45 protein-coding genes (2 of these 45 running past the window's edge) are annotated in these 56,667 nt (G+C 69.1%); 25 read left to right on the top strand and 20 right to left on the bottom strand.

Annotated features, from left to right (window positions below):
* Nucleotides 1-646: the 5' portion of a pyroglutamyl-peptidase I gene (gene pcp / locus CDO81_RS20140; RefSeq protein ID WP_088485013.1), read on the bottom strand. 8 nt of this gene lie to the left of the window's left edge; the window shows 646 of its 654 coding nt (coding positions 1-646); the start codon lies at nt 644-646; the stop codon falls past the left edge of the window.
* Nucleotides 647-766: 120 nt separating this feature from the next.
* Between pcp and CDO81_RS20135 the strand changes: the two genes are divergently transcribed.
* The 14 genes from CDO81_RS20135 to CDO81_RS20075 all read left to right on the top strand — a co-directional run bounded on the left by CDO81_RS20135 (nt 767) and on the right by CDO81_RS20075 (nt 17,660).
* Nucleotides 767-3,304: a GspE/PulE family protein gene (locus CDO81_RS20135; protein WP_420893092.1), complete on the top strand. Its 2,538-nt coding sequence runs from the start codon at nt 767-769 to the stop codon at nt 3,302-3,304.
* 42 nt (nt 3,305-3,346) lie between these two features.
* Nucleotides 3,347-5,074: a GspE/PulE family protein gene (locus CDO81_RS20130; protein ID WP_088485012.1), complete on the top strand. Its 1,728-nt coding sequence runs from the start codon at nt 3,347-3,349 to the stop codon at nt 5,072-5,074.
* Complete coding sequence (locus CDO81_RS20125; protein ID WP_088485011.1) at nt 5,071-6,303, top strand: type II secretion system F family protein; 1,233 nt, start codon at nt 5,071-5,073, stop codon at nt 6,301-6,303. Before CDO81_RS20130 ends, CDO81_RS20125 begins: the two co-directional genes overlap by 4 nt.
* 148 nt (nt 6,304-6,451) lie before the next feature.
* Nucleotides 6,452-6,853, top strand: coding sequence for a type II secretion system protein (locus tag CDO81_RS20120; RefSeq protein ID WP_088485010.1), 402 nt, complete (start codon nt 6,452-6,454; stop codon nt 6,851-6,853).
* On the top strand, nt 6,853-7,305 hold the full coding sequence (locus CDO81_RS20115) for a prepilin-type N-terminal cleavage/methylation domain-containing protein (RefSeq protein ID WP_088485009.1): 453 nt from the start codon (nt 6,853-6,855) through the stop codon (nt 7,303-7,305). Before CDO81_RS20120 ends, CDO81_RS20115 begins: the two co-directional genes overlap by 1 nt.
* Nucleotides 7,306-7,343: 38 nt before the next feature.
* Complete coding sequence (locus CDO81_RS20110; protein ID WP_088485046.1) at nt 7,344-7,895, top strand: type II secretion system protein; 552 nt, start codon at nt 7,344-7,346, stop codon at nt 7,893-7,895.
* Nucleotides 7,873-8,670 carry a prepilin-type N-terminal cleavage/methylation domain-containing protein gene (locus CDO81_RS20105; protein WP_088485008.1) on the top strand — a complete coding sequence of 266 codons (798 nt, stop codon included), beginning with the start codon at nt 7,873-7,875 and terminating at the stop codon, nt 8,668-8,670. The genes CDO81_RS20110 and CDO81_RS20105 overlap by 23 nt, the downstream gene beginning before the upstream one ends.
* Nucleotides 8,667-9,110 (top strand): agglutinin biogenesis protein MshP, encoded by a 444-nt coding sequence (locus CDO81_RS27730; RefSeq protein ID WP_144397318.1) that lies wholly within the window; start codon nt 8,667-8,669, stop codon nt 9,108-9,110. Before CDO81_RS20105 ends, CDO81_RS27730 begins: the two co-directional genes overlap by 4 nt.
* Nucleotides 9,107-13,102 carry a DUF6701 domain-containing protein gene (locus CDO81_RS20100; protein WP_144397317.1) on the top strand — a complete coding sequence of 1,332 codons (3,996 nt, stop codon included), beginning with the start codon at nt 9,107-9,109 and terminating at the stop codon, nt 13,100-13,102. Before CDO81_RS27730 ends, CDO81_RS20100 begins: the two co-directional genes overlap by 4 nt.
* Complete coding sequence (locus CDO81_RS20095; protein WP_088485006.1) at nt 13,102-14,088, top strand: type IV pilus biogenesis protein PilM; 987 nt, start codon at nt 13,102-13,104, stop codon at nt 14,086-14,088. The genes CDO81_RS20100 and CDO81_RS20095 overlap by 1 nt, the downstream gene beginning before the upstream one ends.
* Nucleotides 14,088-14,765 carry a PilN domain-containing protein gene (locus CDO81_RS20090; RefSeq protein WP_088485005.1) on the top strand — a complete coding sequence of 226 codons (678 nt, stop codon included), beginning with the start codon at nt 14,088-14,090 and terminating at the stop codon, nt 14,763-14,765. The genes CDO81_RS20095 and CDO81_RS20090 overlap by 1 nt, the downstream gene beginning before the upstream one ends.
* Nucleotides 14,762-15,463 (top strand): hypothetical protein, encoded by a 702-nt coding sequence (locus CDO81_RS20085; protein WP_088485004.1) that lies wholly within the window; start codon nt 14,762-14,764, stop codon nt 15,461-15,463. Before CDO81_RS20090 ends, CDO81_RS20085 begins: the two co-directional genes overlap by 4 nt.
* Nucleotides 15,460-15,882, top strand: a complete 423-nt coding sequence (locus tag CDO81_RS20080; RefSeq protein ID WP_088485003.1) for a hypothetical protein — start codon at nt 15,460-15,462, stop codon at nt 15,880-15,882. The genes CDO81_RS20085 and CDO81_RS20080 overlap by 4 nt, the downstream gene beginning before the upstream one ends.
* Nucleotides 15,879-17,660 carry a pilus (MSHA type) biogenesis protein MshL gene (locus CDO81_RS20075; RefSeq protein ID WP_088485002.1) on the top strand — a complete coding sequence of 594 codons (1,782 nt, stop codon included), beginning with the start codon at nt 15,879-15,881 and terminating at the stop codon, nt 17,658-17,660. Before CDO81_RS20080 ends, CDO81_RS20075 begins: the two co-directional genes overlap by 4 nt.
* 26 nt (nt 17,661-17,686) lie before the next feature.
* Here CDO81_RS20075 and selD read toward each other — a convergent pair whose 3' ends face one another.
* Nucleotides 17,687-18,760: a selenide, water dikinase SelD gene (selD, locus tag CDO81_RS20070; RefSeq protein ID WP_088485001.1), complete on the bottom strand. Its 1,074-nt coding sequence runs from the start codon at nt 18,758-18,760 to the stop codon at nt 17,687-17,689.
* Between the two features lie 29 nt (nt 18,761-18,789).
* Between selD and CDO81_RS20065 the strand changes: the two genes are divergently transcribed.
* From CDO81_RS20065 to phnE, 3 genes are read left to right on the top strand one after another with little or no spacing between them, the layout of a single operon-like run.
* Nucleotides 18,790-19,617 (top strand): phosphonate ABC transporter ATP-binding protein, encoded by an 828-nt coding sequence (locus CDO81_RS20065; RefSeq protein WP_088485000.1) that lies wholly within the window; start codon nt 18,790-18,792, stop codon nt 19,615-19,617.
* On the top strand, nt 19,614-20,432 hold the full coding sequence (locus tag CDO81_RS20060) for a PhnE/PtxC family ABC transporter permease (protein WP_088484999.1): 819 nt from the start codon (nt 19,614-19,616) through the stop codon (nt 20,430-20,432). The genes CDO81_RS20065 and CDO81_RS20060 overlap by 4 nt, the downstream gene beginning before the upstream one ends.
* The gene (gene phnE, locus CDO81_RS20055; RefSeq protein ID WP_088484998.1) at nt 20,429-21,250 is read left to right on the top strand and encodes a phosphonate ABC transporter, permease protein PhnE; all 822 of its coding nucleotides are present in this window, start codon (nt 20,429-20,431) and stop codon (nt 21,248-21,250) included. The genes CDO81_RS20060 and phnE overlap by 4 nt, the downstream gene beginning before the upstream one ends.
* Nucleotides 21,251-21,268: 18 nt before the next feature.
* On the opposite strand, the gene CDO81_RS20050 is transcribed toward phnE, so the two are convergent.
* The 7 genes from CDO81_RS20050 to CDO81_RS20020 form a co-directional block, all read right to left on the bottom strand.
* Nucleotides 21,269-23,098, bottom strand: coding sequence for a right-handed parallel beta-helix repeat-containing protein (locus CDO81_RS20050; protein ID WP_088484997.1), 1,830 nt, complete (start codon nt 23,096-23,098; stop codon nt 21,269-21,271).
* A 125-nt stretch (nt 23,099-23,223) separates the two neighbouring features.
* A complete protein-coding gene (locus tag CDO81_RS20045) occupies nt 23,224-24,105 on the bottom strand; it encodes a DMT family transporter (protein ID WP_088484996.1) in 882 nt (293 codons plus the stop codon).
* Complete coding sequence (locus CDO81_RS20040) at nt 24,102-24,596, bottom strand: methylated-DNA--[protein]-cysteine S-methyltransferase (protein ID WP_088484995.1); 495 nt, start codon at nt 24,594-24,596, stop codon at nt 24,102-24,104. The genes CDO81_RS20045 and CDO81_RS20040 overlap by 4 nt, the downstream gene beginning before the upstream one ends.
* Complete coding sequence (locus tag CDO81_RS20035) at nt 24,593-26,044, bottom strand: Ada metal-binding domain-containing protein (protein ID WP_088484994.1); 1,452 nt, start codon at nt 26,042-26,044, stop codon at nt 24,593-24,595. The genes CDO81_RS20040 and CDO81_RS20035 overlap by 4 nt, the downstream gene beginning before the upstream one ends.
* Nucleotides 26,045-26,115: 71 nt before the next feature.
* Complete coding sequence (locus CDO81_RS20030; RefSeq protein WP_088484993.1) at nt 26,116-26,838, bottom strand: substrate-binding periplasmic protein; 723 nt, start codon at nt 26,836-26,838, stop codon at nt 26,116-26,118.
* Between the two features lie 28 nt (nt 26,839-26,866).
* Complete coding sequence (locus CDO81_RS20025; RefSeq protein ID WP_088484992.1) at nt 26,867-27,616, bottom strand: LytR/AlgR family response regulator transcription factor; 750 nt, start codon at nt 27,614-27,616, stop codon at nt 26,867-26,869.
* The gene (locus CDO81_RS20020) at nt 27,613-28,746 is read right to left on the bottom strand and encodes a sensor histidine kinase (RefSeq protein WP_088484991.1); all 1,134 of its coding nucleotides are present in this window, start codon (nt 28,744-28,746) and stop codon (nt 27,613-27,615) included. Before CDO81_RS20020 ends, CDO81_RS20025 begins: the two co-directional genes overlap by 4 nt.
* A gap of 135 nt (nt 28,747-28,881) precedes the next feature.
* Between CDO81_RS20020 and CDO81_RS20015 the strand changes: the two genes are divergently transcribed.
* The 3 genes from CDO81_RS20015 to CDO81_RS20005 all read left to right on the top strand — a co-directional run bounded on the left by CDO81_RS20015 (nt 28,882) and on the right by CDO81_RS20005 (nt 32,374).
* Entirely contained in the window at nt 28,882-30,279 is a 1,398-nt protein-coding gene (locus CDO81_RS20015; RefSeq protein ID WP_088484990.1) for a phosphomannomutase/phosphoglucomutase, read from the top strand.
* A 68-nt stretch (nt 30,280-30,347) separates the two neighbouring features.
* Complete coding sequence (locus CDO81_RS20010) at nt 30,348-31,103, top strand: tetratricopeptide repeat protein (RefSeq protein ID WP_088484989.1); 756 nt, start codon at nt 30,348-30,350, stop codon at nt 31,101-31,103.
* Nucleotides 31,103-32,374 carry a 3-deoxy-D-manno-octulosonic acid transferase gene (locus CDO81_RS20005; protein ID WP_088484988.1) on the top strand — a complete coding sequence of 424 codons (1,272 nt, stop codon included), beginning with the start codon at nt 31,103-31,105 and terminating at the stop codon, nt 32,372-32,374. The genes CDO81_RS20010 and CDO81_RS20005 overlap by 1 nt, the downstream gene beginning before the upstream one ends.
* A gap of 12 nt (nt 32,375-32,386) precedes the next feature.
* Here the strand turns inward: CDO81_RS20005 and CDO81_RS20000 are convergent, their stop codons facing one another.
* The 4 genes from CDO81_RS20000 to CDO81_RS19985 are packed head-to-tail and all read right to left on the bottom strand — an operon-like array spanning nt 32,387 to nt 37,400.
* A complete protein-coding gene (locus CDO81_RS20000; RefSeq protein ID WP_088484987.1) occupies nt 32,387-33,826 on the bottom strand; it encodes an efflux transporter outer membrane subunit in 1,440 nt (479 codons plus the stop codon).
* 17 nt (nt 33,827-33,843) lie between these two features.
* Nucleotides 33,844-35,427 (bottom strand): DHA2 family efflux MFS transporter permease subunit, encoded by a 1,584-nt coding sequence (locus tag CDO81_RS19995; RefSeq protein ID WP_088484986.1) that lies wholly within the window; start codon nt 35,425-35,427, stop codon nt 33,844-33,846.
* Nucleotides 35,428-35,439: 12 nt separating this feature from the next.
* Entirely contained in the window at nt 35,440-36,543 is a 1,104-nt protein-coding gene (locus CDO81_RS19990) for an HlyD family secretion protein (RefSeq protein ID WP_088484985.1), read from the bottom strand.
* Nucleotides 36,544-36,572: 29 nt separating this feature from the next.
* Nucleotides 36,573-37,400: a pirin family protein gene (locus CDO81_RS19985; RefSeq protein ID WP_158218358.1), complete on the bottom strand. Its 828-nt coding sequence runs from the start codon at nt 37,398-37,400 to the stop codon at nt 36,573-36,575.
* A 95-nt stretch (nt 37,401-37,495) separates the two neighbouring features.
* On the opposite strand from CDO81_RS19985, the gene CDO81_RS19980 reads away from it, so the two are divergent.
* A complete protein-coding gene (locus CDO81_RS19980; protein ID WP_158218357.1) occupies nt 37,496-38,413 on the top strand; it encodes a LysR family transcriptional regulator in 918 nt (305 codons plus the stop codon).
* Here CDO81_RS19980 and ligA read toward each other — a convergent pair.
* Nucleotides 38,391-40,418, bottom strand: a complete 2,028-nt coding sequence (ligA, locus tag CDO81_RS19975; RefSeq protein ID WP_088485045.1) for an NAD-dependent DNA ligase LigA — start codon at nt 40,416-40,418, stop codon at nt 38,391-38,393. The two genes, CDO81_RS19980 and ligA, sit on opposite strands and share 23 nt — an antisense overlap.
* A gap of 60 nt (nt 40,419-40,478) precedes the next feature.
* A complete protein-coding gene (locus CDO81_RS19970; RefSeq protein ID WP_088484982.1) occupies nt 40,479-41,600 on the bottom strand; it encodes an HD-GYP domain-containing protein in 1,122 nt (373 codons plus the stop codon).
* Between the two features lie 426 nt (nt 41,601-42,026).
* Here CDO81_RS19970 and CDO81_RS19965 point away from each other — a divergent pair, with 426 nt between their 5' ends.
* Nucleotides 42,027-43,919, top strand: coding sequence for a carbohydrate-binding module family 20 domain-containing protein (locus CDO81_RS19965; protein ID WP_088484981.1), 1,893 nt, complete (start codon nt 42,027-42,029; stop codon nt 43,917-43,919).
* A 23-nt stretch (nt 43,920-43,942) separates the two neighbouring features.
* On the opposite strand, the gene paeA is transcribed toward CDO81_RS19965, so the two are convergent.
* The 4 genes from paeA to smc all read right to left on the bottom strand — a co-directional run bounded on the left by paeA (nt 43,943) and on the right by smc (nt 52,797).
* Entirely contained in the window at nt 43,943-45,184 is a 1,242-nt protein-coding gene (paeA, locus tag CDO81_RS19960; RefSeq protein ID WP_088485044.1) for a polyamine export protein PaeA, read from the bottom strand.
* 90 nt (nt 45,185-45,274) lie between these two features.
* Entirely contained in the window at nt 45,275-47,938 is a 2,664-nt protein-coding gene (locus CDO81_RS19955; RefSeq protein ID WP_158218356.1) for a putative bifunctional diguanylate cyclase/phosphodiesterase, read from the bottom strand.
* Nucleotides 47,939-48,170: 232 nt separating this feature from the next.
* Complete coding sequence (locus CDO81_RS19950) at nt 48,171-49,235, bottom strand: cell division protein ZipA C-terminal FtsZ-binding domain-containing protein (RefSeq protein WP_088484979.1); 1,065 nt, start codon at nt 49,233-49,235, stop codon at nt 48,171-48,173.
* A 49-nt stretch (nt 49,236-49,284) separates the two neighbouring features.
* Nucleotides 49,285-52,797, bottom strand: coding sequence for a chromosome segregation protein SMC (gene smc / locus CDO81_RS19945; protein ID WP_088484978.1), 3,513 nt, complete (start codon nt 52,795-52,797; stop codon nt 49,285-49,287).
* Between the two features lie 161 nt (nt 52,798-52,958).
* On the opposite strand from smc, the gene queF reads away from it, so the two are divergent.
* Entirely contained in the window at nt 52,959-53,399 is a 441-nt protein-coding gene (queF, locus tag CDO81_RS19940; protein WP_088485043.1) for a preQ(1) synthase, read from the top strand.
* 22 nt (nt 53,400-53,421) lie between these two features.
* Complete coding sequence (locus tag CDO81_RS19935) at nt 53,422-53,748, top strand: YkgJ family cysteine cluster protein (protein ID WP_088484977.1); 327 nt, start codon at nt 53,422-53,424, stop codon at nt 53,746-53,748.
* Here the strand turns inward: CDO81_RS19935 and CDO81_RS19930 are convergent.
* Entirely contained in the window at nt 53,745-54,959 is a 1,215-nt protein-coding gene (locus CDO81_RS19930) for a tetratricopeptide repeat protein (RefSeq protein ID WP_088484976.1), read from the bottom strand. The two genes, CDO81_RS19935 and CDO81_RS19930, sit on opposite strands and share 4 nt — an antisense overlap.
* Before the next feature lie 257 nt (nt 54,960-55,216).
* Here CDO81_RS19930 and CDO81_RS19925 point away from each other — a divergent pair, with 257 nt between their 5' ends.
* Nucleotides 55,217-56,667, top strand: partial view of an alpha-1,6-glucosidase domain-containing protein gene (locus tag CDO81_RS19925; protein WP_088484975.1) — the 5' end (the start) only. It continues 2,140 nt past the right edge of the window; 1,451 of the gene's 3,591 nt are visible here — the first part of the coding sequence; the start codon lies at nt 55,217-55,219; its stop codon lies off the right edge, out of view.

Here is a 56,667-nt window from a genome sequence, read left to right as displayed (position 1 = left end):
TCGGCGCGCCTTCGTCGAGGCCCGCCGCGCGACTCGACTCGTCAGCCTCCATCGCCACCGCGGCCGCCAGCCGGATCGCATCGATCTGCGCCGCCAGGCCCATGCTCGGCACGACCGGCTGGGCGCGCGCGGCCTGCTCCGGCAATGCGGGCAGGTGGATGAAGCCGCTGCGCACGCCCTGCCCCGCCAGCCGGTGCTGCAGTTCAAAGAAGAGCTGGTTGCACACGAAGGCGCCAGCCGTCAGCGACAGGCCCGCGGGGTGACCAGCAGCCCGCAAGGCGTCCCGCATCGCCTTGATGGGCAGCGTCGAGAAATAGGCCGCAGGTGCATCCACCCGCACCGGCACGTCCTGCGGCCGGTCACCTGCGTTGTCGGGGATGCGGGCGTCGATCAGGTTGACGGCCACGCGTTCGATGGACACCTCGGCGCGGCCGCTGGCCTGGCCCAGCGCGATGACGCACTGCGGACGGAACATGGCCAGGGCCGCCTGCAGTGCGGCCGGGGCACCTGCAAAGCTCGTGGGCAGGCAGCGGGCATGCACGGTGGCGCCGCCGATGACCTGGCCGTGCAGGGAGCGGGCCACCTCCCAGGAGGGGTTGATGACCTCGCCGCCAAAGGGCTCGAAGCCGGTGATCAGGATGTTCATCCGAGGCATTTTCCCGGACGAGGCGGCGCGGGTCATTTGGCGTCGACGCCTGAGGTTTTTCCAGGCCATCACCGGCCGCGCCCACCTCCATAATGGCTCGCTGACCTACGACCTGTGCCCATGAACGACCCGTCCCAGCCCATCCCCTGGCCCCATGGCAGTGCCGATGCGCCCGCCGCGAGCCCGGGGGCGCCGGCGTCAGGCTTTCTGTGGCCCTGCCCGCCTTATGTCGCCTACCCGCAGGCCGAGGTGCAGCGCGGCCCCGAGGCCTGCGAGATCCTCGGCCTGAACAACAGCCGCAGCGTGGGGCAGTTGCTGCGACTGGACGCCGCGGACCGGCTGGTGCAGATCAACGTGCCGCCGGCGCGCAACAGCATGCCGCTGAAGTTCAGCCAGTTCCGTGCCGTCAAGCTGCAGCGGCCGCTGAACGTGGCGCCGCGCGACGAGGCGGACCTGAACTCACCGCTGAGCCTTGACCAGCGGCCGCGCACGCCGTTTCGCATCGTCTTCAACGGCGGCGTCGAACTCAAGGGCGTGACCATCGGCCATCACCACGACGCGCTCGGCCTGTTCGTGTTCCCGCCGGTGTCCGACACCGACGACTCCGTGCGCCGGGTGTTCGTGCCGCGCGAGGTGCTGATGCATTTCGAGATCGGCGAGCGTCTGGGCGACATGCTCGTGAAGGACGCTCTGGCCACGCCGGAGCAGGTGAGCGCCGCCGCGGTCGAGCAGAACCAACTGCGCCAGCGGCGCGTGGGCGACATCCTGGTGGAGCAGCAGATCGTCACGGCCGAACAGTTGCTGATGGCCATCGAGCAGCAGGCCCGCATGCCGATGGTGCGCATCGGCGAAGCCCTGCTGGCCCTCGAACTGGTCACGCAAGAGCAACTGGAGCAGGCCCTGGTGCAACAGCGCGATGACCGCTCCGTGCCCCTGGGCGAGCTGCTGGTGCGCAAGGGCGTCATCACGCGCGCCCAGTTGCAGTCGGCCCTGGCGCGCAAGATGGGCTACCCGGTCGTCGATGTCGAGAAGTTCGCGATCGAGCCCGATGCGGTACGCAAGCTTCCGCTGGCCGTGGCACGCCGCCTGGAAGTGCTGCCGCTGGTGCTGCGCGAGGGCAAGCTCATCGTGGCCATGGAAGACCCGACACGGCGCGATGCGCTGGACGAGGTCGAGTTCATCACCCAGCTCAAGGTGGTGCCCACGCTGACCAAGCTGGGCACGCTGCAGTTCGCGATCCCTGCCGCCTTCGACCGCTTCGGCGCCGAGGCGCTGCCGCGCAGCCAGGTCGACAACCTGCCCGACTTCCAGCCCGACTTCTCGCTCGATTCCTCCAACAAGCTCATCGAGAGCCTGGAGCGCGACAGCAGCGAGCGCGGGGGCAGTACCGACGAAGACTCGGCCATCGAGCAGAGCGACAACTCCCTGGTGCGCCTGATCAACTCCATGATCATCGAGGCGCATGGGCAGGGTGTGTCCGACATCCACATCGAGACCTACCCGGGCCGCGAGAAGCTCAAGATCCGCTTCCGCCGCGATGGCGTGCTGCAGCCCTACCTGGAGCTGCCACACACCTATCGCAACGCGATGATCGCGCGCATCAAGATCATGTGCGACCTCGACATCTCCGAGCGCCGCAAGCCGCAGGACGGCAAGATCAATTTCGCCCGCTTCTCGGCCCAGCACAAGCTGGAGCTGCGCGTCGCCACCATCCCGACCAACAACGGGCTGGAAGACGTGGTCATGCGCCTGCTGGCCAGCAGCAAGCCCATGCCGCTGGACCGCATCGGCCTGGCACCCGCCAACCTCGAAGCCCTCAAGACCGCTGTGGCCCGGCCCTACGGCATGGTGCTGTGCGTCGGCCCCACCGGCTCGGGCAAGACCACCACCTTGCATTCGGCCCTGAGCTACATCAACACGCCCGAACGCAAGATCTGGACGGCCGAGGACCCGGTCGAAATCACCCAGGCCGGCCTGCGGCAAGTCCAGGTCAACCCCAAGATCGACTGGACCTTTGCCAAGGCGCTGCGCGCCTTCCTACGGGCCGACCCCGACGTCATCATGGTGGGCGAAATCCGCGACCAGGAGACCGCAGAGATCGCGGTCGAGGCCTCGCTGACCGGCCACCTGGTCCTCTCCACCCTGCACACCAACAGCGCCCCCGAGACGATCACGCGCTTGCTGGACATGGGCATGGACCCGTTCAACTTCGCCGACTCCCTGCTCGCCGTGCTGGCCCAGCGCCTGGTGCGGCGCAGCTGCACGGCCTGCCAGACCAGCGAGCCCATGACCGAAGCTGAACTCAGCGAGCTGCTGGATGACTATCTGCACGTTTTCCCCGCCGAAGGCCGCCCATCCAAGCTCGCGTTGATGTCGGAGTGGATCAAGAATCACGGCAAGCAGGGGCGGCTGATGAAGTTCACCAGCCCCGGTTGCAACGCCTGCGGCAACACCGGCTTCAAGGGCCGGGCCGGCCTGCACGAGCTGCTGACCGTCTCCAAGGACGTGCGTCGACTGATCCAGACCGGCGCGCGCGCCGAGGAGCTTCAGCATGCCGCGCTGACCGAAGGCATGCGCACGCTGCGCCAGGACGGCATCCTCAAGGTGCTGCAGGGCGTGACGACGCTGGCCGAGGTGCATGCCACCAGCAACAACTGACGGCACTGACCTGCCCGACTTTCAAGACTGAGCCTCACGCCGATGTCCGACACGCCCGAAGCCGCCGCCCCCCGCCCCAAACTGCGTCTCGGCGACGTGCTCGTCGAGCAGCAGCTGATCTCCGCCGAGCAGCTCACGCAGGCCCTGGAGCTGCAGCGGGCCACCGGCAAGAAGCTCGGGCGCATCCTCATCGAAGCCAACCTCATTACCGAGGAAGCCCTGGCGCATGTGCTGGCGCGCCAGCTGCGCGCGCCCTTCGTCAACCTCAAGACCTTCCCGCTCAAGACCGAGCTGGTACGGCTGCTGCCTGAAACCCCGGCGCGGCGCTTTCGCGCGCTGGTGCTGGAGGAGCGCGGCGACACCCTGCTGGTGGCGATGGCCGACCCGCTGGACCTGTTCGGTTTTGACGAACTCGCCAAGATCCTGAAGCGGCGCCTGGCCATGGCGGTGGTGGCCGACAGCCAGCTCGCCGCCGTCTACGACAAGCACTACCGCCGCAGCGACGAGATCTCGGGCCTGGCGAAGGCGCTGGAGAAGGACATCGGCGACGCGGTGGACTTCGGCACCCTGCAAGCCAGCGTCGGCCAGGAAGGCGCGCCGGTCGTGCGCCTGCTGCAATCGGTGTTCGAGGATGCGACCCGCGCGGGTGCTTCGGACGTGCACATCGAGCCGCAGGAAGGCGACCTCGTCATCCGCAACCGGGTCGACGGCATCCTGCAGGTGCTGACACAGGCCGACAAGCGCATCGCCCCGGCCCTGGCCCAGCGCCTGAAGCTGATGGCGGGCCTGGACATCTCCGAAAAGCGCCTGCCCCAGGACGGCCGCTTCACGCTGCGCCTGTCGGACCGCACGCTGGACGTGCGCCTGTCCACCATGCCCAGCCAGTACGGCGAGTCGGTCGTCATGCGCCTGCTCGGCCAGGGTTCGGCCCTGCGCCGCCTGGGCGACATCGGCATGCCGGACGACATGCTCAAGCGCTTTCGCGAACTGCTCGGGCGCGACGCCGGCATGATCCTCGTCACCGGCCCCACGGGCTCGGGCAAGACCTCCACGCTCTATGCCGCACTGGCCGAGCTGGATGCCGAGCAGCAGAAGATCATCACCGTGGAAGACCCGGTCGAGTACCGGTTGCCGGGCCTCACCCAGGTGCAGGTCAACGACAAGATCGAGCTCGACTTCGCCCGCGTGCTGCGCGCCGCGCTGCGCCAGGACCCGGACGTCATCCTCGTGGGCGAAATGCGCGATGCCCAGACCGCCGAGATCGGCCTGCGCGCTGCCATCACCGGCCACCTCGTGCTCAGCACGCTGCACACCAAGGACACCGTCTCCACGCCTTTCCGGCTGCTGGACATGGGCGCGCCGCCCTTCATGGTGGCCACGTCGCTGCAAGCGGTGCTTGCGCAGCGCCTGCTGCGCGGCGTGTGCAAGCACTGCGCGGAGCCCCATATCGCCACGCCGCAGGAACAGGCCTGGGTGCAGGAGGTGCAGCGGCTCAATGGCGAAACGCCCACCCCGGTGCAAAGCGTCAAGGGCCGGGGCTGCGCCGAATGCAATGGCACCGGCACGCAGGGCCGCCGCGGCATCTACGAGATGCTGGAGATCGACCCCGACATGGCGCTGGCCATCCAGCGCAGCGATGCCGGCGCCTTCCTGGCCGCGGCACGCCGGTCGCTCAAGGGCAAGACCCTGGCCGACCGCAGCCTGGCCCTGGTGCGCGCCGGCAAGACCTCGCTGGCCGAGGCGGTGCGCATCAGCGTGGACGCTGAATGAGCAACTTCGCCTTCAAGGGGCGCAACGGCCGGGGTGAGCTGGTCGAGGGCATCGTGGATGCCACCAGCAGTGATGCGGTCGCCGCGCAGTTGATGGCCGGCGGCGTGGTGCCGGTCAGCATCGAGCCCACCACCGATGCCGTCGGCAGCGCGGGTGACGGCGGCTGGCTGCAGGCGCTGCTGGCCAAGCCGGTCACCCAGGAAGACGCCCTCATCCTGACGCGCCAGCTCTACACCCTGCAAAAGGCCGGCGTACCCATCCTGCGTTCGCTGGCTGGTCTGGAGGCCTCCACCAGCCATCCCGGCATCATCCGGCTGCTGCAGGACGTGCATGCCAGCCTCGACCAGGGCCGCGAGCTGGCCACCGCCTTCGCGCGCCATCCGGCGGTCTTCAGCGCCTTCTACGTGGCCATGACGCGGGTTGGCGAGCTGACCGGCCGGCTCACCGAAGTCTTCCACCGGCTGGCCGAGCACCTGGAATTCGAGCTGGACATCCGGGCGCGCATCAAGCAGGCGCTGCGCTATCCCATGATGGTCATCATCGCGATGGGCATCGCGCTGGTGGTGATCAACCTCTTCGTGCTGCCCAAGTTCGCCGAGGTCTTCGCGCACTTCAAGAGCGAGCTGCCGCTGATGACGCGCGTGTTGCTGGGCTTCTCCGGCTGGACGGTCAAGTGGTGGCCCGCCGTGCTGGCCGGGGGCGTCGGCCTTGTGCTGCTGTGGCGCAACTGGCTGGCCACGCCCACGGGCCGCTACACCTGGGACCGCCTGAAGCTGCGCCTGCCGATCGCCGGCAACATCGTGCTCAAGGCCACGCTCGCCCGCTTCGCGCGCAGCTTCGCGCTCGCCTCCAGCTCCGGCGTGCCCATCAGCCAGGCCATGACGGTGGTGGCCCAGACGGTCGACAATGCCTACATCGGCGCCCGCATCGAGCAGATGCGCGACGGTGTGGAGCGCGGCGAGAGCATCTCCCGCTGCGCCACGGCCACCGGGGTGTTCACCCCCATCGTGCTGCAGATGATCGCCGTGGGCGAGGAGACCGGCGAGCTCGACACCCTGATGACCGAGATCGCCCAGATGTACGAGCGCGAGACCGACTACGCCATCAAGGGCCTGTCCGCCGCCATCGAGCCCATCCTGCTGGCCATCATCGGCGCGCTGGTGCTGGTGCTGGCCCTGGGCGTGTTCCTGCCGCTGTGGAACCTCGGCCAGGCCGCCATGGGGCGCTGACGCGCCCGCAGGTGTGAAGCCTGCAACGGTTTGCAGGCTTTCCTGTGCCAAGCACAAAACCTGTGCGCTTTTCACTCGGCGCACCGCACCCGGCCTCAGATAGTTCGTGGGTCTACAGAAATGAGCGCTGCGAGCGCAGGAAGGCCACATGAACAAGTCCAAGCAAGCCGGCTTCACCCTCATCGAACTGGTGATGGTCATCGTCATCCTCGGCGTTCTCGCCGCCGTCGCGCTGCCCAAGTTCGTCAGCGTCGACGCGGACGCCAAGCAGGCCGCCATCAACAGCGTGGCCGGCTCGCTGAGCTCGGCTTCGGCCATCAACTACGCCAGCCGCAAGGCCAACACCACCAAGGGCGTGGCCGTGGCCAACTGCAGCGACGTCGAGAAGGCCATGCAGAGCTACAACGGCACCGCCGGCACCGGCCTGCCCACCGGCTACACCATCACAGCGGCCGCCATCACGCCGGTCGACACCACCAAGACCAACTGCGTGCTCAACCACACGGGTTACGGTCTGACGGCGAACTTCACGGCCACCAGCATCAACTGATGACCCCGCCACGCAGCTCGCGTGGCTTCACGCTGGTCGAGCTCGTCCTCGTTCTCGTGATCACAGCCGCCCTGGCGGTGTTCGCCCTGCCTCAGGTGGTGGACACGACGCTGTGGCGGCTGCGTTCGTTTGGCGACGAGCTGCAGGCACGCCACCAGGCCATGCTGCGGCTGGCGCTGCAGCAGCGCCGCCCCATCGTCGCCACCATCACCGGCACGGGTGTGAGCTGGGCCTACGCGAGCGGTGCCGCACTCGGCAACCTGGACTGCCCCGCTACCGAATCGCCCTGCATCACCGAGGGCGGCAGCCGCACGGTCACCTTCAACAACGCCAACTCCGGCGCCGTGGCCACCAGCACTGCGGCCGACATGACCGTCACCGTGGGCTATGGCAACTACAGCCAGGGCTACCGGATTGCGGCCGACACGGGCCTGATCTACCCCCTTCCTTGAGGCTTGGCCTGCAGCCGCCCTGCCCTAGCATGAAGCGCATGCACCCATCCCGCCGCACCCGCGGCCTCACGCTGATTGAACTGCTGCTGTTCATCGCCGTGGTCGGCATCGCGCTGGCGGCCATGCTGCGCGTGTTCGTGACCGCCACGGCGGCGAGTGCCGATCCCATCATCCGGCGCCAGGAGCTCGCGATCGCGGAGTCGCTGCTGCGCGAGGTGCAACTCATGCCCTTCACCTGGTGCGACCCCGACAGCCCCAATTTCGACGACGCCACCTCGGCCGCGGCCTGCAACACCGTCGAGACCATCGGACCCGAGGCGGGCGAGACGCGCTACGGCCCGACCTACTTCGACAACGTCAACGACTACAACGGCTTCTCGATGACGGGCATCCGCGACCTGACCAACACCGCCGTCAGCGGCCTGGCCGGCTACTCGGCAAACGTGGCCGTGACCGCTGGCGCGCTGGACTCCGTCACCGCCGGCAGCGGCGACGCGCTCAAGATCACCATCACCGTGACCGGCCCCGACAGCAGCACCGTCGTGCTGCAAGGCTGGCGAACCCGCTATGCGCCGCAGTCGCCTTACTGAGCGGGGCTTCACGCTGATCGAGGCCGTGATGGTGATCGCCATCACGGGCGTGGTCATCGCCATGGTGGCCATCTTCATCGTGCCGGCCACCACCGCCTACTTCGCCACGTCCGCCCGCGCCCAACTCGGCGACGAAGCCGACACCGCCTTGCGCCGCATCGCGCGTGACCTGGCCGGCGCGCTGCCCAATTCGGCCCGCATCACGGGCGGCAGCCTGGAGCTGATCCCGGTCAACAGCGCCGCGCGCTATGCGGTGGAGTCGGGCGACACGCTGGCCTTCGGCACGCCCGACACCAGCTTCAGCATCGTCGGCCCGGCGCTGGCGCTGAAGACCGGCAACCAGAAGCTCGCCTGGTACAACCTGGGCGCCGGCGTGCCTGACGCCGATGCCTACACGCAAGCCAACGTGCGCACCGCGACCAACGCGGCGGGTAACGTGACGAGCGTCAACATCACCGGCGCCGCGCTGCCCAACGCGCTGCAGGCTCCGCCCTACCGCGTCTATGCCATCGAGTCGCCGGTCACCTACCGCTGCGACCTGGCCGCCCAGACCCTGACCCGCCATACCGGCTACGGCTTCTTCAGCACCCAGCAAGACCCGCCCAGCGGGGGCAACGCGGCAGTGCTCGCCCGCCATGTGACGGCCTGCACCTTCAGCTACGACCAGCCGGCCATCACCAGCCGCTACGCCCTCATCACGCTGCAGTTGCAGCTCACGTCGCAAGGCGAGACGGTGAGCCTGTACCACACGGTCCACATCGAGAACCTGCCATGACCGCGCGCCGCCACGGCTTCACGATGATGTCCATGCTCTTCATCCTGGTGGTGCTGGCCGCGCTCGGCACCGCGCTCGCGGCCCTGAGCCAGCGCCAGCAACTGGGCTCGGCCGGCGAGCTGGCGGCCGCCAAGGCCTACCAGGCGGCCTTCGCCGGGCTGGAATGGGGCAGCGTGCAGATCCTGCGCGGCTCGGGCAAGCCGGCCTGCTTTGCCACGCGCAGCTTCGTGCTGCCCGACCAGCTCAGCGATTTCACGGTGACGGTCAGTTGCACCCGCACGCCTGGCAGCGGCACCGTGACCGACGGCGACCAGGACATGGCCTTCTACACGCTGCTGGCCACCGCCTGCAACCTCACGTCCAACGGCGCCTGCCCCAATGGCAGCACGGCCGAGCCGGCCTACGCCGAACGGCAACTGACGCGGAGCCTGGGCCTATGAAGCGCTGGCTCGCAGCCCTGGCCTGCCTGCTGCTGGCGCCGCTCGCCAGCGCGGTCACCTACACCCTGCCCGGCACGCTGCCACCCGGCTGCACCGGCAGTGGCCCGGCCTACACCTGCCCGGCGCTCAGCCTGGGCTACAACGACGTGATCGTCGTCAACTCGCCCAAGCCGGCCACCTTGACGATCAACGGCAACTTCAGCACCAACACCTCGCAAATCAACCAGGCCGGCAGCGCCAGCGACCTGACTCTGGTCGTCAACGGCCAGTTGACGCTCGGCTACCAGGCCCGCCTCACGGCCAACATCACGGCCACCAGCGTGAACGACGCGGGCGGCGGCAATGTCGCCATCACCGGCAACCTGACCGCCAACGGCGGCAACATCTCGCTGGCCTACCAGACGACGGTCAGCGGCAACGTCTCCACCAGCGGCACCGGCACGATCTCCACCGCCCAGAACGGCAGCATCGGCGGCAACGTGACCGGGGGCAGCGGCAGCATCAGCATCAGCGAGTCGGGCACGGTGGCGGGCAACGTCACGGGCACGGGCAGCATCACGGTGGTCCAGAGCGCCACCGTGTCGGGCAGCGTGAGTGCGGGGTCGGGCGCCGTGAGCCTGGGTTACCAGGCCAAGGTCAACGGCAACGTCAGCACCACGGGCACCATCAGCCTGGGCCAGGCCTCGCGCGTGGGCGGCACGGTCAGCGGCGGCAGCGGCAATGTCACGGTGGGCTATGGCGCGACGGTCATCGGCACACTGACCACCAGCACGGGCACCATCGACATCGCACAGATCGCGACCACCTCGTCCTGCGTGAAGTCCACCGCCGGGGCCAGCATCACGCTGGGCTACCAAAGCAACGTCAACAGCGTGTGCTGCGGCACCAGTTGCACGAGCAGCTGCGTGGTCAACAACTCCACTTACGCGATGCCTTCGCTGTGCGCTGCGGCCACCACGCTGATCGCCGACTACCGCATGGACGAGCCTATCTGGAACGGCAGCAGCGGCGAGGTCAAGGACAGCAGCACCAACGGCTACAACGCGCGGTCGGCCACGGCTTCTGCCGGCACGCCGGTGGCCATCACCGCCAGCCTCTCGCCGGCCTATGGCACCACCAGCGCCGGCAGCTGCGGCTACGGCGTGTTCAACCGCTCCGCCCCGACGGGCAACGGCACCCACACCCTGGTGCAGCTGCCCGCCAGCTTCCCTTCGCTCAACAGCAGCTTCACGGTGCTGGCCTGGATCCGCAGCACCTCTCCCGGTCAGAGCGGCCAACGCATCTTCGTGCGCGACGACGCCCAGGACGGTTGGGCCTTGAGCCTGGGTGACCCGGGCAACGGCTCGCTGCGCTTCTTCAACCGCAACATCAGCGCCAGCGGCAGCGTGACCATCGGCGGCAGCAACGGTACCGGCGCCACCACGGCCAACTGCGGCGCAGGCACGTTCTGCCTGGACAGCGCGGCCGTCATCGCCGCCAACACCTGGTACTACGTCGCGGCCACGGTCGACATCACCAACAAGCGCGTGCAGACGCTCATCTACAACGCAGCCGGCAGCCTGCTCGCCAGCGCCAGCTCGGCCTACACCGGCACCTGGGGCGCCGGCACGGGCACGACCGCGATCGGCGGCGAATCCGCCAGCTCGGCGGAAGGCACCAGCAGCGCCTTTCACTTCTACGGCAACATCGACGAGCTGCAGGTCTACAGCGGCCTCCTCAACAGCAGTGAAATCTCGGCCCAGCTGAGCCGCTCGCGCAGCTGCCCGACCGCTGCCATCGCGGGTTTCACCATCACCGGCACCGGCAGTGCATCGACCTGCACCCCGCAGACCCTCACCATCACCGCCAAGGATGCCGCCGGCAACACGCTGACCAACTACACCGGCACGGTGAACCTGACCACCAGCAACGGCAGGGGCACGTGGTCCGTCGGCAGCGGCCCGGCGCCTTCGGGCACTTTCACGGCCGGCGCGGCCAACTCCGGCACCGCCAGCTACACCTTCGCCACAGGCGACGCGGGCATCGTGAAGCTGCGCCTGGCGCAAAGCCTGGCGCAAGACGTGACCGCCACCGTCGTCGACAACACGGTGCCGTCCACCAGCAGCACGTCGGCCGCCATCAACTACCGTGACAACGCCTTCGTCTGGGCCGAGGACCTGGGCAACAAGATTGCCGGCACCAACATCGTCGTCGCCGGCCGGCCGCACGACCTGCAGGTGTCGCTGATCAAGCGAGACCCCAGCACCGGCAGCTGCGGCGTGGCCACTGATTTCACGGGCAGCCGCAATCTCAAGCTCTGGCGCACTGACAACGGCGGCCCCTGGACCGCACCCAGCACCAGCAGCGTGGCCATCCCCTCGTCGCGGCCAGCGGCCAACAACCTCAACCTCGCGTTCACGGCCGGTGTCGCCAGCCTGAGCCTGGCCACGGCCGACATCGGCAAGTACACGCTGAACCTGGACGATGACTCTGGCACCTACGCCGCCGGCACCATCAGTGGCAGCCTGGGTGACCTGACCGTGCGTCCGTTCGCACTGGCCATCAACAGCATCACGATGGGCTCAGTGGCCAACCCGGGCGGCAGCGCCGCGTCTGATGCCGTCTTCGGCAAGGCCGGCGCGCCCTTCTCGGCCACCGCCACCGCCTACCGCTGGAGCGCGACCGCCGACAGCAACGACGACGGCCTGCCCGACAGCGGCGCCACGCTCGCACAGGTCTCGGCCGGCGGCATCGCCACCGGCTTCTCAGCGCCGGTCGCCTTGACCACCGAAGCCAATTCCCAGACCCCGCCTGCCAGCCCCAGCGGCCCCTCCGGCGTGATGGGCACCTTGAGCAACAACCTGATCACCAGCTTCAGCGGTGGCGTTGGCAGCACCAACGCGCTGACGTACTCGGAGGTCGGCAGCTTCAAGCTGAACACCAGTGCCGTGGTCGGTGCCTATCTGGGCACGCCCGGGCTCAACCTGGATGCCGTGGTCTTCGATGCGGCCGGCAACCCGCAGACCCGCGTTGGCCGTTTCATTCCCGCCCGCTTCTCCCTCAGCAACCCCACCATCAGCCACCGCTATGGGCGCAGCTGCAGCGTGGCGTCCACCTTCACGTACCTGGACGAGGACTTCCAGCTCGGCTTCACGCTCGATGCCCAGAATGCCGCGGGTGCGACCACGGTCAACTACTTCGGCAGCTTCGCCCGGCTCGACCTCAGCACGCCGGCCAACTTCAAGCTCGCCGGCATCGGCGGCAGCACCCCCTTCAAGACCAGCAACAGCCGGCTCTCCACCTCCGCCAGCAGCGGCAGCTGGGCGGCGGGCCAGGCGGCCAACGTCACGCTGACCGCCAGGGCCCTGCGCACCACGACGCCGGATGGGCCGTTTGACACGGCGCGATTCGGCATCGCCCCGGTCGACGCGGACGGTGTCACGATGGCCACGCTCGACCTCGACACCGACGTGCCCGCCAACGGCGCGGACGTGACCCAGGTCGGCACAATCCCTCTGCGCTTCGGGCGGCTTCGCCTCCAGAATGGCATGTCCGCCGCCAACCGACCCGTGCAGCTCGCGCTCGCGGCGCAGTACTGGAACGGCAGTGCCTACAACACCAACACCTTGGACTCCTGCACCAGCGTCTCTGCCGCCCACCTCAGCTTCGGCAACCTGCGCAAGTCGCTCGTGGCCGGTGATGCCGTCATGAGCAACAGCCCCGCCACCGTCAGTGCGGGTGTCGGACGCATCACGCTCGCAGCGCCCGCCAGCGGCCATGCCGGCACGCTGGACGTCGCGATCGCACTCGACGCCACCGCCACCGATGCCTCCTGCCTGAAGGACCCGCCCGTGAGCTGGACCCCCGCCAAGGCCGCCACGGCCGGCGCCCGACTGCTGGGCCTGCGCGGCACCTGGTGTGGCGGCACCGCCTTCAAGGACCCGAGCGCCCGCGCGACCTGGGGCCTGTACCGTGGCGACAACGGCGTGATCTACCAGAAGGAACACTATTGATGCGCTGGCCCTGGACACCCCGTCGCAGTGCCCACCGGTTGCTGCTGCGCCGCCTGGGCAGCGGGCATGCCTTTGTGCTGACCGACGGCGAGCCGTCCGATTCACAGCCACCGCGCCTGCTGCGCTGGGGCCTGATGCCGGACGCCCGGCCGGTGGCAGCCGGTGAGGCGATCGCGCTGCTGGAGCCCAACGACTATCAGATCCTCAAGGTGGACACGCCCCAGGTGCCACAGGACGAGTTGAAGGCGGCGGCGCGTTGGCAGGTCAAGGAAATGGTGGATGCCGACATGGCCGAGCTCACGCTGGATGTCATGCATGTGGGCGGCGACGTCGAGCGCGCACAGCGCCAGTTGTTCGTGGTCGCGGCCCGCAATCGCGCCATCCAGGCACTGACCGAAGGCGCGGCTGGCATCCATGCCGAGATCAGCATCGTCGATGTGTGGGAGACCGCGCTGCGCAACCTGCTGACCCGCCAGGCCCGCCAGGACGACCTCGCCACCCGCGCCTGCGCCGCCATCCACATCGATGCCACGCAGTCACTGCTCGTGGTGTGCAGCGGTGATGAGCTGTACTACACGCGCCGCATCGAGGCCGACCCCGGCCTGCTCGCCCGCGCCCGCGGCGAGCAGACGGAGACCAGCCCGCAAGACCTGCCCCTCGGGTTTGAGTACCAGCCCGGTGGGTCGTTCGATGTGGCCGGCTCGCAGGAGTCGCCGCTGGTGGTCGAGCTGCAGCGCTCCATCGACGTGTGGGAGCGCAGCTGGCCCGAGCTGCCGCTGGCCAGGCTCTACGTGGTGTCGGCCGAACATGGCCCGGAGGTGGCCGCACTCATCCAGCGCGAACTTGGGCAGCGCACGGTGGCGCTGGACCCGTTCGCCGCGTTTGCGCCGGCGGCTCCGCCACCTGAGGGCGAACGGATGCAGGCCTTGCAAGCCTGCCTGCCGCTGCTGGGTGCTGCACTTCGCGCGGAAGGCAGGCAGCTCTGATGGCCCAGCAAATCAATCTGCTCACGCCCATCCTGCTGGCGCCCAAGCGCTATTTCTCGGCGCTGACGCTGCTGCAGGCAACGGGTCTGCTGGTGGCCACTAGCGCGCTGGTCACGCTGTGGCTGCAACACCGAGACCGCCAGGCCGACATCGAACACCAGGCCCTGCTGGCGCGCAACGCGGCTGAGCGGCAGCAGTTGCTGGTGGCCCGTGCGGGACTGCCGGCACCGCTGGACGCCAACGCCCAGCAGCAGCAATTGCAGGCGCTGGAGACGGGCAACGCCCAGCGCAAGGCGCTGTTGGCCACGCTTGGCAGCGACGGCGGTCGGCGGGCAGGTCTGCATCACTCCGACCTGCTGGCCGCCGTGGCGCGCAGCCTGCCGGAAGCCGCCTGGCTCAGCGAGCTGCGCTACAGCCCGGGTCGCCTGGAACTGGCCGGTGGCACGCTCGACACGGCCGTGCTGCGCCCCTGGCTCGGGCAACTGGCGGCGCATCCGTTGATGGCCGGGCAGGAGCTTGCAGCGCTGTGCGTCGAGCGCCTGGGTGCACCGGGCACCGACGCCGCCCCGGGCGCCGTGCTGGACCGCGGCGGCGCCCTGTCGCAGAGCCGCCTGCCGGTGTGGACGTATCGCGTCATCAGTGCGCCGGCCGGCGCTGCCTCAGGAGCCACCCGATGAAAGCCCGCACCCCGATCGACGCTGCCGCCCTGCGCCGTCAGCTGGCACCGGTGCTGGCCACCTGGGAGCGCCAAGCCCGGCGTATCGACGCGCTCAGCCTGCGTGAACGGGCCATCCTGTTCGGCTGCATCCTGGTCGTGATGATCGCGCTGATGGACAGCCTCGTGATGACGCCACTGTCCGCCCGCAGCCAGGCGCGCAGCCAGGCCCAGGCTCAGCAAGTCGAGGAGCTCAAGCAACTGCGCGAACAGTTCGTGGCCGCCAGCCGCGACACCGGCGAGCCGGCCGACGGGCTCAAGGCGCAGCTGGAGGCCGCGCGTGCCGAGCGCACCCGGCTGGACGACGCCCTGCGCAAGGCCGGCTCGGTCAGCGAGGCCGAGGGCCTGTCACTCGTGCTGCAGCGCCTGCTGGCGCGCCAGCCTGGCCTGGTGCTGGAGCGCCTGAAGCTGCTGGACGATGCCCCGGTGGCCGTGCCCGCAGCGGCCTCGGCGCCGCCGGCTCCGGCGTTCGCCGGCATGAGCTGGCAGGGGGTGGAGCTGCAGGTCCAGGGCAGCTATCAAGACCTGCAACGCTATCTGCAGGCCCTGGAGCGCGAACTCCCCGGCCTGCGCTGGGGCGAGATGCGGCTCTTGGCCGGCGACGACGGCGCACCGCCCCGGCTGCAGACCCAGGTCTTCATGCTGAAGGTGCAACCATGATGCGCAGTCGCTGGCGCAAGCTGACTCTGTCCAGCGTCCTGGCCGTGCTATCGCCAGCGGCGGTGACTGCTGCCGACGACGCCTCCCGCGACCCGACCGCCTGGCCGTCGTCGCTGAAGGCTGCCATCGCGGCGGAGCGCGCCGCGTCGGCGGCCTCGAGCGCGGAGGCAGTGGACAACGCCATCCGCCAGGTCGTCTTTGCCGACGGTCGAGCGTATGTCGTGCAACGCGGCCGACGTTATGGCGTCGGCGAATCGCTGGACGGCGCTCGCATCGTTCGCATCACCGAGCAGGCCGTGTGGCTGCGCGAAGCCGGCCAGATCCGGCGTGAACCCCTTTACGGCGGCGTCGAGAAACGTCCGCCCGCGCCCGTGGCCCCCGCCGCGTCTGGCGCCCGCAAATCCAAGGAGAAGCCATGAAGGCCCCCACCCCTCGCCTGCTGCTGCTCAGCGCCGCCGTCCTGCTGACGGCCTGCGCCGACAAGCCGCTGCGCATCGCCCAGCCCAGCCAGGCCCTGCGGGAGGAGCTGCAGGCCCAGCGGCAGGCGCCTGCTGCCAGCGCCCCGGCCTCAGCGCCTGCGTCCGCCGTGGCCCAGGCCGTGCCGGCACCCGCCCCCGCGGCACCCGCGCTGCCCCCCGAGCCCCGCTTCGACCTGATCGTCAACGGCGCGCCGGCGCGCGATGTCTTCCTGTCCCTGGTCAGCGACACCCGCTACAGCATGCTGGTGCATCCGGCCGTCACCGGGCAGCTGTCGGTCACGCTCAAGGGCGTCACCCTGCGCGAGTCGCTCGATGCCATCCGCGAGGTCTACGGCTTCGACTACGCGATCGACGGCCGCCGCATCACCGTCTTCCCGCCGACGCTGCAGACGCGCGTTTTCACGCTCAACGCACTGGCCCTGCAACGCAGCGGCCGCAGCGAAGTGCGCGTCAGTTCCGGTGCGGCACCCGCCAGCAGCAACAACGGCAACACCTCGGGCGGCAACACCACCGGCGGCAGCAGCGCACCGACGGTCCAGCAGCAGGAAAGCAGCCAGCTCAGCACCAAGGTGGCCGGCGATTTCTGGGGCGAGACGACGGCGGCCCTGCGCGCCCTCGTCGGCAACGGCGAAGGGCGCGCGGTCATCGCCAGCCCTCAAACCGGCACGGTCGCCGTGCGCGCCATGCCTGAAGAGCTGCGCCATGTCGACGCCTGGCTCAAGGCCACCCGCGTGGCGGTCGAGCGCCAGGTCATGCTGGAGGCGAAGATCGTCGAGGTGGAGCTGCGCGAGGGCTACCAGAGCGGCATCGACTGGTCGCGCGTGGGCGACCGCGGCGCGATCGGCCAGACCAGCGTGAACCCCTCCATCCCGAGCGGCGTCAGCACCATCATCAATCCGCTGGTCAGCAACACGCGCAACTTGCCGGTACTGTCCACGGGCACCCAGACGCCGGGCTGGTCCGACCTGATCCCCCTGCCCTCGGCCGGTGGCGGCGCCTTCGGCCTCGCGCTGTCCAAGGGCGGCTTCCAGGCGCTGCTGAGCTTCATCGAAAGCCATGGCGACACCCAGATCCTCTCCAGCCCGCGCATCGCCACGCTGAACAACCAGAAGGCCGTGCTCAAGGTCGGCACGGACGACTACTTCATCACCGGCATCAGCGGCAGCAACACCTCCAATGCCACCAGCAGCACGGGCACGACCGGCACCACCAATCAAATCCCGACGCTGACACTGACCCCATTTTTCAGTGGCGTGGCGCTGGACGTGACGCCGCAGATCGACAACGACATGATCACGCTGCACATCCACCCGTCGGTGTCGGCCGTGACGGAGAAGATCAAGCAGGTGGACCTCGGGTCGATCGGCAATTTCCGCCTGCCGCTGGCCAGTTCGAGCGTCAATGAGAGCGACACCGTGGTGCGCATCCCCGATGGTCAGATCGTGGCCATCGGCGGGCTGATGCAGATGGAGGCCTCACGCCGCGGCTCGGGCCTGCCGGGCGCGGACAGCAACCCCATCACTTCCATGCTGTTCGGCAACCGCGCCAACAGCGGCCGCAAGCGCGAGCTGGTGGTGCTGATCAAGCCCAGCATCATCCGCAGCAACGAGGACTGGGAGCAGCACAACCGCCTCGTCAGCGAATCACTGGAAGACAGCCAAAACCGGGCCCACCGCGTGATCCGGCTCGATGGCACGGCCTCTGCGCCGGGCAAGTAAGTCCTGGCGGAGGCTGGCGGCTGCGCTCAGCCCTGCACGCTGAGCGCATGCGCGCCGCGGGGCAGCACCCGGCCCACCACGCCTGCCGCCGCAAAGCCATGCTGCGCAAAGGTGGCCATCACCGCATCCACCGCCGCCGGCGTGCACGAGACGAGCAGCCCACCGCTGGTCTGCGGGTCGGTCAGCAGCGCACGGTCTTCAGCCGCGAAGTCAGCCGGCAGGCCCACGTCCTGTCCATAGCCCGCCCAGTTGCGGCCTGACGCGCCGGTCACGAACCCGCGCTGGGCCAGCTCACGCACCCCGGGCAGCAGCGGCACGCTGCGCCAGTCGATCTCGACCGTGCAGCCCGAGCCGCGCGCCAGCTCCAGCCCGTGGCCGGCCAGGCCGAAGCCCGTCACGTCGGTCAGCGCATGCACGCCGTCGATGGCCGCCAGGTTCGGCCCGGGAGTATTGAGCCGGGTGGTGGTGTCGATCATGCGCGCGTAGCCCTCATCCCCGAGCTCGCCCTTCTTGAGCGCTGCGCTCATCACGCCCACGCCGAGCGGCTTGCCCAGCACCAGCACATCACCCGGCCGTGCATCGGCATTGCGCTTGACGCGCTTCGGGTGCACCAGGCCCAGGGCCACCAGGCCGTAGATGGCCTCCACCGAATCGATGGTGTGGCCGCCGGCCACCGGGATGCCCGCCGCCCGGCACACCGCGGCGCCGCCTTCCAACACGCGCCCGATGGTCTGCGTGGACAGCACGTTGATCGGCATGCCCACCAGCGCCAGGGCCATGATCGGACGGCCGCCCATCGCGTAGACGTCGCTGATCGCGTTGGTGGCGGCGATGCGACCGAAGTCGAAGGGGTCGTCGACGATGGGCATGAAGAAGTCGGTCGTCGCGATCAGGGCCTGCTCGTCGTTGAGCTGGTAGACCGCGGCATCGTCCGAGGTCTCGATGCCGACCAGCAGTTCCTTCGGCATCGGCAGGGCCGTGGTGCCCTTGAGGATCTCGGACAGCACGCCCGGGGCGATCTTGCAGCCGCAGCCGCCGCCATGGGACAGGGACGTCAGGCGGGGTTCGGCGCTCGGGTTTGTGGAGGCAGGTGCATTCATGCCGTCACTCTACCGATAGAGTGCGGCCCGTGAAGATCAGCCTGAAAAACCTGTCGGCCCGCCATGCCACCGCGCGCCGCGGCAGCCGCGACGCGCTCGCCGGCCTGACGCTGGACATCGCCGCGGGCGAGCAACTGGCCGTCATCGGCCCCTCGGGTGCCGGCAAGACGACCCTGCTGGAGGTGCTGGCCTGCGCGCGGCCGCCGTCAGCGGGAGAGCTGCAGCTCGACGACACCGCCCCGTGGCAGCTGCCACGGCGCCTGCTGCAGTCCTTGCGTGGCCGACTCATCCTTGTGCCCCAGGTACCACCGCTGCCACCCCGCCAGCGCGTCGTCACCGCGGTCCTGGCCGGCCGCCTGCCGAGTTGGAGCCTGTGGACCGCCCTGCGCTCCCTGTTCTACCCGGTCGACATCCCGGCTGCCGATGCCGCGCTGGAGGTGTTCGACCTCGGGGACAAGCTCTTCGAGCGTGTGGACCGGCTGTCCGGCGGCGAACGCCAGCGGGTGGGCCTGGCCCGCGCGCTGGTGTCGCCGGCCCGGCTGTGGCTGGTGGACGAGCCGCTGTCAGCCCTGGACCCGGCCCGCGCGCAACAAGCCGTGTCGGCCCTGGTGCGTGAGGCGGGCCAGCGCGGCGTGTCGCTCGTCGCGACCCTGCACCAGGTCGACGCGGCGCTGGCCAACTTCCCGCGCATCCTGGGCCTGCGCGAAGGCCGGCTGATGTTCGACCTGCCGGCCGGGCAGGTCACGCCCGAGCGCCTGGCGCAGCTTTACGCCTCTCATGAGCACGAGCTGCGCGGGGCCCCGCCCGCGGACGACCCACCCATGCCGGCACCGCCCGTGGTGATGCAATGCCGATGAGCCCGGCGCAGCGCGACCCGGCCTGGCTGGGGCGCGTGGGGATGATGCTCGCGGGCCTGGTGACCCTGTGGCCGCTGTTACAGGCCACAGAGTTCAGGCCGTGGTTGCTGCTGGAGCCGGATTCATTGCGCGTCACAGCGAAGTTCGTAAGCGGCTTTCTGACGCCGGAACTCCGCTACGACTTCCTGATTGACCGCGCGCGCGACACCTGGCGAACCATCGCCATCGCCACGGCCGGCATCGCGCTCGGCCTGCTGATCGCGGTGCCGCTGACGCTGCTGGCCACGCGCACGCTGTCCATCTCGGCCCTGACCGGCCGCATGGCCGCCCTGCCCTGGGTCGTACGCCAGGCCGTGCGGCTGCTGCTAATCCTGCTGCGCTCGATGCCGGAGCTGGTGTGGGCGCTGGTCTTCGTGCGCGTCGTCGGCCTCGGGCCCGCGGCTGGCGTGCTGGCGATTGCGCTCACCTACGGCGGCATGCTGGGCAAGGTCTACGCCGAGATCCTGGAGAGCGGCGATGCCCAGGTCACCCAGACCCTGCTGCGCAACGGCGCCGGCCGCCTGCAGGCCTTTGCCTATGGCCTGCTGCCGCAGAACGCAGCCGAACTCACCAGCTACACGGTCTACCGCTGGGAATGCGCCATCCGCAGCTCGGTGGTGCTGGGCTTCGTCGGTGCCGGCGGCCTGGGGCAGCAGATGGACAGCTCGATGAAGATGTTTGCCGGCGGCGAGGTCATGACCATGCTGCTGGTGTTCATCGCCCTCGTGGCGCTGGCTGACCAGCTCAGCGCGGCCTTGAGAAAGGCGCTCGGATGACCTCCTCACGCCAGAAGGCGGCCAATCTCCGCTACCGCCTGCCACCGCCCCTTTTTGATGCGCGCAGCCGTGCGGCCTGGCTGGTGCTTGGCGTGCTCGCCCTGGTGGTGGCCAGCTTCGCCTCGCTGGACCTGAAGCTGGGCAGCTTCCTGTCGGGCGAGGCGCTGGCCAGCATGCGCAAATTCCTCGGCGAGTTCGTGCCACCGGACACCAGCCCCGGCTTCGTCGCCAAGGTGGCGCAAGGCGCCTGGGAGACCTTGGCCATGTCAGCCCTGGGCACCGTGCTGGCCGCGCTGGCCGGCGTGGCCATGGCGCTGCCGGCCAGCCGCCTGCCCGGTGCCGCCCGGGGCGGCGTGAGGCTGCTGTTGAACGCGCTGCGCTCGGTGCCTGAATTGGTGTGGGCGTCGATGCTGCTCATCAGCGCAGGCCTGGGGCCCTTTGCCGGGACGCTCGCCCTGGCCATCCACACCAGCGGCGTGCTGGGCCGGTTGTTCGCCGAAGCCATCGAGAACGCGCCGCCCGGGCCGGCTGGCGCGCTGCGCATCCAGGGTGCGGGCACGCTGCGCGTCTTCCTCTACGCCACGCTGCCGCAGGTCCTGCCGCAGCTGATGAGCTACACCCTCTACCGCTGGGAGAACAACATCCGCGCCGCCGCCGTGCTGGGCGTGGTCGGCGCCGGCGGCCTGGGGCAGCTCTTGATGTACCACATGGGCCTGTTCCAGATGGACAAGACCGCCACGGTGCTCGCGGCCATGCTGGTGCTGGTGGCCGTGGTGGACGGGGTGAGTTTTTCGCTCAGGCGCTGGCTGACGCGCTGAGCGAAGCGCCGATGGCGCTCAATACGCGCCGGGCAGGTGCTCCGCTGCGGTCCAGCCCAGCAACTGCCGCAGCGACGCGGCAACCGGCGCCGGTCGCACGCCCTCTGGCATCCAGGCGAGCTCAAAGCGGCGCAGCTCCGGGCTGCGGAACACTGCGCCATCCGGCATTGGTAACGCGCGTCCCCGGGGCTCCACGCCGGGCACTACCTGGCGGAACTCATCGAGCGTCGCGAATTGCGCCTGGCAGGCCGTGCCGGCCACGGGCGCCCAGCTCACCAGCGGCTGGCCGGTACCAGCGCGCAGGTAGACGTTGCCATCCACGCGCGACAGCATCGGCGCCGTGACCTTGCCGCAGGTGACGGGTGCCTGCTCCACCCGCAGCAGCGGGCCCTTCACCGCCGCGCTCGCCACCAGCAGGTTGCCTTCGAACACATGGCCGACGCGCGCCTGCACGTCGGGCCCGGTCTGCGGGTGCCAGCCGAAGTGGTCGCCCTGCGCGCTGCGCTCGTTGCGGTCGATGAGCACGGGCGAGTCGACAAAGGTGTTGTGGTGGATCTTGGCGCCCGAGCTGTTCAGGATGCGAACGCCCTGCTGGTTGTTCAGGAAGACGTTGCCCGCCACCGTCACACCTTTTGAAATCTCGAAGAACAAGCCCGCCTGCGTGCCCTCGACGTGGTTGTTGACGAACACGCCGTCCTGGTTGCCCACGTCCCACCAGACGCCGTTGGAATGCGGCTGATCGATGACGAGGTTGTCGCGCACCGTCACGCGGTGGGACTGGTTGAAGATCTTGACTGCCGCCGGGTAGTAGCCGGTGAGCCGCGCCACGTTGTTGCGGCGGATCAGGTTGCGCTCCAACAGCACGTCGGACGAGCCGATCACGTAGATGCCCTCGGTGCCGGTGTCGGAGATCAGCGAGTTGCGGATGACGAGCCGGTCGCCGCGGAAGTAGCCCGCCACGCGCGAGCAATGGCTGATCGTGACGTTCTCCAGCAGCGTGCCGACGACCTCCTTGCCGTAGTCGCTCTCCGGTGTCGGGCCGACGGGGTCGTCGGTGGGTTCTTCGGACACTCGCGTCGACGGCTTCTTGCCCTCGATGTCGATGGCCCGGTAGGCGTATTGCGTGAAGGTGATGCCACGCAGCGTCGGCCCGCGGCGGTCGGAAGGCTTGCCATGCACCGGGCGCGAGGGCCGGTGCAGCGCGATGTCGTGCGCGGTGATCTCGATGCTGCGGCCGGCCGGGTTGATGCCGATGTAGACCTCGCCGCGGGCGTAGTCGATGTAGAAGCCCTTCTCGCCCAGTTCGCCCGCCCAGCCGACGGACTGCAGGGGCTGGCCGTCGACGAACACCATGTCGTTGTTGAACCGATGCAGCGGCGTCAGCATGCCTTCGCGATCGCGATGCCACCAGCCCAGGGGCTCGGCCGGGAACAGCGTGGCCCAGCGCGTACGCCAGACGTTGTGGCCCAGCGCCTGCCATTCGGTGGCCACGCGCGTGCCCTTGAAGACCGGCACCTCGTCCAGGTAGGGCTGGATCGTGACGCCCTGGTTCAACTGAAGGCCGCCGGTCCGGTAGGTGCCGCCGCGCAGCACGATGGCGTCGCCTGTGACGACCCGGCTGATGGCGGACTCGATCGTCGTCGGCTGCGCCAGCGAGGTGCCGGGTGCGTCGGCCCGGCCATCGGGTGACACGTAGTAGACCCGGGCCGCCTGGGGCACCTCATAGCGCTTCGGCACCGGACCGTAAGGGCCGCCCGAGGGTTGGGCAAGGCTCGGGCCTGCCAGCCACGGCGCGGCCAGCAGGGCCAGCGCGCCGAGAGCGCGGCGCAGTGAAAGATCGAAAGGCATGCTGTCTCCGGAAGGCGCGCGCACCGCTCGCAGGTAGCGCTACCAATTGTTGTGCGGCGGCACGCTATCACCGTTCGCTCAGCTTCGCCACCCCGGGAGTCCCGCAGAGAGAAGGCCCCCTCCGATCAACGTGCCTTCGACCCCACCAACCCCAGTGCGAGCGCTATCCCGACCAGGACGATGCCACCGCCCAGCACCATCTGCGCCGTGACGGCCTCGCGCAGGAACAGCGCGCCCCACAGCATCGCGAACAACGGAATCAGGAAGGTCACCGACACCGCATTCGTCGGCCCCACACGGCTCATCAGCCGGAAGTACAGGATGTAGGCCAGGGCCGTGCAGAGCCCCGCGAGCGCCAGAGCCGCCAGCCAGGCGGTGACGCCGGGCCAGGTGGACGGCCACAACGCACCCGCCGGCACCGCCAGCATCACCGCCGCGGAGAGCTGGCTGCCGGTGGCGACCGCCAGCGGCGACACGCCGGCCAGATAGCGCTTGGTCGCGTTGGCGGCGATGCCGTAGCACAGCGTCGCCGCCGCGCAGGCCAGCACCGCCCAGAAGCCGGTGTGGTCAGCGCCGGGCTTGAAGCTGGCCTTGTCCCAGGCCAGGAAGGCCACGCCCGCAAAGCCGATCACGAGACCCAGCGCGCGCCAGCGCGTCAGCCCCTGGCGCATCCACACGAAGGCCACGATGGCCGTCCACAACGGCGTGGTGGCGTTCACGATGCTGGAGAGCCCCGCCGTGATAGACAGCGCCGCAAAGGAGAACAGCGCAAACGGAATCGCGCTGTTGAGCGCCCCCACCACCAGCAGGCCCCGCCAATGCTGGCGCAGCTCCCCCAGCTGCCCACGGGCCGCCAGCAGCGGCACCAACATCGCGCTGGCCAGCCCCACCCGCACCGCCGCCAGCGCAATCGGCCCGAATTCCTGAGCGCCCAGTCGCATGAACAGGAAAGACGCACCCCAGAGCGCTGCCAGCAGCACCAGCTCGCCGATGTCGAACGCCCTCATGCGCCCCGCCCTTCCAGGCTCAGCAGCGCCTGTTTGCGCGCCAGCCCGCCGGCATAGCCGGTCAGAGAACCATCGGCCCCGACGACGCGATGACAGGGCACCAGCACCGAGATCGGGTTGCGGCCGACGGCTGCGCCCAGGGCACGTGCGGCGCTGGCACGGCCCAGGCGCTGGGCCAGCTCGCCGTAGCTCGCAGGCTGGCCCGCCGGGATCGTCAGCAAGGCCTGCCAGACCTGGCGCTGGAACTCGGTGCCGGATGGGTCCAGCGCCGGCAAGCGGTAGGGCTGCCCGGCGAAGTAGGCAGCCAAGGCGACGGCTGCGGCGCTCAGGACCGGGTCGCTGCCGTCATCCACCGGCACGGCCAGCGGCCCGGGATGATGCTTCTGGTCATCGAACCACAGGCCTGACAGGCCCGCCGCACTGCGCGTGGCGGTCAGGGGCCCGAGCGGGGTGTCGATGCGCCGTTGCAGGATGTGATGCTGGGGGGTCATGCGTGTCTCCAGAGGTGCAGCACGGCGTAGCTGCGAAAAGGGCGGTAGCGCTCGGCAGCGGCCAGGTAGGCCTTGGGCGACAGCGGCGGGCCGTCGCCGCTGAGGGCCTTGCGCAGCACCACGTCGCCCGGCGGGAAGGCGTCGGGCCAGGGCCAGCCGCGCATCAGCATGTAGCCGGCGGTCCAGGGGCCGATGCCCGGGATCTGCGCCAACTCGGCCGCCGCGGCGTCAGGCGTCCCCTCGCGGCGGGCGAAGGCCAGCGTTGGCCAGGCCTGGGCCAGTGCGATCAGGCTCTCGGCGCGGCGTCCGATGATGCCGAGCGACGCGATCTCGTCCCGCGTGGCCGCCGCGATGCGCTCCGGCGGCGGAAAGAGGCGGTCGCAGCCGGGCGGTGCGCCCGCCAGCCGGGCACCGAAGCGCTCGACGAAACGGCCGGCCAGCGTCCTGGCCGCGGCCACCGTCACCTGCTGGCCGAGCACAGCCCGCACGGCAAGTTCGAAGCGGTCCAGGCAGCCCGGTAAACGCTGGCCGGGCACACCGCCTTCGCCCAGGGCCGCCGCGATGGCCTCGGGGTCGGCATCCACGTCGAGCCAGCGCCGCAGCAACGGCAGCAAGGCGCCGACCGCAGGCCACAAGTCCGGCGACAAGCTCAGCCCGACTTCACCGGCCCGATCGAAGTCCGCCCGCAGCCAGCCCGTATGGCGGGTACCGCCATGGCTGACCGAGACGGTGCGCGTGACGGCTCCCGCGGTCACCACCTCCACGCCCGCCACGGCACGCGGTGCCAGGAAGGCCAGCACACCGTCGACGTCGTAGGGCATGCGATAGCTCAACCGCAGCCGCGAGGCCGGTGCCGGTGCGGCGGCATCCCGCCCAACGCGCCGCAAGGCGGTGGGCTGCAGCCGGTAGTGCGCCAGAAACGCAGCATTGAAGCGCCGCAAGCTGGCGAAGCCGGCCGCATACGCCACGTCCTGCACCGACAGCTGGCTGTCGGTCAGCAGCGCCTTGGCCAGCAGCAGACGGCGGGTCTGGAGGTACTGCAGCGGCGACACCCCATGCTCAGCCTGAAAGATGCGCCGCAAGTGGCGGCTCGTGATGCCCAGGTGGCGCGCGAGGTCCTCCACGCTGGCATCGGCGTCGTCGCAATCATCCAACCACGCGGCGGCCTGCTGGGCCAGCGTGCGGGAGGCATCGGCCGTGGTCCAGGGCAGCGCGCGCGGCGCCAGCTCCGGCCGGCACTTCATGCAGGGGCGAAACGCGGCAGCCTCGGCCTGGGCGGCGGTCGGGAAGAAGCGGCAGTTCTCCCGGCGCGGCAGCCGCACGCGGCAGACCGGACGGCAGTAGATGCCCGTGGAAGTCACCCCCACGTAGAGCCGGCCGTCGAAGCGCGCGTCATGCGCCTGCAGCGCGGCGTAGGCGGCATCGGGGGGCAGCAGGTCGGTGAACATGGCGCCAGTCTAGGAGGCGCTGGTGCCACATCCTGGCAGTTTTCGGACATGCCCCTCGCGCGCCGCCGACCTCAGCGGATGTAACGACGACGAAGCCGGCTGACGGCGCCTTCCTTCTCCAGCTGCCGGTAGGCCGACACCCAACGCTGCGCCTCTTGCGCGTCGAGCGACAAGGACGCCGCCATGTAGAGCGTCGCCTCGCCCAGCGTGGCCTGCAGCGCGAACAGCATGCGGGCGTGGTCGTACTGGTCCATCGCGGCCTCCAGCATCGGTGTCCCGGCGTAGATCACGTCCAGCGTGCGATTGCGCAGCAGTCGCAACAGGTCGCGGTAGTCCTTGCCTTCCACGATCTGCGTGAACCCGTCGCCACGCAGGTTGGCGACGATGGGTGAACCCCGCAGCACGCCGACGCGCATCGGGCGCAGCTCCGGCAGGCTCAGCCGCGACTCGGTGGCCAGGGTGTACAGGCCGTAACGCACCGTCATCAGCGGCACCAGCCACTGGAAGGCGGCTTCACGGTCCGGGGTGCGGGCGAGCGGGAACACGCCGTAGCCCGGCCCCTGCTGGGCCATGCGCACGGCGCGGGCCCACGGCACGTAGACGACGCTGCCCTTGCGGCCCAGGCGCTCGGCCATGGCCAGGGCCAGATCATGCGCGAAGCCCCGGCCTCCGCCCGGCGCGTCCCAAGCAAAGGGCGGCAGGTCGCCGGCCACCCACTGCAGTTCCGTCGTGGCCCAGGCAGGCGACAGCGTGGCCAGCGGGGCAATCAGCAGGGTGCGGCGGGCCAGCGGCATGCCCTGACTCTACCGCCGCAGCAGCGCTTTACATGGCCTTGAACAAGTGCACGTAAGCCCGGCTCACCGGCAGTTCACGGGCATGCCCGCGCACCCGCACGAACAGGCGGCTCTGCTCGTCACGCCGCGTGCCGGCCAGGTGGTCGAGGTTGATGATGGTGGAGCGGTGCACCTGCCAGAACAGCTCCGGGTCGAGCTGGCCGGCGAGCTCGAAGATGGGCGTGCGGATCAGGTGCTCGGCGGTGGCCGTCTGCACGACCGTGTATTTGTCGTCGGCATGGAAGAACAGCACGTCACCCACCGGGATCTGGTGCATCAGCTCGCCCTGGGCGGCACGCACGAAGCGCAGCCGCGCCGGGTTGCCGGCGCCCGCCGCGGGCAGGATTCGTCGCAGGGTCTCGGCGAGCGCTCCGTCGTTCTCGGGCGCCGCCTGCCGCAGGCGCGCGACGCAGGCTGCCAGGCGCTCGGTCTTCAAGGGCTTGAGCAGGTAGTCGACCGCCCGTGCCTCGAAGGCCTCGATGGCGTATTGGTCGTAGGCCGTCACGAACACCACGCGCGTGCTGCCTTCGATCCCCTGGGCCACCTCCAGGCCAGTCAGGCCAGGCATCTGGATGTCCAGGAACGCCAGGTCCGGCTCCAGCTCTGCAATGGCTTCAGCCGCCTCGACCCCGTTGGCCGCGGTGCGGATCACCTGCAACTCCGGCCAGGCCTGGGCGAGCTGGGCTTTGAGGTACTGGACGAGATGCGGCTCGTCGTCGGCGATGAGGGCAGTGGTCATGGGGTCGTCGTGGACAGGGGAAATTGGATCAGGGCCAGGGTGCCGCCGCCGTCGCGGGGCCGCAGTTCGAGGCGGGCTGAGGTGCCGTAGCGGGCCGTCAGGCGGGCGCGGATGTTGTCGAGCGCCACCCCGTTGCCGCCGCGGCGGCGCGGGCCGTCGAGGCCCTGGCCATCGTCGGCCACCTCGATGACCAGTTGGCCGTCAAGCTGCCGGGCCGACACGAGCACATGGCCCCCTTCGATCTTGGGTTCAAGCCCGTGGTGGATGGCGTTTTCGACCAGCGGCTGGGCCAGCAGCGGCGGGAGTTCGACGTCCCGCAGTTCCGGCGGGAGCGCCAGCGTGACGCGCAGCCGCTCGCCCATGCGCAACTGCATCAGTGCGAGGTAGGCCTCCAGCATCGCGAACTCCTGGGCCAGCGTCGTCGTGTCACCCCGCAGTTGGCCAAGGCTGGCCCGCAGGTAGTCGGTGAAGCGCTCCAGCATGACCTTGGCCCGCTCGGGGTCGAAGTCGATCAGGCTTTGCACATTGGCCAGCGTGTTGAACAGGAAGTGCGGCTCGATCTGCCCCTGCAGCAGCTTCAGCTGCGCTTCGGTGACGCGCGCCTGCAATTGCTCCTGCTTCCAGCGGGCGCGGTAGCGCAGGGTCAGGCCGATCGTGATGAGCCCCGAAATGATGAAGAACTCGCGCCAGAAGCCGATGCTGCCCAGGATCTTCTGCAGCGGGCGGTTAATGCCCCAGATGAAATCGATGACGAACATGCCCCCGATCACACCCAGCAGCGCCATGCAGATCGAGAACGTCGAATAGAACACGCCGGTGCGCCAGTCGCGCCAGCCCATGATGGCGTCCAGCCAACGCTGCGGCGCCAGCAGCTCGAAGCCGCGATAGCCGAAGAAGAAGCACAGCGTCACGCACAGGCTGACGACCATGTTGACGGGCAGGCTCTCCGTCCACCAGCGGAAGGTGCCCAGGTGCCGCCCCTGGATTCCTGCGAAGACCGCAAAAAAGCTGCCGAAGCCCAGCGTCCAGGTCAAGTAGATCAGCACGCGAAACCGCAATCGGTCCGGCCGGTGCTTCATCAGCACCCGCTGGTTGCGCAGCGCCTGGGCGAATTCTTCGGTGAAGGTCATGGAGCCGGAGTGTAGGAAGCGGCCAGCCCCACCCCCATGGATGAACGACGGATCGACAGCTGGCGTGACGGATCGACAAGGCCCGCATGCCTACAATCCGCCGCGATTTTCAAACCCGTTCACTCCGAGGCATCCATGCAGGTTCACGCATCCATCTTCAAGGCCTACGACATTCGTGGCGTCGTCGGCCAGACCTTGAACGAGGAACTTGCCGAGCACCTGGGCCGTGCCTTCGGCACCGAAGCCAAGGCCGCCGGCGAGAAGGCCGTGGCCGTGGGCCGCGACGGCCGCCTGTCGGGCCCCGGCCTCGTGGCAGCCCTCATCCGCGGCCTGAAGTCCACCGGCCTCGACGTCGTCGACATCGGTGCCGTCACCACGCCGATGCTCTATTACGTGGCTGCCACGCGCGGCAAGCACGGCTGCAGCTCGGGCATCCAGGTCACCGGCAGCCACAACCCCAAGGATTACAACGGCTTCAAGATGGTGCTCAAGGGCGCCGCCGTGTACGGGGAGCAGATCCAGGGCTTGAAGCGGCGCATCGAGGCCGAGGACTACGCCAAGGGCAAGGGCCGCGTCGCCAAGATGGACGTCGGCGCCGAGTACGCGGCCCGCATCGTCAACGACTGCAAGCTGGCGCGCCCGATGAAGGTGGTGGTGGACAGCGGCAACGGCATCCCTGGCGCCTCCGCGCCCGCCATCCTGCGCGCGCTGGGCTGCGACGTCATCGACATCTATTCCAAGGTCGACGGTGACTTCCCCAACCACCATCCCGACCCGAGCCGCCCCGAGAACCTCGAAGACCTCAAGCGCATCGTGCACGCCACCGGCGCGGAGCTGGGCCTGGCCTTCGACGGCGACGGCGACCGCCTCGGCATCGTCACCGCCGACGGCGAGATGATCATGCCCGACCGCCAGATCATGCTGCTGGCCGCCGACATCCTGAAGCGCAACAAGGGTGCCGAGATCATCTTCGACGTCAAGTGCACCCAGCGCCTGGCCCCGTGGATCAAGAAGCATGGCGGCAAGCCGCTGATGTGGATGACCGGCCATTCCCTGGCCAAGGCCAAGCTCAAGGAAACCGGCGCCCCGCTGGCTGGCGAGCTGTCGGGCCACATCTTCTTCAACGAGCGCTGGTACGGCTTTGACGACGCGATGTACACCGCCGGCCGCATGCTGGAGATCCTGTCGCGCGCCAAGGACCCGAGCGCCGTACTGAAGGCCTTGCCCAACAGCTTCAACACGCCCGAGATCAACGTGCCCTGCGCCGAAGGCGAGCACCACGAGGTCGTCAAGAAGCTCAAGGAACTGGTGTCGCTGGCCGACCTGCCCGGCGCGCTGGAGATCAACACGATTGACGGCATGCGTTTCGAGTACGCCGACGGCTTCGGCCTGATCCGCCCGTCCAACACCACGCCGGTGCTGGTGCTGCGCTTCGAGGGCCACACGCCCGAGGCGCTGGAGCGCATCCAGCATGACGTGCTGGCCCAGCTCAAGCGCGTCAAACCCGACGCCACCTTCGCAGCCGGACACTGACAACACGCACGCGGCCACAGAGCCGCGTTGTCATGTCTCACGGCGCCATTTCTTCAGGGAGAAACACCATGCCCGTCATCGGCGGCCTTCACATCCTGATCGCGCTGCTGTGCGCCGTGCACGTCGTGCGCAGCGGGCAGCAGCTCTACTGGCTGTTCATCCTGTTCGCCTTCCCCCTGCTGGGCAGCGCCGTGTACTTCTTCGCCGTGTACCTGCCCAATTCCCGCCTGGAGCGCGGTGCGTTCAAGGCCGTCAGCGCCGCGGCGCGCGCCATGGACCCGGGCCGGGCCGTGCGCGAGGCGCGCGCGGCCTTTGACGTGTCCCCATCAGCCCAGAACCAGATGCGCCTGGCCGAAGCGCTGCTGCAGGCCGGTGAAGCCAAGGAGGCCGCCGAGCGCTACGACGCGGCGCTCAAGGGACCCTTCGCCAGCGACCCGGACCTGCGCTTCGGCGCCGCCCGTGCCCATGTGGAATGCCAGCGCTTTGACCAAGCCCTGCCCCATTTGCGGCAACTGCAGGCCGACCGCCCGGACTACCGCCCCGACCAGGTGCTCCTGCTGCTGGCTCGCTGCCTGGCCGGCACCGGTGAGCAGGCGCAGGCGCGCGAGGCCTTCGAGCAGGCGGTGCAACGCTTTGGCAGCTTTGAAGCCCATGCCGAGTATTCGATCTGGGCCTTGGCCACCGGAGACGCCGCCACCGCTGCCCGACTGCAGACCGAGATCGACCGGCAAGTGAAGCTGTGGAACCCCGTCAGCCGCGAGCTGAACCAGCCCGTGATGCTGCGCCTGAAGGCCGCGCATGACCTGGCTCGCAAAGGCCCCTGATGCCTGAGGGCCTGCCCCTGGCCCTGTATGCGGCCGCCCTGCGGCTGCTGACGCCGCTGTACCTGCTGCGCCTGTGGCGCCGCGGTGCGCAGGAGCCGCTGTACCGGCAAGACCTGCGCGGCCGGCTCGCCTGGTACCGGGGCGCTGCCCCTGAGCCCGGGCGCCTGTGGGTGCACGCGGTCTCGCTGGGCGAGACCCGGGCCGCCAGCGCACTCATTGCCGCGCTACGCGAGCAGGAGCCGGGCTTGCGCATCTTGCTGACCCATTCCACCGCCACCGGACGCGAGGCTGCCCAGGCGCTGCTGCGTGAGGGCGATGCCATGGCCTGGCTGCCGTACGACACGCCTGGCGCGGTGCGCCGCTTCCTGCGCCACTGGCGCCCTCGGCTGGGCGTGCTGATGGAAACCGAGGTCTGGCCCGTGCTGCAGCGCGAGAGCGAGCGCGCCGGCGTACCGATGGTGCTGGCCAATGCGCGTCTGTCGGAGAAGAGCCTGCGCCAAGGCCGCCGCTTCGCCGCCCTGCTCCGGCCCGCCGCCCGTCGCATCACGCTGGCGCTGGCCCAGACACAGGCCGACGCCGAGCGCATCCGCGCCATGGGCACGGCCCGCGTGGAAGTGGCCGGCAACCTCAAGTACGACATCGCCGTCGACCCCGCCCTCGTCGCAAGGGGCCAGGCCTGGGCAGCACAGGTGGGGCGCCCGGTGCTGATGCTGGCGGTCAGCCGCGAAGGCGAAGAGGCCGCCCTGCTCGATTGCTGGCGCCGGCAGCCGGCGCCACGGCCGCTGCTGGCCATCGTGCCGCGTCACCCGCAGCGTTTCGACGAGGTCGCCGGGCTGGTGGCCGCCGCCGGCCTCAGCCTGGCTCGGCGCAGCCACTGGGGAGATGCCCCACCGCCGCAGGCCGCTGCCGCGGATGTCTGGCTGGGCGACTCCATGCGCGAAATGCCGCTGTACTACGGCCTGGCCCGCGTGGCCCTGCTGGGCGGCAGCTTCGAGCCGCTGGGCGGGCAGAACCTCATCGAGGCCGCCGCTTGCGGCTGCCCGGTGCTGGCCGGGCCGCACACCTTCAACTTCGCGGAAGCAACCGAACTGGCCTTGGCGGCGGGGGCGGCCCAACGCTGCGCAGACCTGTCACACGCGATCGATGCCGGTGTGCAGCTCTGCCAGCATGCCGACGCACAGGCGCTGATGTCGCGCCGCGGCTCAGCGTTCGCCCAGGCGCACCGGGGCGCTGCGGCCCGCATGGCCGCAGTCATCCTGCCGCTCGCCTGAGCCGGCCCAGCGTCAGCGCGCGGCGGAGGCTGTCGTCGCGGTGTCGGCCGGCGCCCAGCCACCGCCCAGCGCCTTCACGAGCTGCGCCGTGGCCGCCCATTGGGCACCGCGCAATTGCGCGAGCGCGCGCTCCGTGGCCAGTGGTGTGCGCTCGGCCTCGGTCACGTCCAGGTAGCTGACCGCACCCTTGTCATAGCGGCTGCGGGCCACGGCCAGGGCCTGGCTGCTGGAGGCCAGCGTGCGGTTTTGCGCGTCCATCGTGGCGGCGCGCCCCTGCAGCTCGGCCAGGGCGTCGTCCACCTCGCGCAGCGCTTGCAGCATGCGCCCGCGAAAGCCCGCGAGCGACTCGTCCACCTGGGCCTTGGCGCCCGCCAGATTGGCCTTGTTGCGCCCGCCCTCGAACAGCGGCAGCGAGATGCTCGGGCCGATGTTGTACAGGCGCGCCGGTGCCGAGATGAGCGACCCGAGGTCTTCGCTGGAATAGCCGAAGCTGCCCGTGAGCTTGATGGAGGGGTAGAACGCCGCTTCAGCGATGCCGACCTGGGCGGTCGCCGCATGCAGCTGGGCCAGGCTCTGGGCCAGGTCGGGGCGGCGCTGCAGCAGTTCGGACGGCAGGCCGGCGCGGATGGCCGGCGGCAGCGGCAGCGTGCCGTTGGCCTCCAGCTTCAAGTCAGCCGCGGCCTGTCCCGTCAGGGCGGCGATCTGGTTGAGCACCAGGGCCTGGCGGCGCGGCAGGTCGGCCACGTCGGCGTCGGCCGCCGCGAGCTCGGCGCGCACTCGCTCGAGATCCTGCGTCGTGGAGGCGCCAGCATCAAAGCGCGTCTGCGCCACCTGGAAGGCCTTGGCGCGGCTGTCGCGCAGGCGCTGCAAGGCAGCCGCCTCGTCAGCCAGCGCGCGCCACTGCCAGTAGGCCGCCGCGACGTCGGTTGTCAGTGCCACGCGGGCGGCGGCGGCATCCAGCGTGGACGCATCCAGCTGTGCCTGGGCGCTTTCGGCCTGGCGCTTCACGCGGCCCCAAAGGTCCAGCTCCCAGCCGATGCTGGCCTGCAGGCCGAAGCTTTCGCCTTCGAAGGTGATCGCGCGGCCATTGAGCACCGGGGTGGTCGTGGCCTTGGCCGAGGTGCGCAGGCCGCCGGCCGAGGCGCCGACGTCCACGCGCGGCAGTTCGTCGGCCTGCGTGGCACCGAACACGGCGCGTGCCCGCTGGATGCGCGCCGCCGCAGCGGCGAGCGTCGGGCTGGCCTGCAAGGCCTGGGCTTCGAGGGCATTGAGCTGGGCGTCGCCAAACACCAGCCACCAGTCGCGCTGGAGCTCGGCACCCGCGGAGGAGGCCACCGCGCGATAGTTGGCAGGCGCATTCGGGGCCGGCGCCTGGTAATTGGGGCCGAGCGTGGTGCAGGCGGTCAGGGCCGCCGTGGCGACCAGGGTGAGAACAGTGTTGAGTCGGATCATGTGTTGATCTCCCGGATTCAGTGAGCGGCTTCCGCCGACGCAGCGCCGCCCATCACCTTCTTGCTCATCCAGACAATGGCCACGCAGCTGACCAGCGCGATACCGAGGATGAGGAAGGCGTCGTTGTAGGCCATCACGAAACTCTCACGGCGCACGACGTTGTCCAGCGCCTTGAGGGCCATGTCTTGCGCGGCGACCGGATCGAAGCCCTTGGCTGAGAAGTTCTGCGCCAGGGCATCGAGCCGGGCCTGGGTGGCGGGCTCATAGAGGTTGACGGCCTCGCCGATGCGGGCGCTGTGCAGGTGCTCGCGGTTGGTCAGCAGCGTGGCCAGCGTGGCGATGCCCACCGAGCCGCCGAGGTTGCGCATCATGTTGAACATGCCCGAGGCGCTGGGCAGCAGGTTCGGCGGGATGCCGTTCACGGCGAAATTGGTCAGCGTGATCATGATCAGCGGCTGGCCCAGCGCCCGCACGATCTGCGCCGCGATCAGCTCGGGGCCGGCGGTGTCGGCACTCATGTGGGTGTTCATGAAGCAGGACGTTGCGAACAGCGCCAGGCCCAGGCTCATCATCACGCGGTTGTCCAGCTTGGTCGACAGCTTGGCCGCGAACGGCATGATGAAGAGCTGTGGCAGGCCCATCCACATGATCACCAGGCCGATCTGCATCGGCGTGTAGTTGGCGATCTGCCCGAGGTACAGCGGCAGGATGAAGGCCGAGCCGTACAGCCCCATGCCGGTGGTGAACGCGATGACGCCGGCGATCAGGAAGCTCGGCCGCCCGAGGATGTGCAGGTCGATGAAGGTGTTCTTGCGGGTCAGGCCGCGCCAGGCCCAGCCATAGATGCCCGCCACCGCCAGCACGGCCGCCGTGATGATGAAGCGGCTCTGGAACCAGTCCTTGGCGTTGCCCTCTTCCAGCATCGCGGTCAGCGAGCCCAGGCCCACCGCCATGAAGACGATGCCCCACCAGTCCACATCGCGCAGCAGCTTGAGGTTCATCGGCTCCTTGTCCAGGCCGATGCTCACGCCCAGCACCAGCAGCACACCCGGCACCCAGTTGATGTAGAAGATGCTGGGCCAGCCGTAGAGCTCGGTCAGGTAGCCACCCACCGTCGGGCCCAGCGTCGGGGCCAGCGTGGCCGTCATGCCGAACAGAGCGAGGCCGATCGGGCGCTTCTTCAGCGGCAGCTTGCGTGTGACCAGCGTCATCGCCATCGGGATCATCACGCCGCCGGTGAAGCCCTGCGCGGCGCGGAAGGCGATCATGCTCTCCAGGCTCCAGGCCATGCCGCACAGCGTGCTGAAGACCAGGAACAGCACCACGTTGACGATCAGGTAGCGGCGCGTCGAGAACACCATCGCCAGGAAGCCCGCGAGCGGGATGACGACGATCTCGGCCACGAGATAGGCGCTGGAGATCCAAGAGCCCTCTTCCTGCGTGGCCGACAGCGCACCGAGGATGTCGCGCAGCGACGAGTTGGTGATGGCGATGTCCAGCACCGCCATGAAGGCGCCCAGCAGGCTGGCCAGCACGGCAAGCCAGGTGCGCCCGCTGACCTTCTCGCCAGGCGGCGGTGGCAGGTAGTTTTCGTTGCCCATGCCGGCCCCGGCTTACTCTTTGACTTCCACTTCGACCTGGACGGACAGCCCCGGCACGATGCGGTTCGCTGCCTCGCCGAGGGCCTTCAGGCTCTCGGGCTCGAACACCAGCTTGACCGGCACACGCTGGACGATCTTGGTGAAGTTGCCGGTGGCGTTGTCGGGCGGCAGCAGCGCGAAGCTGGCACCGGACGCGGGCGAGAAGCTGTCGACCTTGGCCAGCAGGTCCTGGCCGGGGAAGGCGTCCACCTTCACATGCACCTTCTGGCCGGGCTTCATGCGAGCCAGCTGGGTTTCCTTGAAGTTGGCCACGATCCAGGTCTCGGGCTCGACGATGGCGGCGAGCTGCTGCCCGGGCTGCACGCGCTGGCCCACCTCGACCGTGCGCTTGCCGATGCGGCCGTCACTCGCTGCCTTGACCTCCACATAGCCAAGCTGATTCTGGGCATCCTTCAATTGGGCGAGCGTGGCAGCCTTTTGCGCCGCGGCCGACTGGCGGGCACTCTCGGCGGCGGCCACAGCCTCCTTGGCCGCATTGGCGCTGGCCTTGCGGGCTGCCAGGTCGGCGCGGGCGACGTCACGGGCAGCCAGGGCGGCATCGAGTTCCTGCTTGCTGGTGGCGCGCAGTTCGGCACCGAACAGGGCCTGGCTGCGCTTGGCGTCCAGCTCGGTGCGGGCCAGCACCGCCTCGGCCTGGGCCACTTGCGAGCCGGTCGCGGCCGCTTGTGCCTTGGCCTGCGCCACCTGCGCGCCGCTGGTGGCGATGGCCGCGTCAGCCTGCGCGACCTGCGCCTTCAGCCGCTCGATCTGCACCGCGGCGTCCGCCGGGTCCAGCCGCAGCAGCACGTCACCAGCCTTGACGACCGCGTTGTCCTGCATGCGCATCTCGGTGACCACGCCGGCCACCCGGGTGGCCACCGGGTGGATACGGCCGGCGACGAAGGCGTTGTCGGTCTCGACGAAATGCTGGCTGCGCCACCACATGCGACCGCCCAGGCCGATGCCCCCGATCAGCAACAGCGCGCCGACGATCATCAACGGCACGGGCGGGCCGCTCTTCTTGCCGTTGTCGGCAGGCTGAGGCGCGGCAGAGGCTTTGTCTTGAGGTGCGTTCATGGCAGTCCTTGGGGCCTGGAGTCAGGCGTTCATCGTTGTTCGTTGGAGAGGTGACGGGCAGGCAGGCGGCCCATCGCGCCGGTTTGATATCGCTGCAGGGCGGCCACAATCTGGCCCTCGTCGTTCATCACGAAAGGGCCATGCCGCACGACGGGTTCCTGCAGCGGGCGGCCGGAGCACACCGCCAGCCGCAGCACGGTCTCGGCCTTGATCACGGCGGCAGCCGGCCCAGCCAGGTGCACGGCCTGCCCCGGAGCAACCGGCAGGTCACCCGCGTGGCCACGGCCGTGCACGACGAGGGCAAAGCCCTGTTCGCCGGCCGCCAAGGTCAGCGGGTAAAGGGCACCCGGCTGCACATCGACCACCGCGAGCGCGGTCGGCCAGGGCAAGGCGAGTTCGGCCGTGCCGCCGAAGACCTGCACGGCCGACCAGCCGTCGCCGCTGCGGCGCGGCATCTGCTCGGGTGACAGCCGCATCACGGCCGGTTCACGCAGCTTCTGCTCGGCTGGCAGGTTCACGAACAGCTGCAGGCCGTGGGCCTCGCCGCCGGCGTCTGCCGGATATTCATCGTGGATCAAACCGCGACCGGCCAAGGACCAATGCAGTCCGCCGGGGAGGATGTCGTACTCACCGCCGAGCGAGTCGCGGCTGATGACGGCCGTCGCCGAGTCGTCGAACAGATAGGTCACGGCCGAAAACCCAGCATGCGGATGGGGCGCGAACACCGCCTCGCGCATGCGGAAGTGATCCACCATGATGAACGGATCGAGCACGGCCACAGGCTCGCGCCAGCCCTCGGCCTGAAAGCCGGTGCCGATGCGGTGCCGTTGGGCCTGCAGCAGTCGAAGCGTTGACATGGTGGCCGCGACTGTAGGGAGTTCCATTTCCGAGGAACAGCCACAAAATGCAAACAGTCCGTTCCACAATCGAAACACATCAACGGAGCCTGCCCATGAAAGTCGACGACCTGCTGCTGCTCGCCCAGGTGCACAAGGCGGGGTCGCTGTCCGAGGCCTCGCGCCAGCTGGACCTGCCCAAGGCCACCCTCAGCCGCCGCCTCACGGCGCTCGAGACGGCCGTGGGGGCGCGGCTCTTCGTGCCTGGCGCCAGCCGCCTGACCTTGACCGAGCTGGGTGAGCAACTGGCCGAACGGGCCGCCCGGCACGACGACGACATTGCCGAGACCCGCCAGTGGCTCGCCTCACGCGAGTCGACCCCGCGGGGGCGGCTGCGCGTGTCCGTACCGGCGGAGTTCGCGATGCTAGTGCTGGCCGAGAGCTTTGCGCGCTTTGTGCGCCGCTACCCGGCGGTCGAGCTGGAGCTCGACACCACCCCACGGCGGGTGGACCTCTTCAATGAGCCGTATGACGTGGTGGTGCGCATGGGGCCGGTGGACGAGCCGGATGTTGTGGCGCGGCGCTTCATGATGCTGGAGCGCGGCCTGTACGCGAGCCCGGTCTACCTGCAGGCCCGCCCCGCGCCCACCACGCCTGCTGAACTGGCGGACCATGACTTCGTGGTGCTCAGCCAGGCCAAGGGCATGTACCGCAGCCTGCACCGTGGCAAGCAGAGCGCCGACTTCCAGATGCGCGGCCCGCTGGAGGCCAATTCCATCGGCCTGGTGCTGTCACTGACGCGGGCCGGCGGCGGCATTGCGACCTTCCCGTTCGGCATGGTGGCGCCGGACGTCGCCGCCGGCACCCTGGTGCCCGTGCTGCCCGACTGGCAGTTCGAGCCCCTGCCCGTCACGCTCTTGACCGCGAGCCGCCGCCTGATGCCAGCCAAGACGCGGGCCTTCATCGATCACCTGTTCGAGACCGTGCCCGAATGGGCCCGCACCGCCCTGCTCACCCTGCCAGCAAAGCCTTGAGGCCGTCTTCGTCCAGCACCGGCACCCCCAGGGTGCGCGCCTTCTCCAGCTTGCTGCCGGCCTCCTCGCCGGCAATGACGTAGCTCGTCTTCTTGGAGACCGAGCCGCTGACCTTGCCGCCCGCGTCTTCGATCAGCGCCTGGGCTTCGTCGCGGGTCAGCGTGGGCAGGGTGCCGGTCAGCACCAGGGTCTTGCCCAGCAGCGGGCGGGGGCGGTCATCGGCCTCACCGCTGCTTTCCTGCGGCTGCACGCCGGCGGCCAACAGCTGCTCGACAACCTCGCGGTTGTGCGGCTGGGCAAAGAACGTGTGGATGCTGGCCGCCACGATGGGACCGACGTCGGAAACTTCCAGCAGTTGCTCGACGCTGGCGTTCATCAGCTTGTCCAGGCTGCCGAAGTGGCGCGCCAGGTCCTTGGCGGTGGTCTCGCCCACCTGGCGGATGCCCAGCGAGAACAGGAAGCGCGCGAGCGTCGGCGTCTTGCTCTTCTCCAGCGCGTCGACGATGTTCTGCGCGCTCTTCTCGGCCATGCGGTCCAGGGCCGCGAGCTTGGCCACCCCAAGCTTGTAGAGGCCGGGCAGGCTTTGCACGATGCCGGCATCCACCAACTGCTCCACCAGCTTGTCGCCCAGGCCTTCGATGTCCATCGCGCGGCGCCCCGCGAAGTGCAGCAGCGCCTGCTTGCGCTGCGCCGGGCAGAACACGCCCCCGGTGCAGCGGTACTCGATGCCCCGCTTCTCGCGCACCGCCGCGCTCTTGCAGACCGGGCATTCGCGCGGCATGTGGAAGTTCGGTACGTAGGCCGGGCGGGCACCCGGCACACGGCCCACCACTTCGGGAATGACATCGCCCGCGCGGCGGATGATGACCTGGTCGCCCACCCGCACGCCCTTGCGGCGCATCTCGAAGACGTTGTGCAGGGTCGCGTTGCTGACCGTGGTGCCCCCAACGAACACGGGATCCAGCCGCGCCACCGGCGTCAGCTTGCCGGTGCGGCCGACCTGCACGTCGATGGCCAGCAGCGTGGTGACCTGCTCCTGCGCCGGGTATTTGTGGGCCACTGCCCAGCGCGGCTCGCGGGTCTTGAAGCCCAGGCGCGCCTGCAGTTCGCGGGAGTTGACCTTGTAGACGACGCCATCAATGTCGAACGGCAGGCTGTCGCGCTTGGCCGCCATCGCCTGGTGGAACTGCACCAGGCCACTTGGGCCGATGGCCACCGTGCGGTCGGCATTCACCGGTAGGCCCAAGGCCGCCAGCGCATCCAGCAGGCCACTGTGCGTGGCCGGTACGTCCCAGCCCTGCACTTCACCCAGGCCGTAGGCATAGAAGCACAAGGGGCGCTGGCGCACCAGCGCGGGGTCGAGCTGGCGGATGGCGCCGGCTGCCGTGTTGCGCGGGTTGACGAAGGTCTTCTCGCCCTTCTCGCGCTGGCGCTCGTTGAGCTTCTCGAAATCGTCACGGCGCATGTAGACCTCGCCGCGCACCTCCAGCACCTCAGGCGCCTGGCCCTTCAGGCGCAGCGGAATCTGGCCGATGGTGCGCACGTTCTGTGTGACGTCCTCCCCCGTCTCGCCATCGCCGCGGGTGGCCGCCTGCACCAGCACGCCCTGCTCGTAGCGCAGGTTCATGGCGAGGCCATCGAACTTGAGTTCGGCGGCGTATTCGACGGGCGGGTCGGCCTCGGCCAGACCCAGCTCGCGCCGCACGCGGGCATCGAAGGCAATGGCGCCGCCCTCGGTGGTGTCGGTCTCGGTCGTGATCGACAGCATGGGCACGACATGGCGCACCGGCGTCAGTCCTGGCAGCACCTTGCCGATGACGCGCTGCGTGGGCGAATCGGCGGTGAGCAGCTCCGGGTGGGCGGCTTCCAGGGCCTGCAGCTCTTGGAAGAGCTGGTCGTACGCCGCGTCCGGCAGCTCGGGCGCATCGAGCACGTAGTACAGGTGGGCGTGGTGGTTCAGCTGGGCGCGCAACTCGGCGGCGCGCTGGGCGGAGGCGTCGTTCATGGCGCCATTGTCGCGGCCGCCACGGCGCGTCATGGCATGAGCTTGCAAGCCGGCCGCGGTTCAGTCCGCGTAGCGCTCCCGGATCTCGCGCCGGGCTGCGTCATTGCCCAGCAGCGCCTCTACGCAGGCAGCATCGGTCAACCCGCGGCCGACCTGCGCACGGAGCTCCTCGGCACAACGGGCCTCATCCCAAGGCGCCTTGTACGGCCGGGCGGAGGACAACGCGTCGTACATGTCGGCCACCGCCACGATGCGGGCCGCCACCGGGATGTCCGCCATCCGCAGGCCGCGCGGGTAGCCACTGCCATCGCCGCGCTCATGGTGGCCGGCGACCACGTCGCGCATGAGCGTCGCAGCCTCGTCACCCTGCAGGCCCAGGTCGCCAATGATGTGGTCGATGAGCTGCTCGCCGATGCGCACATGCTGCTGCATGAGTGCCCACTCGTCGGCATCGAGCTTGCCGGGCTTGAGCAGGATCGCATCCGGGATGCCGACCTTGCCGATGTCATGCAGTGGCGCGAAGAGGTGCAGGTACTCCACCGCCTCGTCGCTCAGCCCGTATCGCTCGGCCACGCCGCGGGCGATGAGGCGCGAATACTTGGCCATGCGCTCCAGGTGGCGCCCGGTCTCGACGTCACGGATGCGGGCCAGGCCGGTGGCGATGTCGACCGCGCCGATGAGGTGCTGCACCGCTGACAGCCGCAGCAGGTAGAGCTGGGTGATGATGTCGGCGAACTGATCCAGCACGGCGCGCACCGTTGGCGTGAACGCGGCCCGTGTGGTGGAGTCGAAGAACAGGAAGGCCGAGAGATCGGCCCCACGGAAGATGGGCAGGGTGTAGCTGCTGCGAAAGTGGTGGGCCTTGAGCCAGTCGGTATGGGTGGAGGCGGCGGGGTAGCGATCGTCGATGTCGTCCACCACCCGCGGGCTCCGCGTGTCCCGCAGGCTGGCCAGAGACGGCACCTGGGCCAGCGCGGCCTCGTAGCGCTGAAGCGCCGGGCCGCCGTCGTTGCTGCTGACAAAGGTCTTGAGCAGGTCGGTGCCGGGGTCATAGACCGCCAGCGCGATGCGCCCGATGAAGGGGTAACGCGCCGACAGGATGGCATGCAGGCTTTGAATGCGCGCCCCCAGCCCGGACCGCTCGATCTCCGCCTGGTTCAACACCTGTTCCGAAGTTCGCATGACGCCCTCACCTGACGCCAGCCACCCGGCGCGGCGGGCCGATGTTAGGCCGGGATACCGGTGGCAGGTGTTGCGCCGGAGGGCGCTCAACACAACACATGCAGGCGGCGGGAATTCTTCCCGACTGAGGCGCTGCTGCGCAGATTCGGCACGCCGCCAGCCCACGCCGCAACCCGCAAAATTGTTACCAAACTACATCATCTGCCTCGCCCATGAAACGGCAAATGATCCGTTTTCAAGCTTTTAATGACCATTCTTTCAGCGACACCAAGACCCGATAAGTAGTATTCCTACATTTTCCACAGCTGCTTGTGCCTAGAGTTCGCCTGCTTCCGGCAGGCGCCGGGAGTGCGGCCGGGGCGCGCCCTCGACTGGCTGGTACAGCCGCTCCACACCGAGAGCGGCAGATCACAACGGAGACAGACCATGCACAAGCTGCCCTTGAGCCAACGGCTCGCCCACGCCTTGACGCTGACCACCAGCGTCGCCCTTGCGGCCTTCGCGACGCCAGCGCTGGCCTTGAACCCTAACTCGACCTCGGTCCAGATGTTCGAATGGAGCTGGCCCGACATCGCCACCGAATGCACCCAGTGGCTGGGCCCAAAGGGCTTCGGCGGCGTACAGATCTCGCCACCCGGCGCGTCCAAGGTGGCCAACGGCTGGTGGGGCGTCTACCAGCCGGTGAACTACGCCAACCTCACCAGCCGCATGGGTACGCCCGCCCAACTGCAAGCCATGATCAATGCCTGCCACACGGCGGGCGTGCGGGTGTATGCCGACATCGTGGTCAACCAGATGGCCGATGGCAGCGGCACCGCCACCGACGGCTCCACATGGAACGCCGCGACGCTGAGCTACCCCTTCTTCAGCGCCAACGACTTCCACGCCAACTGCAACATCAACCCGGAGGACTACAACTCGCCCGCCGGCCGCAGCAACGTGCAGAACTGCCGTCTGGGCGGCCTGCCCGACCTGGCCACCGAGAGCAGCTATGTACAGGGCCAGATCGTCAATTACCTGAAGTCGCTGCTGGCGATGGGCGTGGACGGCTTTCGCATCGATGCGGCCAAGCACATGCCTGCCTCGGCCTGGACGTCCATCATGAGCGCCGTGAAGGCGGCGTATCCGAAGACGCTGCAGGGCGAGCCGATCTGGGTGACGCAGGAGATCATCAATGACGGCGAGGTTGATCGACCGAGCTACTTCCCGATCGGCACGCTCAACGAGTTCCAGTTCACGTCGGCCATGCGCGACGTCTTCCGCAACAACAACGGCCTGAACCTGGCCAGCATCCCGTCGGTGATGGGCACCTGGGGCAACTGGGGCGGCAGCTGGGGCTTCATCCAGCCGCAGAACGCGACCGTGTTCATCACCAACTGGGACACCGAACGCAACGGCGGCTCGCTCAACATCAACAACGCCAACGGCAATGACGGCGCCAACCAGCGCTACACCCTGGCCAACATCTTCATGCTGGCCCAGGGCTACGGCGAGGCGCAGCTCTACTCCGGGTTCAAGTTCAGCAACACCGACGCGGACCGCCCGACCACCAGCCCCTACAGCGGCGGCGTGCCGCAGATCAATGTGGTGTGGGACTTCGCGCACCGCTGGACGCCACTGGCCAACATGGTGGCCTTCCGCAACGCGGCCACGGGTCAGGCGCAGCAGAACTGGATCGTGGGCAACAACGGCAACCAGGTGGCCTTCAGCCGCGGCAACGTCGGCTTCGTGGCGCTGAACAACAGCAGCAGCGCCTGGACGCGCACCTTCGCCACCGGCCTGCCGGCCGGCACCTACTGCAATGTCATCAACGGCAACAAGAACGCTGCGGGCACCGGCTGCACCGCCGACACCGTCACGGTGGACGCCAGCGGCAACGCCAGCTTCACAGTGCCGGCCAACAACAGCGGGGCCAATCCGGCGGTGGCGATCTACACCGGCCAGGCCATCAGCGGCGGCGGCACGGGCGGCGGCACCGGCGGCACGGGCGGCACCGGCACCTGCTCGGTGACCTTCACCATCGCCAATGCGAACACGACCTTTGGCCAGAACCTGCGCGTGGTCGGCAATGTCACGGGCCTGGGCGCGTGGGCCCCCGGCTCGGGCTTCGCCTTGACCATCCAGGGCTCGGGTGCCAACGTGCCATGGACCGGCACCGTCGCCCTGCCCGCGGGTGCCGCCATTCAGTACAAGTACGTCAAGTGGAACGGGTCCACCGCCGTCTGGGAAAGCAACCAGGCCACCGGCAGCGGCAACCGCGAGTTCACCAGCTGCGCCAGCGGCAGCGTCTCGCGCAACGACGGCAACTTCAAGTTCTGAGCGGACCGGCTGCCGCGCTGAGGTCAGTGCGGCAGCCCGGCGGGCGCCACCGGCGTGATCATGACCTGGTCCACCCGGTAGGCGTCCACGTCAACCACCTCGAAGCGCCAGCCGTCCCACTCGACCACGTCGGTGCGGCGCGGGATGCGGCGCAGCATGGACATCAGGAAGCCGGCCAGCGTGTCGTAGGAGCCGGCATGCGGCCAGCCATCGATGCCCAGAGCCCGCTCCACATCAGGAATGGGCGTGATGCCGTCGGCCAGGTAGCTGCCGTCCTCGCGGCGCACGATCTGCTCCTCGTCGTGCGGCGCCACCAGGGCACCCATGACGGTGCTCATCACATCGTTGAGCGTGACCACGCCCACCACCAGGCTGTACTCGTTGACGATGACGGCGAAGTCTTCATGGGCTTCGCGGAACTGGGTCAGCATCTCCGACAGCGTGAGCCGGTCCGGCACGATGAGCACCTTCTTGACCAGCTCCGGCCCGAGCGTCAACGCCTCGCCGCGCAGCACGCGCTGGAACAGGTCGGTCGCATCCACGTAGCCGACGATCTGGTCGATCTCGCCCGCATCGCATACCAGGTAGGTCGAGTGCGGCGACTCGGCAATCCGCGTGCGGATGAGCGCATCGTCATCGCCCCGCGAGAAGAACACGATGCGCTCACGGTTGGTCATCACCGTCTCGACCGTGCGGGTGTCCAGCTCGAACACGTTCTCGATGACCTGCTGCTCCTCGTCGGCCACGACACCGGCCTGGTAGCCGGCCTCGGTCAGCGCCAGGATGTCGCGATGGCTGATGGTCTCGTCCCGCTTGGCGGGCAGGCCCAGCACCCGGATCAGGCCTTCGGTGATGGCGCTGAAGGTCCAGGCCAGCGGCTTGAGCAGGCGGCACAGCAAGAGCATGGGGCCGACCAGGCTCATCGCCACGCGCTCCGGCTCATTCATGGACAGGCGCTTGGGCACCAGGTCGGCCATCACGATGAAGAGCGAGGTGATGCTGACGAAGGACGCTGCAAACCCCAGCGTGGCGGCGGCTTCGGGCGCCATCATCAGCAGCAGGGCGGCTTCGAAATGAGGCGTGAAGGCGCCCTCACCCACGATGCCGGCCAGGATGGCCACGGTGTTCACGCCGATCTGCACGACGGTGAAGTAATCACCGGGATGCTCTTGCACGGCCAGCACGCGGGCGGCGCGGTGGTCGCCGGCATCGGCACGCTGCTGGAGGTTGAGACGGCGTGACGCGGCAAGCGACAGCTCGGCCATCGAGAAAAAGGCACTGCCCGCAATCAGCAGGGCGATCAGCAGCAGGCTGGTGGTCAAACGCCGGAACCGGGAGCTGGGAGGCTTGCCAGTTTAGCTGTCGTGCAGGGCCGCTCCGAGCTTGGCGTCCAGCAGCGCCGTCGCCTCGCCCACCGGCAAGGGGCGCGCGTAAAGGTAGCCCTGCATCAGATCGCAGCCCCATGTGCGAAGGCAGTCCGCCTGGGCCTCCTCTTCCACGCCTTCGGCCACCACGGTCATGTCCAGGCTGTGGGCCAGCTGGATCATGGCGCGCGCAATGGCCGCGCCCTGGGCATCGACGCCCAGGTCGCGCACAAAACTGCGGTCGATCTTCAGCCGGTCGATGGGGAAGCGCTTCAGGTAGGCCAGGCTCGAATAGCCGGTGCCGAAGTCGTCGATGGCCAGGTGCAGGCCCAGCTCGCGCAGCTCGGCCATCTTGGCGATGGTCGCGTCGGCATGGTCCATCACGGCGCCTTCGGTGATCTCGAGTTCGATCTGGCGCGGGTCCACACTCGTGGCCTTCAGCACCTCGCGCACCGTGGTCATGAAGTCGGGATGCTGGAACTGCCGCGGCGAGATGTTGATGGCCATCACGGGCAGCGGCCCTCCCAGGGCCCGGGCCCGTTCATGCCACGCCGACGCCTGCCGGCAGGCCTGCAGCAGCACCCAGCGCCCGATGGGCACGATGAGGCCCGAGTCTTCCGCCACGGGAATGAAGCGGTCGGGCCCGACCAGGCCATCCGCCGCGCGCCAGCGCAGCAGCGCCTCGAAGCCCGCCAGGCGCCCGGTGTGCAGGTCGCATTGCGCCTGATAGAACAGCTCGAACTCGCCGCGGTCCAGTGCCTGCGACAGGCGGGCCTCCAGTTGCAGCCGCTCCTGCTGGTCCGCCATCAGGTGGGGCGTGAAGACCACCGCACTGTTGCCCGACAGCCGCTGAGCCTCGCGCACCGCCAGCTGGATGGCCTTGGCCACATCGGTGGTGTGCGCCCCGTCGCGCGGGTACTCGGCCGAACCGATGCTCAGGGTCACGGCAAGCTGCTGGTACTGCACTTCGAACACCGGCTGCACCGTCTGCAACAGCCGGTCGAGCAGTTGCCGCAGCGCGGCTTCATCACCGAGCGCGGGCAGGATGACGCCAAAGCTGAGACCGTCAAGCCGATAGAGCTGGCCGCCCGCGCTGTCGATGACCGGCTTGAGTCGCCCGGCCACCTGGCCGATCAACTCATCCCCCACCACATGGCCAAGGCTGCCGGTGATGCGGCCGAAATGATTGATCGCGATGCCCAAGCCGATGAAGCCGTCGTTGTGCAGCTCGCGCGCCCGCTGCTCCAGCGCCCGCCGGTTGGGCAGTCCGGTCACCCGGTCATGCAGGCCGACGAAGGCCAGTTCCTCGTTGTGCGCCTGCAAGGCGCGATTGGCCTTGCGCACCCGATGCAGCAGCGCCACCGTCAGCACCACCACCACCAGCATCGCGGCGCCCAGGCCGATGCTCAGCCGACGCTCGCTGTCATGCCGGGCCAGGGCCTCGGCCTGCAGCTCGTTGTCATGGCGCAGCGCTTCCAGTGCGCGCTGGTTCTGCTCGAAGCTGGAGCGGCGCTGCAGATCGAGCACCGTGCTGACCCGGTCGCTGCGCACCAGCTCCGCCTCCAGCGCCAGAGCCTTGCGCGACTGGCGCAAGGCACCGGCCGCATCGCCCAGGGATTCAAGCAGTTCGGCATGGCGGTTGAGCTGCTCCAACAGGCGCACCTTGCGGCCCCGTGCCTCCAGCGACGACAGCCCACGCTGCACCAGTTGGTCACCGGCTGCGGCCTGCTTCAGCCCGATGCGGGCCAGTCCCAGCGTGATGGTCGCCAGCTCGATGGCATCCTCGCCACCATCCCGCCGGGCCAACGACAGCGCGCGTTCGGCGTGGCGCTGCGCACTTTCAAAGTGCCGCGCACTGAGCGACAAGTCCGCCAGCTCCTGCACCAGCTCGGCCTGCGTGCTGAACCAGGCCGGGCCAGCGGCCGCAGGATTCAACGGTGCCGAGGCCGCCTCCGGCTGGATGAGGCTGGACAGCCGCCGTGCCTCGTCCTGCGCGCGATCACGGGCCGCCGGATGCCCCGCCTCATCTTCCGCAAGCGCCTCGATCATCTTGGCCGCCAACTGCAGCGACACGCTGCCCGCACGCACGGCCAGCTCACCCGCAGTACGCGCATCGCCCCGGGCCGCCTCGGGCTCGCGCAGCGCCAGGCGAATGGGCGCCAGCGCCACAAAAGCCTGAGCCGTCCGGCGCGGGTTGTCCATTGCCTGACCTGACCGGGCGGCAGCCTGGTAGGCGCGCAAGCCATCCTGCAAGCGGCCTGTCGCAACCGCCAGGTTGCCGGCCGTCATGAACACCCAATAGCGCAGCGGCTCATCCCGTGTCTTCTCGGCCCAGGGCAGCGCCGACGAGATCCAGTCATGAGCGGCACCCAGGCGACCGGAAAGCTCCAGCATCGTGGCTCGCAGCGCGAAGGCGGACGCCATCGCGGCGGCATTGCTCTCCCGCTCCCCGAGGTCGATCAACTCGGCCGTGGCGGCATCAGCCACGGTCATCTGGTCCATCAGGCCATGGGCATAGCCCCAGGCGGCGATGAACACCCGCAGGTTGTCCCCACCCAGGCTGCGCGCCTCGGCCTCCAGCGGCCGCAGCCGCGCCACCACTTCGGCCGGCTGGCTGCCGTAATCGGCCTCGATGGCCTCGATGCGCTGCGCCAAGGCGCTTGCGGCCTGCGCTGCAGTGCACAGCCCCCAGAGCAGCCCAAGGACGATCCACCCAGCCGGCAGAGCCAGGCTTCGTTGAAGAGCGCCAGCGAAAGAGAAGCGGCCGATACGCATCGGGCGAGCCAAGCCTTGGGACGCCTTCAATGTAGGGGCATGACTGCCCCCACCGCGCCGCCGCCCGAGGCACCGGAGGGCCTTTGCGCGGCCTATGTCACGGCCGCGGGGCTCAGCTGAAGAGTCGGCGCGCGGCCGGCGAGCCCGCCGCCAGGTCGCGCTCGGCGAGCGCTTCGTAGAGCTTTTTCAGCTCGACGTCGATGGCGGCGAAAGCATGCAGGCCCAGCACCTGGCCGCGGTCATCGCACACCTCGGCTTCCAGGTCGCGGGCAAGAGCGCGAGCGGCCTCCTGCCAGGCGGCGAAGGGCTCGGCCTCGGCCGGTGTCTGGGGCACGTCCAGCGCCAACGTCAGCTCCCGCAGGGACAGCGCCTCGGGATCTTCGGCCAGCGCCGCCTGTGCGTCGAATTGCAGCGTCAGCACGGGGGGCGCGCCGGCTTCGTCGGAAGGCATCACCAGCCGCCCCGGCAAGGCACCAGCCACGAAGCCGTGGCGGGCGGCCGCCTGCTGCACGAAGCCAGGCGTCCAGGCGGCGGCCTTGGCGCGCAGCAGCAGCGCGAGCTGCGCATCGTGGCTGGCCGCGAATTGATCCAGCTCCCGCGCCCGGGCCACCACGTCGAGCATGTCCGGGAACTGCACAAACCCGCCAATGCCATCCGCAAAGGCCTGGATCTTCTGCACGAACTCGGAGTATTCGATCTCGTTGAGCGCGCCGCTGCGGTTGGCCATCTTCAGGCCCGCCTGGAACTCGCTGTAGCGCTGGCCTGGTGCAGGCAGCTCCCAGTCGCCGGACGCGGTGTTCATGCCTTCGATCTGCAAAGGTTTGGTGCCGGCGCGCCGGCTGCCCGGCTGGTGCTGGAGCGCCAGCTCACCCGACACCGGCGACTCGATGGTGATGGTGGCGATCGCGTCGATGAGGGCATCGATACGTGCCGAGGGGCGGCGCACCGGGCGCGCCACCGCCGGCAGCGTCACCTCCAGGGGGTCGACCTCAGGCGCAGGCTCGCCGGGCACTTCAGGCTCGCCGGCGGGCGCGAGCCCGAAGTGCGGCTCCTCTTGCGGCGGGGGCGCAGCGCGCTTGGGACCGGCCTTGCGCGCGGCCCAGGCGCCGTGGGCGACCACACCGGCCAGCACCAGGCCGCCAGCAATCGCGAGAAGTTGGGTCAGGGTCGTGCTCATGCGGCCTCCGGCCAGGTGAGCGCAACGAGAGGAGCAAACGGGAAGGTCATCATGCCTCCGCCATGGCCAGGGCCTTGTCCATGTCGACGGCAACGATGCGGGAGACGCCTTGCTCCTGCATGGTCACGCCGATCAATTGTTCGGCCATTTCCATCGCGATCTTGTTGTGCGAGATGAAGAGGAATTGCGTGCCGCTGCTCATCTTGGTGACGAGCCGGGCGTAACGCTCGGTGTTGGCGTCATCCAGCGGCGCATCCACCTCGTCGAGCAGGCAGAACGGCGCCGGGTTGAGCTGGAAGATGGCAAAGACCAGCGCGATCGCCGTCAGTGCCTTCTCGCCACCCGACAGCAGGTGGATGGTGCTGTTCTTCTTGCCGGGCGGCTGGGCCATGACCTGCACACCCGCATCGAGGATCTCGTCACCGGTCATCACCAGCCGGGCCTGCCCGCCGCCGAAGAGTTCGGGGAACATGCGCCCGAAGTGGTCGTTGACCTGGTTGAAGGTCGAGCCCAGCAGGTCGCGGGTTTCGAGGTCGATCTTGTGGATCGCGTCTTCCAGCGTCTTGATGGCCGCGTTCAGGTCGGTGCACTGCGAGTCGAGGAAGGTCTTGCGCTCGCGGGCGGCCGTGAGTTCGTCCAGGGCCGCCAGATTCACGGCGCCGAGCGCGGCGATCTCACGGTTGATGCGATCGATCTCGCCCTGCAGGCCATAGAGCTTGACGCCGCCCTCCTCGATGGACCTGGCCAGCGCTTCGAGGTCGACTTCTGCGGCCTCCAGCTGCTCGCGGTACTGCGCACCACCGAGCTGCGCGGCCTGCTCTTCGAGCTGCAGCTTGGTGATGGCCTCGCGCAGGGGCTCCAGGCTGCGCTCGAAGCCCATGCGCTGCTCGTCGGCCTTGCGCAGGCGCAGCGACAGGTCGTCATAGTTGGAGCGCACGGCGGCCAGGGCCTGCTCGCGCTCCAGCTTCACGGCCAGCGCGTCCTGCAAGCCCGCCTGCGCGGCCGCGTCGTTGAAGCCGTCAAGTTCGGTTTGCAGGCTGGCGGCGGACGCGGCCACGGTGGCGATCTGGCTGTCGGCCGTCTCGATGCCGCGCTGCAGTTCGCCGCGGCGGGCCGCCAGGGTCTGCGTGGCAAAGCGCGCCTCTTGCGCGCGCCGCTCCAGCGTGCGCAACTGCTCGCGCGCGTCTGCGAGCTTGCGCTCGGCGGCGATGACGCCGTCGTCCAGTTCGGCATGGCGCTGCTGGGCGTCGCCCAGTTGCACGTCCAGTTCCTCGAAGCGGGCCTCGCCCTCGGCGCGGCGCTCCTGCAAGGCTTCCTGCTGGGCGGCGATCTCGGCCAGTTCGGCGTCCAGCGCGCTGCGGCGCTGCTGGCTGGCCTCGGCTTGCTGCGTCAGGCGCAGCAGCTCGACCTGCAGTTGGTGGGCACGGGTCTGCGCCTCGCTGGCTTCGCGGCGCAGCGCCGACAGGCGGCCGTTGGCATCGTTGAACTGATGCTCGATGCGAGTGAGCGCCACGCGCGCCTCGTCGGCGATCAGGTTCTGCGCGCGCTGGGCCGTGGTGAGTTGCTCGATCTCCTGCGCCCGGGCCAGCAGGCCGGCCTGCTCCGAATCGGGTGCATAGAAGGTGACCGAGAACTGGCCCACCGCGTGCCCCTGCGGCGTGAGGATGAGCTCGCCATGGGTCAGGCGGCCACGGGCTGCCAGCGCCTCGTCCAGGTTGGGCGCGGTGTAGACGCCTTCCAGCCAGTCGTTGAGCAGCGCCACCAGGCCGGCGTCGTCCAGCTTGAGCAGGGACGTCAGCTTGGGCAGGGTCTCGTGCGTGTTGGCAATCGCTGCGGCCGGGGTCGAGTAGAACGCCAAGCGGGCCGGCGGCGCGTCCTGCTCGAAGGCACGCACGGTGTCCAGGCGGCCGACGCTGAGCGCCCCCATGCGCTCGCGCAGCGCCGCCTCCAGCGCGTTCTCCCAGCCTTGCGCGATGTGCAGGCGCGTCCACAGGCCCTGCAGCCCGTCCAGGCCGTGCCTGGCCAGCCAAGGCTTGAGCTTGCCTTCGGTCTGCACCTTTTCCTGCAGCGCCTTCAAGGCTTCGAGCCGGGCCGTCAGCTCCGACTGCTTGGCCAGCTGGGCGTTCGCATCCTGCTGCGCGGTGCGACGCTGCTCCTCCAGTTGCGGCAGTTGCTCGGCCAGCTCCTGCAGCCGGGCATCGGCGAGGTCACGGGCTTCGTCGGCTGCAGTGCTGCGCTCGCGCAGGCCTTGCAAGGCGTCATGGTCGGGCGCGCCGAGTGCGCGCGATTCAGCCGTCAGGCGATCTTCACGCTGACGCAGCGCCCTCGCCTGCTCGTCCACGCTGCGGCTCTCGGCGGCCAGCACCTGGATCTGCTGCTGCACCTGGGCCACCAGGCTGCGTTGCTCGTTCGCGCGCGCCTGGGCAGCACGCAGGGCGTCCTCGGCGACGGGCAGCTGCGCCTGCTGCTCCTCGGCCTGAGCAGCCAGAATCTCGCTCTGCTCATCGGCCCCGGCAATCTGCTCGGCAATGCCTTCGAGCTCGGCCTTGGCCTGCTCAATGCGCTCGCGCCACTGCACATCCTGGGCATGCAACTCGGCCAGCCGCTGCTGGGCCCGGTTGCGACTTTCGACGACGAAGCGGATGCGCTCTTCGAGCCGACTCACTTCGAGCTGGGCCTCGGCATAGCGCCCCTGCGAGGCGTGCAGTTCATCGCCGGCGGCGTAGTGCTGCTGGCGGATCTCTTCCAGCTCGGCCTCCACGGCGCGCAGCTCGGCGGTGCGCGACTCCAGCGCGTTCAGCGCTTCGGCGTGCGCCGCCTTGACCCGCGTGGCCTCGTTGCCGGCATCGCGCAGCTTGAGCCACCAGAGCTGGTGCAGCTTGAGCGTGCCGGCATCCTGCAACTGGCGGTAGCTGGCGGCCACCTCGGCCTGACGTTCCAGCTTCTCGAGGTTGCTGTTGAGCTCGCGCAGGATGTCGTCCACCCGCGTGAGGTTCTCCCGGGTGTCCTTGAGCCGGTTCTCGGTCTCGCGTCGGCGTTCCTTGTACTTGGAGACCCCCGCGGCTTCTTCGAGGAAGAGGCGCAGTTCCTCGGGCTTGCTCTCGATGATGCGCGAGATGGTGCCCTGGCCGATGATGGCGTAGGCCCGGGGCCCCAGGCCCGTGCCGAGGAACACGTCCTGCACATCGCGCCGACGCACCGGCTGGTTGTTGATGAAGTAGGAGCTGGTGCCGTCGCGCGTCAGCACGCGCTTGACGGCAATCTCGGTGAACTGGTTCCAGGGCCCGCCAGCGCGCGCACTGCTGTTGTCGAACACGAGCTCCACGCTGGAGCGCCCCGCCGGCTTGCGGTTGCCTGAGCCGTTGAAGATGACGTCCTGCATGGACTCGCCACGCAGCTCGCTGGCCTTGCTCTCGCCCAGCACCCAGCGCACCGCATCCATGATGTTGGACTTGCCGCAGCCGTTGGGTCCCACCACGCCCACCAATTGCCCGGGCAACTGGAAGGTGGTGGGTTCAGCGAAGGATTTGAAGCCGGCCAGCTTGATCGAGTTCAGCCGCATGAAGCTTGGACGTAAGCCCTTGATTTGGCTAAAGAAAAGCGCCTTTGAGGGGCGCTTCGACGGGGGCGGATGATAGCATTCGCACCCTCTCAGAAAGCCCCAGAGTCATGGCCACGAAGAAGTCCCCCGCCTCCGCCACCAAGAAGAACAGCAAGCCCAAGATGCGCGAGGTGCCGAAGAACCCGCCGTCCAAGCCCAGCAAGGACATCCTGGTCTTCCCGAACCCGAACCCCGAGCGCGACTACGTCATCCAGTTCCAGGTGCCCGAGTTCACCTGCCACTGCCCGCTGACCGGCCAGCCCGACTTCGCCCACTTCACGATCGACATGATCGCGGACGAGCTCTGCGTGGAGCTCAAGAGCCTGAAGATGTATTTCTGGAGCTACCGCAACGAGGGCGCGTTCCACGAGAAGGTCACCAACAAGATCCTGGACGACATCGTCGCCGTGACCGACCCGCGCTTCATCCGCATCACGGCCAAGTGGTACGTGCGCGGCGGCATCTACACCAATGTGGTGGCCGAGCACCGCAAGCCGGGCTGGACGCCCGCCCCGCGCGTGGACCTGCCGGGCCACGGCTTCGAGTCGGGCATGCTGGGCTGATGGCCGCTTCGCCGGCAGCGCGATGAGTGCCAATCCCTGCCTCAGCTGCGGCGCCTGCTGCGCGAGCTTCCGGGTCGACTTCGACTGCAGCGAGCTCGAAAGCCAGGGCGGCCGCGTGCCCGATGGCCTCGCGGTGGAACTCACCGGCCGCCTGGTGCGCATGCGCGGTACCGACCACGCCCAACCGCGCTGCGCCGCCTTCAGCGGCCAGGTGGGCGTGAAGGCCAGCTGCGGCATCCACGAATGGCGGCCCTCGCCCTGCCGCGAGTTCGGCGAGCGCGCGCCCATGGGCATCGGCGATGACGCCTGCGCCCGTGCGCGGGCCCGCCACGGCCTGGCGCCGATCTAGGAACCTGCCGCGCCTCGCAACGGCGTGCGCTGCCGCTGCTGCTCCCGCATCTCGTTGAGCCAGGCCAGCTTGGCGCCGTAGAGCTCGCGGTCCTTCACGGTGGCGCTGTTCTCCAGCGCCTTGGCGATCTCGCCCCGCGCCGCCGACACGTCCCCCAGGCCGTAGTTGGCCAGGCCCAGCCAGAAGTGGAACTCGGGCACATAGGCTGCCCGCGCCACCTCCTTGCGGAAGAGCTGGCGCGCCTGGGCGTAATCGCCGGCGCGCATGGCCGCCACCCCCTCGTCGAAGTACTTGTACGGCGCCACCGGCTGGATCTGCGCGAGCTGGTTGGCATAGCGCTGCGCTTCGTCGCGCCGGCCGGTGTCGCTGAGCACCAGGATCAGGTTGGACATGGCCTGCGTGTTCAGCGGCTCGCGCTCCAGCACCAGCCGCAAGGTGGCCTCGGCGCGGTCCAGCAGGCCCTTGCGGCGGTACAGCACCGCCAGCGTGTTGTACGCCGCCAGCCAGCGGCCATCGGTGCGGATGGCCTCGCGCGCCCACCAGTAGGCGTCGTCCACGCGACCCACGGTCAGCGCCTCGGCGGCCTTGTTGTTGAGGAACATGGCCAGCACGGTCGATTCCTCGATCGGGCGGCTGCGGTTGCCGCGCAACTGGTCCGGCGGCAGGAAATCGATGGTCAGCAACTCAGGGTCGCCGAACACCGCGCGCGACTGCAGCGACAGCGGCCGCGCCAGACTGACGTTGACGTGGCCGGCAATGAAGAAGATGCCGTTCATGCGCGACCAGCTCTCCTCCAGGTAGACGCTGTTGAAGCGCACGGGCAGGCCGAGGTGGCGGGCAAAAGCGGCCGTCATCAACACCAGCGACATGCAGTTGCCACGCTTGGCCGCGAAGGCCTCGGCCGCCGTGCGCGTCGTTTCGGCGTCGTAGTCGAGCTGCAGGCGGCCGCGGGTGTAGAGCGCGTCGATCAGGCCATCGCGCTGGCCCTTGAGCCGAATCTCGCTGGCCATCTCGGTCTCGGCGAAACGCTGCATCGCCGGGCTCATCGCGAGCGCCTCCTGCGCATCGATGACGACGCTCGGCGGGCGGAAGGCCGCGTCCAGGAAGACGTCGGCCTGCGGCGGCGCCTTGGGCTCCACCGCACACCCTGAAAGGCCGAGAGCCAGCCCGGCCACCACGAGTGCACACATCGAGGCGCGAATGTTCTTCATGGCGTGTCTCCTCGCTTGAGCTTAGTCCTCGGTTCGCACCGTGTCTTGAGTCATCGCACGCGCATGACGGGGTGCGGCATGCTCGCTGGCATCACCCAAGATGGAAGCAAAACTACATACACGCAACCAAGTTCAGCCTCAACCGATCACTTTCGCCAGACTCTGCGACATATGACACACCCAGAACTGGGGATTCCACCAACTGTTCCGTGTAGTTTTACTTCACTAGCATCGCGAAAACTCAAAGGAGACAAGCCATGCACGCATGGGCAGATGGAGTCGCGCGGCAGGCGCGACGCGCGCTGGGGGTCCTGACCCTCGGCTTGTGTGGCTGGCTCGCCGGCTGCGGCGGCGGCACCCAAGCCCCCGACGCGCCCCCGCTGCGCAGCGCCAATGCCGCGGCGGCACAACCCGAGGGCGTGGAACTGCTCGCGGGCGTGCCTGACGCCGCACAGGTGCCTCGTGCCCGGATCGCCGCCGTGGCCACACCCGCTGCGCCCGCCACCTCCCTGCGTGTGCACTACCGCCGCACCGACGGCAATTACGCCGGCTGGCAGATCCACACCTGGAATGCGGCTCAAAGCCCGAACTGGAACGCCGGCTGGAACGCCGCCGGCAGCGACGACTTCGGTGCCTACTACGACGTGCCACTCGCCGCGGGCAGCGGCAACGTGGGCTTCCTCTTCCACGCCGGCGACACCAAGGACAACAACGGCGCAGACCAAAGCTATACCCTGCAGGCCGGCGCCAACGAAATCTGGCGCGTGCAGGGCGACAGCACCAACTACACCACCAACCCGCTGCTGCTGCCGGTGCCCGACATCAAGACGGTGCGCGTGCACTACAAGCGCTTCGACGGCAACTACAGCGCCTGGGGCCTGCACCTGTGGGGTAGCAGCGGGCTGGACACAAGCCGCCTGGCGGGCGTCAGCATCGACATCTGGAACCAGCCCGTGGCCTTCAGCGCCATGCCGGGCTACGCCGCTGGCGACGGCGAGGTGGTGTTCGACATCCCGGTCCTCAACCCGCAGGGCGACGTGAACCGCAAAGGGCTGGAGTTCATCATCCACGGCATGCCGCCCAACGAAAACGACAAGGACGGCCGCGACAACAACATCCGCGTCGAGTACAGCGCACTGACCGTGCAGGGCCAGGTGGGCCACATCTGGCTGGTGGAGCGCGATGCCACGGTCTACACCGCGACACCCGACCTGCGCCAGGTCTCCAGCACCGATGCACGCGCGGTATGGCTGAACAAGAGCCTCGTCAAGTGGCCGCGCATGGCCACGAGCAACCCGGTGCGGCTGTACTACTCGGCCGCCGGCCAGATCAGCGTGGCGCTCGACGCCCCGGTGCAGGGCGCGGATGGCTACGTGACGCTCGATCCCTTCAGCGGCACCGTGCCGGCGGCCGATGCGCTGCGATTCAAGTACGTCGCCAGTGGCGCCGTCTTCAGCGTGCGCGCGGCGGACATCGCCCGCCTGCCGGCCCTGCACCAACAGCAACTCGTGCTCGTGCAGGAAGATGCGAACGGCAAGGTGCAGAACGCCACCACCGCACAGGTGGCTGGCGCACTGGACGATCTCTACGCCGCCGCCAACGACGTGCCCGACCTCGGTGCCGTGGTACGCAACGGCAGCACCAGCTTCAAGGTCTGGGCGCCCACCGCGCAGGCCGTGTCCGCGGTGCTGACCACGCCGCTCGGCAA

It is taken from the genome of Roseateles puraquae (assembly GCF_002205845.1).
GTDB lineage: Bacteria > Pseudomonadota > Gammaproteobacteria > Burkholderiales > Burkholderiaceae_C > Pelomonas > Pelomonas puraquae.
The sequence above is the reverse complement of the archived record's forward strand: the minus strand, read 5'-3'. Positions and strand labels throughout refer to the sequence as shown.

Excerpts from the sequence above, each read along its gene's own strand:
- CDO81_RS20135 (WP_420893092.1), top strand. The coding sequence starts at position 767 with ATGAACGACCCGTCCCAGCCCATCCCCTGGCCCCATGGCAGTGCCGAT.
- CDO81_RS20130 (WP_088485012.1), top strand. The coding sequence starts at position 3,347 with ATGTCCGACACGCCCGAAGCCGCCGCCCCCCGCCCCAAACTGCGTCTC.
- CDO81_RS20125 (WP_088485011.1), top strand. The coding sequence starts at position 5,071 with ATGAGCAACTTCGCCTTCAAGGGGCGCAACGGCCGGGGTGAGCTGGTC.
- CDO81_RS20120 (WP_088485010.1), top strand. The coding sequence starts at position 6,452 with ATGAACAAGTCCAAGCAAGCCGGCTTCACCCTCATCGAACTGGTGATG.
- CDO81_RS20115 (WP_088485009.1), top strand. The coding sequence starts at position 6,853 with ATGACCCCGCCACGCAGCTCGCGTGGCTTCACGCTGGTCGAGCTCGTC.
- CDO81_RS20110 (WP_088485046.1), top strand. The coding sequence starts at position 7,344 with ATGCACCCATCCCGCCGCACCCGCGGCCTCACGCTGATTGAACTGCTG.
- CDO81_RS20105 (WP_088485008.1), top strand. The coding sequence starts at position 7,873 with ATGCGCCGCAGTCGCCTTACTGAGCGGGGCTTCACGCTGATCGAGGCC.
- CDO81_RS27730 (WP_144397318.1), top strand. The coding sequence starts at position 8,667 with ATGACCGCGCGCCGCCACGGCTTCACGATGATGTCCATGCTCTTCATC.
- CDO81_RS20100 (WP_144397317.1), top strand. The coding sequence starts at position 9,107 with ATGAAGCGCTGGCTCGCAGCCCTGGCCTGCCTGCTGCTGGCGCCGCTC.
- CDO81_RS20095 (WP_088485006.1), top strand. The coding sequence starts at position 13,102 with ATGCGCTGGCCCTGGACACCCCGTCGCAGTGCCCACCGGTTGCTGCTG.
- CDO81_RS20090 (WP_088485005.1), top strand. The coding sequence starts at position 14,088 with ATGGCCCAGCAAATCAATCTGCTCACGCCCATCCTGCTGGCGCCCAAG.
- CDO81_RS20085 (WP_088485004.1), top strand. The coding sequence starts at position 14,762 with ATGAAAGCCCGCACCCCGATCGACGCTGCCGCCCTGCGCCGTCAGCTG.
- CDO81_RS20080 (WP_088485003.1), top strand. The coding sequence starts at position 15,460 with ATGATGCGCAGTCGCTGGCGCAAGCTGACTCTGTCCAGCGTCCTGGCC.
- CDO81_RS20075 (WP_088485002.1), top strand. The coding sequence starts at position 15,879 with ATGAAGGCCCCCACCCCTCGCCTGCTGCTGCTCAGCGCCGCCGTCCTG.
- selD (WP_088485001.1), bottom strand. The coding sequence starts at position 18,760 with ATGAATGCACCTGCCTCCACAAACCCGAGCGCCGAACCCCGCCTGACG.
- CDO81_RS20060 (WP_088484999.1), top strand. The coding sequence starts at position 19,614 with ATGAGCCCGGCGCAGCGCGACCCGGCCTGGCTGGGGCGCGTGGGGATG.
- phnE (WP_088484998.1), top strand. The coding sequence starts at position 20,429 with ATGACCTCCTCACGCCAGAAGGCGGCCAATCTCCGCTACCGCCTGCCA.
- CDO81_RS20050 (WP_088484997.1), bottom strand. The coding sequence starts at position 23,098 with ATGCCTTTCGATCTTTCACTGCGCCGCGCTCTCGGCGCGCTGGCCCTG.
- CDO81_RS20045 (WP_088484996.1), bottom strand. The coding sequence starts at position 24,105 with ATGAGGGCGTTCGACATCGGCGAGCTGGTGCTGCTGGCAGCGCTCTGG.
- CDO81_RS20040 (WP_088484995.1), bottom strand. The coding sequence starts at position 24,596 with ATGACCCCCCAGCATCACATCCTGCAACGGCGCATCGACACCCCGCTC.
- CDO81_RS20035 (WP_088484994.1), bottom strand. The coding sequence starts at position 26,044 with ATGTTCACCGACCTGCTGCCCCCCGATGCCGCCTACGCCGCGCTGCAG.
- CDO81_RS20030 (WP_088484993.1), bottom strand. The coding sequence starts at position 26,838 with ATGCCGCTGGCCCGCCGCACCCTGCTGATTGCCCCGCTGGCCACGCTG.
- CDO81_RS20025 (WP_088484992.1), bottom strand. The coding sequence starts at position 27,616 with ATGACCACTGCCCTCATCGCCGACGACGAGCCGCATCTCGTCCAGTAC.
- CDO81_RS20020 (WP_088484991.1), bottom strand. The coding sequence starts at position 28,746 with ATGACCTTCACCGAAGAATTCGCCCAGGCGCTGCGCAACCAGCGGGTG.
- CDO81_RS20015 (WP_088484990.1), top strand. The coding sequence starts at position 28,882 with ATGCAGGTTCACGCATCCATCTTCAAGGCCTACGACATTCGTGGCGTC.
- CDO81_RS20010 (WP_088484989.1), top strand. The coding sequence starts at position 30,348 with ATGCCCGTCATCGGCGGCCTTCACATCCTGATCGCGCTGCTGTGCGCC.
- CDO81_RS20005 (WP_088484988.1), top strand. The coding sequence starts at position 31,103 with ATGCCTGAGGGCCTGCCCCTGGCCCTGTATGCGGCCGCCCTGCGGCTG.
- CDO81_RS20000 (WP_088484987.1), bottom strand. The coding sequence starts at position 33,826 with ATGATCCGACTCAACACTGTTCTCACCCTGGTCGCCACGGCGGCCCTG.
- CDO81_RS19995 (WP_088484986.1), bottom strand. The coding sequence starts at position 35,427 with ATGGGCAACGAAAACTACCTGCCACCGCCGCCTGGCGAGAAGGTCAGC.
- CDO81_RS19990 (WP_088484985.1), bottom strand. The coding sequence starts at position 36,543 with ATGAACGCACCTCAAGACAAAGCCTCTGCCGCGCCTCAGCCTGCCGAC.
- CDO81_RS19985 (WP_158218358.1), bottom strand. The coding sequence starts at position 37,400 with ATGTCAACGCTTCGACTGCTGCAGGCCCAACGGCACCGCATCGGCACC.
- CDO81_RS19980 (WP_158218357.1), top strand. The coding sequence starts at position 37,496 with ATGAAAGTCGACGACCTGCTGCTGCTCGCCCAGGTGCACAAGGCGGGG.
- ligA (WP_088485045.1), bottom strand. The coding sequence starts at position 40,418 with ATGAACGACGCCTCCGCCCAGCGCGCCGCCGAGTTGCGCGCCCAGCTG.
- CDO81_RS19970 (WP_088484982.1), bottom strand. The coding sequence starts at position 41,600 with ATGCGAACTTCGGAACAGGTGTTGAACCAGGCGGAGATCGAGCGGTCC.
- CDO81_RS19965 (WP_088484981.1), top strand. The coding sequence starts at position 42,027 with ATGCACAAGCTGCCCTTGAGCCAACGGCTCGCCCACGCCTTGACGCTG.
- paeA (WP_088485044.1), bottom strand. The coding sequence starts at position 45,184 with ATGGCCGAGCTGTCGCTTGCCGCGTCACGCCGTCTCAACCTCCAGCAG.
- CDO81_RS19950 (WP_088484979.1), bottom strand. The coding sequence starts at position 49,235 with ATGAGCACGACCCTGACCCAACTTCTCGCGATTGCTGGCGGCCTGGTG.
- smc (WP_088484978.1), bottom strand. The coding sequence starts at position 52,797 with ATGCGGCTGAACTCGATCAAGCTGGCCGGCTTCAAATCCTTCGCTGAA.
- queF (WP_088485043.1), top strand. The coding sequence starts at position 52,959 with ATGCGCGAGGTGCCGAAGAACCCGCCGTCCAAGCCCAGCAAGGACATC.
- CDO81_RS19935 (WP_088484977.1), top strand. The coding sequence starts at position 53,422 with ATGAGTGCCAATCCCTGCCTCAGCTGCGGCGCCTGCTGCGCGAGCTTC.
- CDO81_RS19930 (WP_088484976.1), bottom strand. The coding sequence starts at position 54,959 with ATGAAGAACATTCGCGCCTCGATGTGTGCACTCGTGGTGGCCGGGCTG.